Source organism: Paludisphaera sp. (genome assembly GCF_037189885.1).
Taxonomy (GTDB): Bacteria; Planctomycetota; Planctomycetia; order Isosphaerales; family Isosphaeraceae; genus Paludisphaera.
Genome location: NZ_JBBCIR010000035.1, coordinates 1 through 57,671 on the forward strand (window position 1 = coordinate 1; position 57,671 = coordinate 57,671).

Annotated in this window: 46 protein-coding genes and 1 tRNA gene; 18 read left to right on the top strand and 29 right to left on the bottom strand. The window is 71.4% G+C overall.

Features of this window, described 5'->3' with window-relative positions:
- Positions 1-773: 773 nt before the first annotated feature.
- Positions 774-1,607 (top strand): sugar phosphate isomerase/epimerase, encoded by an 834-nt coding sequence (locus WG209_RS11825; protein ID WP_337175249.1) that lies wholly within the window; start codon positions 774-776, stop codon positions 1,605-1,607.
- Between the two features lie 370 nt (positions 1,608-1,977).
- Positions 1,978-2,649: a class I SAM-dependent methyltransferase gene (locus tag WG209_RS11830; protein ID WP_337175250.1), complete on the top strand. Its 672-nt coding sequence runs from the start codon at positions 1,978-1,980 to the stop codon at positions 2,647-2,649.
- A 4-nt stretch (positions 2,650-2,653) separates the two neighbouring features.
- Here the strand turns inward: WG209_RS11830 and WG209_RS11835 are convergent, their stop codons facing one another.
- The 3 genes from WG209_RS11835 to WG209_RS11845 all read right to left on the bottom strand — a co-directional run bounded on the left by WG209_RS11835 (position 2,654) and on the right by WG209_RS11845 (position 5,281).
- Positions 2,654-4,000 (bottom strand): dicarboxylate/amino acid:cation symporter, encoded by a 1,347-nt coding sequence (locus WG209_RS11835; RefSeq protein WP_337175251.1) that lies wholly within the window; start codon positions 3,998-4,000, stop codon positions 2,654-2,656.
- 103 nt (positions 4,001-4,103) lie between these two features.
- Positions 4,104-4,748: a PEP-CTERM sorting domain-containing protein gene (locus tag WG209_RS11840; RefSeq protein ID WP_337175252.1), complete on the bottom strand. Its 645-nt coding sequence runs from the start codon at positions 4,746-4,748 to the stop codon at positions 4,104-4,106.
- 209 nt (positions 4,749-4,957) lie between these two features.
- Positions 4,958-5,281: a 2Fe-2S iron-sulfur cluster-binding protein gene (locus WG209_RS11845; protein ID WP_337175253.1), complete on the bottom strand. Its 324-nt coding sequence runs from the start codon at positions 5,279-5,281 to the stop codon at positions 4,958-4,960.
- Between the two features lie 269 nt (positions 5,282-5,550).
- Here WG209_RS11845 and WG209_RS11850 point away from each other — a divergent pair, with 269 nt between their 5' ends.
- The 4 genes from WG209_RS11850 (at position 5,551) to WG209_RS11865 (ending at position 11,865) form a co-directional block, all read left to right on the top strand.
- Positions 5,551-7,224, top strand: coding sequence for a hypothetical protein (locus WG209_RS11850; RefSeq protein ID WP_337175254.1), 1,674 nt, complete (start codon positions 5,551-5,553; stop codon positions 7,222-7,224).
- Between the two features lie 114 nt (positions 7,225-7,338).
- Positions 7,339-7,683 carry a hypothetical protein gene (locus WG209_RS11855; RefSeq protein ID WP_337175255.1) on the top strand — a complete coding sequence of 115 codons (345 nt, stop codon included), beginning with the start codon at positions 7,339-7,341 and terminating at the stop codon, positions 7,681-7,683.
- A 293-nt stretch (positions 7,684-7,976) separates the two neighbouring features.
- Positions 7,977-10,175: an NADH-quinone oxidoreductase subunit L gene (gene nuoL, locus WG209_RS11860; RefSeq protein WP_337175256.1), complete on the top strand. Its 2,199-nt coding sequence runs from the start codon at positions 7,977-7,979 to the stop codon at positions 10,173-10,175.
- A gap of 55 nt (positions 10,176-10,230) precedes the next feature.
- The gene (locus WG209_RS11865) at positions 10,231-11,865 is read left to right on the top strand and encodes an NADH-quinone oxidoreductase subunit M (protein ID WP_337175257.1); all 1,635 of its coding nucleotides are present in this window, start codon (positions 10,231-10,233) and stop codon (positions 11,863-11,865) included.
- Positions 11,866-12,088: 223 nt separating this feature from the next.
- Here the strand turns inward: WG209_RS11865 and WG209_RS11870 are convergent, their stop codons facing one another.
- Together WG209_RS11870 and WG209_RS11875 are read right to left on the bottom strand one after the other, a co-directional pair.
- Positions 12,089-13,405: an MFS transporter gene (locus tag WG209_RS11870; protein WP_337175258.1), complete on the bottom strand. Its 1,317-nt coding sequence runs from the start codon at positions 13,403-13,405 to the stop codon at positions 12,089-12,091.
- Between the two features lie 20 nt (positions 13,406-13,425).
- Positions 13,426-13,899, bottom strand: coding sequence for a thioesterase family protein (locus WG209_RS11875; RefSeq protein ID WP_337175259.1), 474 nt, complete (start codon positions 13,897-13,899; stop codon positions 13,426-13,428).
- 236 nt (positions 13,900-14,135) lie between these two features.
- Between WG209_RS11875 and WG209_RS11880 the strand changes: the two genes are divergently transcribed.
- Positions 14,136-17,465: an Ig-like domain repeat protein gene (locus WG209_RS11880; protein WP_337175260.1), complete on the top strand. Its 3,330-nt coding sequence runs from the start codon at positions 14,136-14,138 to the stop codon at positions 17,463-17,465.
- A 24-nt stretch (positions 17,466-17,489) separates the two neighbouring features.
- On the opposite strand, the gene WG209_RS11885 is transcribed toward WG209_RS11880, so the two are convergent.
- On the bottom strand, positions 17,490-18,989 hold the full coding sequence (locus tag WG209_RS11885) for a N,N-dimethylformamidase beta subunit family domain-containing protein (protein ID WP_337175261.1): 1,500 nt from the start codon (positions 18,987-18,989) through the stop codon (positions 17,490-17,492).
- Between the two features lie 347 nt (positions 18,990-19,336).
- Here WG209_RS11885 and WG209_RS11890 point away from each other — a divergent pair, with 347 nt between their 5' ends.
- A complete protein-coding gene (locus WG209_RS11890; protein WP_337175262.1) occupies positions 19,337-23,374 on the top strand; it encodes an Ig-like domain repeat protein in 4,038 nt (1,345 codons plus the stop codon).
- Positions 23,375-23,457: 83 nt separating this feature from the next.
- On the opposite strand, the gene WG209_RS11895 is transcribed toward WG209_RS11890, so the two are convergent.
- Positions 23,458-24,267 (bottom strand): hypothetical protein, encoded by an 810-nt coding sequence (locus WG209_RS11895; RefSeq protein WP_337175263.1) that lies wholly within the window; start codon positions 24,265-24,267, stop codon positions 23,458-23,460.
- A 356-nt stretch (positions 24,268-24,623) separates the two neighbouring features.
- Here WG209_RS11895 and WG209_RS11900 point away from each other — a divergent pair, with 356 nt between their 5' ends.
- Positions 24,624-26,423 (top strand): sigma-70 family RNA polymerase sigma factor, encoded by a 1,800-nt coding sequence (locus WG209_RS11900; protein ID WP_337175264.1) that lies wholly within the window; start codon positions 24,624-24,626, stop codon positions 26,421-26,423.
- Between the two features lie 4 nt (positions 26,424-26,427).
- On the opposite strand, the gene WG209_RS11905 is transcribed toward WG209_RS11900, so the two are convergent.
- From WG209_RS11905 to WG209_RS11915, 3 genes are all read right to left on the bottom strand, one after another.
- On the bottom strand, positions 26,428-27,576 hold the full coding sequence (locus WG209_RS11905; protein WP_337175301.1) for a glycosyltransferase family 4 protein: 1,149 nt from the start codon (positions 27,574-27,576) through the stop codon (positions 26,428-26,430).
- 31 nt (positions 27,577-27,607) lie between these two features.
- A complete protein-coding gene (locus WG209_RS11910; RefSeq protein ID WP_337175265.1) occupies positions 27,608-27,877 on the bottom strand; it encodes a hypothetical protein in 270 nt (89 codons plus the stop codon).
- Positions 27,878-27,948: 71 nt separating this feature from the next.
- On the bottom strand, positions 27,949-29,184 hold the full coding sequence (locus tag WG209_RS11915) for a carboxypeptidase-like regulatory domain-containing protein (RefSeq protein WP_337175266.1): 1,236 nt from the start codon (positions 29,182-29,184) through the stop codon (positions 27,949-27,951).
- Positions 29,185-29,495: 311 nt separating this feature from the next.
- Between WG209_RS11915 and WG209_RS11920 the strand changes: the two genes are divergently transcribed.
- A complete protein-coding gene (locus WG209_RS11920) occupies positions 29,496-31,424 on the top strand; it encodes a tetratricopeptide repeat protein (protein WP_337175267.1) in 1,929 nt (642 codons plus the stop codon).
- A gap of 15 nt (positions 31,425-31,439) precedes the next feature.
- Here the strand turns inward: WG209_RS11920 and WG209_RS11925 are convergent, their stop codons facing one another.
- Genes WG209_RS11925 through WG209_RS11940 form a run of 4 tightly spaced genes read right to left on the bottom strand, consistent with a single transcriptional unit; the run spans position 31,440 to position 35,036 of the window.
- Positions 31,440-32,816 (bottom strand): Mov34/MPN/PAD-1 family protein, encoded by a 1,377-nt coding sequence (locus WG209_RS11925; RefSeq protein ID WP_337175268.1) that lies wholly within the window; start codon positions 32,814-32,816, stop codon positions 31,440-31,442.
- Positions 32,813-34,012 (bottom strand): ThiF family adenylyltransferase, encoded by a 1,200-nt coding sequence (locus tag WG209_RS11930; RefSeq protein ID WP_337175269.1) that lies wholly within the window; start codon positions 34,010-34,012, stop codon positions 32,813-32,815. The genes WG209_RS11925 and WG209_RS11930 overlap by 4 nt, the downstream gene beginning before the upstream one ends.
- Before the next feature lie 16 nt (positions 34,013-34,028).
- A complete protein-coding gene (locus tag WG209_RS11935; RefSeq protein ID WP_337175270.1) occupies positions 34,029-34,721 on the bottom strand; it encodes a ubiquitin-conjugating enzyme E2 in 693 nt (230 codons plus the stop codon).
- 21 nt (positions 34,722-34,742) lie between these two features.
- The gene (locus WG209_RS11940; protein WP_337175271.1) at positions 34,743-35,036 is read right to left on the bottom strand and encodes an EsaB/YukD family protein; all 294 of its coding nucleotides are present in this window, start codon (positions 35,034-35,036) and stop codon (positions 34,743-34,745) included.
- An 800-nt stretch (positions 35,037-35,836) separates the two neighbouring features.
- On the opposite strand from WG209_RS11940, the gene WG209_RS11945 reads away from it, so the two are divergent.
- Together WG209_RS11945 and WG209_RS11950 are read left to right on the top strand one after the other, a co-directional pair.
- Positions 35,837-36,796, top strand: coding sequence for an NAD-dependent epimerase/dehydratase family protein (locus WG209_RS11945; protein WP_337175272.1), 960 nt, complete (start codon positions 35,837-35,839; stop codon positions 36,794-36,796).
- 99 nt (positions 36,797-36,895) lie between these two features.
- Positions 36,896-37,447 (top strand): inorganic diphosphatase, encoded by a 552-nt coding sequence (locus WG209_RS11950; protein WP_337175273.1) that lies wholly within the window; start codon positions 36,896-36,898, stop codon positions 37,445-37,447.
- A 384-nt stretch (positions 37,448-37,831) separates the two neighbouring features.
- Here WG209_RS11950 and WG209_RS11955 read toward each other — a convergent pair whose 3' ends face one another.
- The 12 genes from WG209_RS11955 to WG209_RS12010 all read right to left on the bottom strand — a co-directional run bounded on the left by WG209_RS11955 (position 37,832) and on the right by WG209_RS12010 (position 48,261).
- Positions 37,832-38,248: a hypothetical protein gene (locus WG209_RS11955; RefSeq protein ID WP_337175274.1), complete on the bottom strand. Its 417-nt coding sequence runs from the start codon at positions 38,246-38,248 to the stop codon at positions 37,832-37,834.
- Positions 38,249-38,283: 35 nt separating this feature from the next.
- A complete protein-coding gene (locus WG209_RS11960) occupies positions 38,284-39,087 on the bottom strand; it encodes an inositol monophosphatase family protein (RefSeq protein ID WP_337175275.1) in 804 nt (267 codons plus the stop codon).
- 99 nt (positions 39,088-39,186) lie between these two features.
- Entirely contained in the window at positions 39,187-39,903 is a 717-nt protein-coding gene (rpiA, locus tag WG209_RS11965) for a ribose-5-phosphate isomerase RpiA (RefSeq protein WP_337175276.1), read from the bottom strand.
- 4 nt (positions 39,904-39,907) lie between these two features.
- A complete protein-coding gene (locus tag WG209_RS11970) occupies positions 39,908-42,001 on the bottom strand; it encodes a heavy metal translocating P-type ATPase (RefSeq protein WP_337175277.1) in 2,094 nt (697 codons plus the stop codon).
- Between the two features lie 82 nt (positions 42,002-42,083).
- Positions 42,084-42,157: transfer RNA gene (locus tag WG209_RS11975), tRNA-Pro, on the bottom strand.
- Between the two features lie 54 nt (positions 42,158-42,211).
- Positions 42,212-42,949 (bottom strand): hypothetical protein, encoded by a 738-nt coding sequence (locus tag WG209_RS11980; RefSeq protein ID WP_337175278.1) that lies wholly within the window; start codon positions 42,947-42,949, stop codon positions 42,212-42,214.
- Positions 42,950-43,316: 367 nt separating this feature from the next.
- On the bottom strand, positions 43,317-44,204 hold the full coding sequence (locus tag WG209_RS11985; RefSeq protein WP_337175279.1) for a ParB/RepB/Spo0J family partition protein: 888 nt from the start codon (positions 44,202-44,204) through the stop codon (positions 43,317-43,319).
- Positions 44,197-44,943: a ParA family protein gene (locus WG209_RS11990; RefSeq protein WP_337175280.1), complete on the bottom strand. Its 747-nt coding sequence runs from the start codon at positions 44,941-44,943 to the stop codon at positions 44,197-44,199. Before WG209_RS11990 ends, WG209_RS11985 begins: the two co-directional genes overlap by 8 nt.
- A gap of 361 nt (positions 44,944-45,304) precedes the next feature.
- Positions 45,305-45,610, bottom strand: a complete 306-nt coding sequence (locus WG209_RS11995) for a type II toxin-antitoxin system YafQ family toxin (protein WP_337175281.1) — start codon at positions 45,608-45,610, stop codon at positions 45,305-45,307.
- Between the two features lie 2 nt (positions 45,611-45,612).
- Positions 45,613-45,918, bottom strand: a complete 306-nt coding sequence (locus WG209_RS12000; protein ID WP_337175282.1) for a hypothetical protein — start codon at positions 45,916-45,918, stop codon at positions 45,613-45,615.
- 62 nt (positions 45,919-45,980) lie between these two features.
- Positions 45,981-47,750, bottom strand: coding sequence for a biosynthetic-type acetolactate synthase large subunit (ilvB, locus tag WG209_RS12005; protein ID WP_337175283.1), 1,770 nt, complete (start codon positions 47,748-47,750; stop codon positions 45,981-45,983).
- Positions 47,751-47,934: 184 nt separating this feature from the next.
- On the bottom strand, positions 47,935-48,261 hold the full coding sequence (locus WG209_RS12010; protein WP_337175284.1) for a hypothetical protein: 327 nt from the start codon (positions 48,259-48,261) through the stop codon (positions 47,935-47,937).
- Between the two features lie 1,141 nt (positions 48,262-49,402).
- Here WG209_RS12010 and WG209_RS12015 point away from each other — a divergent pair.
- From WG209_RS12015 to WG209_RS12035, 5 genes are all read left to right on the top strand, one after another.
- Positions 49,403-50,500 carry a DUF1559 domain-containing protein gene (locus WG209_RS12015; protein WP_337175285.1) on the top strand — a complete coding sequence of 366 codons (1,098 nt, stop codon included), beginning with the start codon at positions 49,403-49,405 and terminating at the stop codon, positions 50,498-50,500.
- Between the two features lie 94 nt (positions 50,501-50,594).
- Positions 50,595-50,786: a hypothetical protein gene (locus tag WG209_RS12020; RefSeq protein WP_337175286.1), complete on the top strand. Its 192-nt coding sequence runs from the start codon at positions 50,595-50,597 to the stop codon at positions 50,784-50,786.
- 328 nt (positions 50,787-51,114) lie between these two features.
- Positions 51,115-52,296 (top strand): DUF1559 domain-containing protein, encoded by a 1,182-nt coding sequence (locus WG209_RS12025; RefSeq protein WP_337175287.1) that lies wholly within the window; start codon positions 51,115-51,117, stop codon positions 52,294-52,296.
- The gene (locus WG209_RS12030) at positions 52,281-52,469 is read left to right on the top strand and encodes a hypothetical protein (protein WP_337175288.1); all 189 of its coding nucleotides are present in this window, start codon (positions 52,281-52,283) and stop codon (positions 52,467-52,469) included. The genes WG209_RS12025 and WG209_RS12030 overlap by 16 nt, the downstream gene beginning before the upstream one ends.
- A gap of 336 nt (positions 52,470-52,805) precedes the next feature.
- Complete coding sequence (locus WG209_RS12035) at positions 52,806-53,879, top strand: DUF1559 domain-containing protein (protein WP_337175289.1); 1,074 nt, start codon at positions 52,806-52,808, stop codon at positions 53,877-53,879.
- A 108-nt stretch (positions 53,880-53,987) separates the two neighbouring features.
- Here WG209_RS12035 and WG209_RS12040 read toward each other — a convergent pair whose 3' ends face one another.
- On the bottom strand, positions 53,988-54,176 hold the full coding sequence (locus WG209_RS12040) for a hypothetical protein (protein WP_337175290.1): 189 nt from the start codon (positions 54,174-54,176) through the stop codon (positions 53,988-53,990).
- A gap of 186 nt (positions 54,177-54,362) precedes the next feature.
- Here WG209_RS12040 and WG209_RS12045 point away from each other — a divergent pair, with 186 nt between their 5' ends.
- A complete protein-coding gene (locus WG209_RS12045; protein WP_337175291.1) occupies positions 54,363-56,099 on the top strand; it encodes an HAD-IIB family hydrolase in 1,737 nt (578 codons plus the stop codon).
- A 44-nt stretch (positions 56,100-56,143) separates the two neighbouring features.
- On the opposite strand, the gene WG209_RS12050 is transcribed toward WG209_RS12045, so the two are convergent.
- Both WG209_RS12050 and WG209_RS12055 read right to left on the bottom strand, forming a co-directional pair.
- Positions 56,144-56,968: an all3515 family Zur-repressed PEP-CTERM protein gene (locus WG209_RS12050; protein ID WP_337175292.1), complete on the bottom strand. Its 825-nt coding sequence runs from the start codon at positions 56,966-56,968 to the stop codon at positions 56,144-56,146.
- Between the two features lie 197 nt (positions 56,969-57,165).
- The gene (locus WG209_RS12055; protein WP_337175293.1) at positions 57,166-57,501 is read right to left on the bottom strand and encodes a hypothetical protein; all 336 of its coding nucleotides are present in this window, start codon (positions 57,499-57,501) and stop codon (positions 57,166-57,168) included.
- Between the last annotated feature and the right edge of the window lie 170 nt (positions 57,502-57,671).

The following is a 57,671-nucleotide window of genomic DNA, read 5'->3' on the forward strand; positions in this document are numbered from 1 at the left end:
GTGGCGCTTCGGGACTCGCGTCGGCTCAGGGAACGCGCGGCCGACGCACACCCCGAAGCGCCACGGCCCTCACCCGCCGCTGGCGCGGCGGCCCTCTCCCGGCGGGAGAGGGGCCAAATCGGGCCGAGCGATGGTCGGCGCTCATGGCATTTCCCCGAAACGGGCCGGAAGCCTGAAATCACCGACCGCCCGTCGCGGACCATGCATGGTGATAATCGTCCTCGCTCCTTGGCATCCCAGACTCGGTTCGAGAAAAGAAATCGGAAACATGGAATCCCCGATACCTCGCCGCGGACTGTTAGGGGAGATGGTGGACTCCGCTCCTTGGCATCTCGGAATCGGCAACACGGCGATTGGCCCGTCGGGTCGGGCTCGTCGCCTCGGCCGTGGCGCGGCCCGACCCTGGGGCCTGTCCGCCCAGGTCGCCCGGATTCGGGGGCCTCGCCCGGCGGGGTGAATCACGCCGGGCGGCGGCGGAGGCCGTCGAAAAGATGCATTCGAAAATGACGAACGAAGCCAACTCGATTTCGACTGAAAGCCATGAATTGAAAGTTGTTACGCGAAATCCGACGCGGCATCGCGATGACGAACGAAGCCACCGACGGGGGGAACCGCGACGGGCCCGTCATCCCGGCGGGAGGTCGGCGACCCGGGCGTCTCGGGGTAGGGCCTGGCGATCGCCACCGGCCTGGGTTAGCCTCGCGAGCGACGCGATCGGCGAGGCGGGGCGTCCCGCCTCCCGCGCGACCGACCTCGTTCGACGGGACGATCCCATGACCACGACCCTCTCCCGACGCGGGTTCCTCGCCGGCGGCCTGGCCGCCGCGGGCGCCCTGGCCGTCGGCCGCCACGCCCTCGCCGCATCGGCCGCCCCCTTCCGCCTCGGCCTCCAGAGCTATTCGCTGCGGGGCTATCGCGAGGGGGACAAGTCCAGCGTGGAGAAGGCCCTGGCCGTCTCCCACAAGCTGGGCGTCCGCAACTGGGAAGCCTACCCCGGCCACCTCCCGGTCACGGCCGACGAGGCGGCGATCGCCGGCTACAAGAAGCTGCTGGGGGACGCCGAGGTCCAGGTGGTCGGCTACGGCGTCGTCCCCATCAAGAAGGGGTCGCCGGAGAACCGCAAGTACTTCGATTTCGCGAAGGCGATGGGGATCGAGTACCTCGCCATCGACCCCGACCCGGACGCCTTCGACGACCTGGACAAGCTGGTCGACGAGTTCCAGATCGGCGCCGGCATCCACAACCACGGCCCCGGGCACCGCTACGAGTTCATCGACGACATCGCCAAGGCCATCGCCCACCACTCCCGGCTGGTCGGCTGCTGCATCGACTGCGGCCACTTCCTCCGCTCCCGCGAGGATCCCATCCGCGCCGCCGAGGTCTTCGCCGGCCGCGTCTTCGGCATCCACCTGAAGGACGTGAAGGACGCCAAGCACTTCACGATCCTCGGCCAGGGCGACCTCAACACCCCCGGCCTGTTCAAGACCCTGAAGTCCCAGGGCTACAAGAGCCTGGTCGCCCTCGAATACGAGGAGAACGAACAGGATCCCGCCGACGACATCCGCGCCTGCCTGGAAGAGGTCCAGAAGGCCGTCGACTCGCTCTGATCGTCTTCCCCCCTCGCGGGGGAGGACAGACCGCTAAGCGGTCAGGAGAGGGGGACGACGAGCAGGAGGGCCTTCGGAGTCAGCGAAGGCCCGACCGGCCGCCGCGAACCCCGACGGCCGACTCGCTCGGCTTCCCCCCGTCCGGCCCTCCGGGCCACCTCCCACCGAGGGGGGAGGACTCAATCGCCCCGGGCGGGCGGGAAGAAAAGGCATTCGAACTCGACGAACGAAGCCAACGCCGCCAGACCGCAAACCGATCTATAGTAGTCATTTGCGCGAATTCTCGGTTATCACGCGCGTGACGAACGAAGCCAACCCCGGCGGGGCGGCGTCCGCCTCGCCGTCCCCGGCATCTCCAGGAGCCGACCCGATGATCCCGCGCATCCTTGAGCCCGAGGCGATGGACGGCCCAGAGGAGGTCGCCCAGTACGACGCGATGGATCATCGGGCGGTGAACGAGGCGTTCGTGGCCGACTTCCTGGCCGTCCACGGCCCCTGCCGGGGGGGCGAGATCCTGGACGTCGGGACCGGCACCGCCCGGATCCCGATCGCCCTGGCGACGGCCGACCCCTACGCCCGCCTCGTCGGCTTCGACCTCGCCCCGGCCATGCTCGACCGGGCCAGGAAGAACGTCGCCGAGGCCGGGCTGTCCGGCCGCGTCCGGTTCGTGCTGGGGGCCGCCAAGGCCCCGACCGCGCTGGGGGACGACCGGTACGAGGCGGTCATCTCCAACACGATCGTCCACCACATCCCCGATCCCACGCCGGCGATCGCCGCCATGGCCGACCGGGTCGCCCCCGGCGGCACCCTGATGATCCGCGACCTCTATCGGCCCGAAGACCAGGAGACGCTGGCTGGCCTGGTCGAACGATACGCCGGGGAGGAGGCGGCCGAGGCCCGCGAACTGTTCCGGGCCTCGCTCCACGCCTCGCTCACCCTCGGGGAGATCGCCGACCTTTGCGTCGCCATCGGCCTCCCCGCCGACGCCGTCTCCATGACCTCGGACCGCCACTGGACGCTGGCCTGGAGGCGCCCGGGCTGATCGATCAGCCGGCCCCGATGGCGGTCGCCTCGGCCTCGGCCTCGGCCGCCGGCGGGGCGATCCTGTCGACGAGCACGGCGACGGTCATGTCGCCGAGGACGTTGGAGGTGGTCCGGCAGCGGTCGAGGAACCAGTCGATCGTCAGCAGGATCGGGAGCTTGTCGATCGGCAGGCGGACGGCGGCGAAGATCAGGGGCATGGTGACGAAGCTTCCGGAGGGGATCCCGCCCGCCCCCACGCTGGCGACGAGCGTCGTCAGCATCACGATCACCTGGTCGCCCAGGCTCAGGTCGTACCCCAGCGCCTGGGCCATGAACAGGGCGGCCGTGGCCTGGTAGAGCGCCGTGCCGTCGTTGTTGAAGTTGGTGCCGACGCAGGCGCAAAGCTGGCTCGACGGCCGGGACACCCCCATCCGCTTGAGTGCCCCGAGCGTGATAGGGATGGTCGCCGCGGTGCTGGCCGTGCTGAAGGTGTTCGCCATCACGTCGGCCGCGCCGCGGAGGAACCGCGCGGGGGACATCCGGGCCATGACGGCCATCTGGATCAGGTACCAGCAGACCTGGCAGCAGAGCCCCAGGACCACCGCCGCGATCAGCCAGATCAGCGACGAGAAGACCCGCATCCCCTCCTTCTGCCCCACCTGCGCCGCCACGATCCCCAGCACCGCGAAGGGCACCAGGGCGATCACCCAGAGCAGCACCTTCATCATCAGCTCGAAGCCGATGGAGAGGAGGTCGATGACCGCCTGGACCTCCCGGGCCTCCTCCCCGCCGACGCGGCGGGCGTCGCGGATCTTCACCAGGCCGATCCCCAGCGCCAGCGTCAGGACGACGAGCTGGGCGATGTTGTTGGTGGCGAACGCCTCGCCGATGCTCTTGGGGATCATCTCCGTCACCAGCTCCGCGACGGTCCGCTGGACGACGGGCTGCGTTTCCCCCACGTCCCCCAGCGAGGCCCCCTCGCCGGGCCGGATCAGGTTCGACATACCCAGGCCGATGACCATGGCGACGATGGTGTTGACCAGGTAGAGGAGCATCATCACGCCCCCCTGCTTGCCCCGGATGTCGTTGGCGACGATCGCGTAGAGGATCGCCAGCACGACCAGCGGCGCCGCCAGCGCGGTGAGGGCGCGCATGACGAGGTTGGGGATGATCTGGAGCGACTTCGCCCCCTCGCCCCATGCCATCCCCAGCGGGATGGCGACCGCCACGGCGATGAGCACCCAGACGTAAAGCGGCAGGCCCCCCGGCCGACTCTCCGGCTCGTCCTCGACCTGGGGGGCGCCGAACGTCGGGTCGAGTTCCGGGTCGAGTTCGGGCGAGGGGCTGGCGTCGTGGTCGGTCGGCGGCATCGCGTTCTCCGGGCGTCGGCGGCGGGTCGCATCCGATGGATCGGGCCAGCATTATGACCCACCGCCGCCCGCGTCGCGAGGCCTCCGCCGAGCCGACTCGCCATCAGGCCGCCATGCGACGGCGCCTCCGACGCGCGACCAGCGCGGAGCCGACGACGCCCAGGAATACGAATACCGAGCCCGGCTCGGGGACCGGGGCGGCGATGGTCAGGACCGACTCGACTTCGAACCCGGTCGGGCCGGCCGGGTCGTTGCCGATCGCGAGGCGGGCCGACAGATTGGGGAACCACGGCGGTATCTGGTCGGACAAGACGCCTTCGGCCAGCCGGAGGTCGCTCGCGACCGCTTCGCCGGCGGCCGACAACTCCATCCGCTCCACGTAAGGAGGGGTGTACCTGAGCCAGTACTTCTGAATCCCCTCGGCCACGCCGGCGAGGGTCAGCTCGGCCAGCCGCGCCCCGGTCCCGGAGTCCTCCAGGACAGCCCGATACGCGAAGGGAGTCGAGAACGGCAGTTGCGCCCCCGTGCCGAGCGGTGGGAGGGGAGAAGGATGAAGCTCCGACAGCGTTGACTCCGCGACCCGGAGCAGCGGCGCGTCGCCCCCGGCGGCCAGCGTCGCTTCGACGCCCGGCGCGAAGAGCCCGCCGCTCCCCTCGATCCTCAGCCGTAGCGGCGACGCCTCGGCGCGATCCCCCCAACTCGTCGCGACTCCCGCGGCCAGCAACGCGACCCAATACAACGGACGCATGGGGATTCCTCCTTGATGAGCGACTCTCGGCGGCGGCATGCGATTCCGAGCATGCATCGAGGAATATGCCGCCCTTCGGGTAGCTCGTCAAGGCGGGAGATGGCGGGACCCGAGCGGTCCCGCCCCTATGGTCCAGTCGGCCCTGGCGCCGGCGTGCGGGGCCAGGGAGCGGTCGTCATCCCGATCGCCGAGGGGGCCGGAGATTTTCCTCAGTCTTGCGGCCGCGTGCCCGCGGGGAGCCCCAGGTCCGAGGCGCGCTGGAGCACGCGGACGGTCAGGTCGTTCTGGACGCGGATCTGGCAGGAGAGGCGGACGTTGGGCCCGAACTCGGGCTCGCGGGCCAGCCGGCCACGCTCCTCCATCTCCGGCGGGGGGACCTCGCCGGCGAGGATCTCGACCCGGCAGGTGGTGCAGCGGGCGTTGCCGCCGCAGCGGTGCATGACGTCGATCCCCGCGTCCTCGATCGCCAGCACGAGCTTCCGCCCCGCCTCGACCTCGAACGACTTCTCCCCCTCGACCGTGATCGTCGGCATGACAACTCCGTGGACTGGCGCCGGGCGACGAGTCGCCCTTCCTGAAAGTGGTGCGACGCCGATCATCCCACAACCCCGACGGCGAGGGCAAGGGAGGGCGCGGCCGCGTCAGTCCCGCGCATGATAGTACATCCCCATGCTTGACATTCGCGACTCGCCAAAGCTACGCTCCATATTCATATCGAACATAATGCGAGCGTTACAGACATCGCCTCCGACGCAATTCATCGCAATCAGCCGATCTTTGGCCACGATGGTGGAGCGATCCCATGAGCCGACTGGTTTCCAGCCACGCCGCTTCCGCACGGAAGATCGCATGGGCCCTGGCCGTCTGGCTGCCGCTCGCGGGCTTGAGCCGGAATCCAGGAGCCTCGGCCCTGGCCCAGCCGCCAGGTCCGGCACCCGTCGACGACACGCCGATCCGGATCGAGACGAGCCCTCGGGTGGACGAGCGGCTTTTCCTGATCCGCGCCCTGGAGGGCCTGTACAGCGAATGGCCCGTCCCTTCCGGCGACCCGGCGGTATTCCGGACGCAGGTCGCCATGCTGCGGCGGAGCGCGGCCCTGCATGCCGCGCATGTCGAGGCGAGGAATCTGGACCCGTCGATCGCGAAACTGTTCCGGGACTGCGCGGATTTGCTGAACGACTACGACGAGGCCCTGGCCGGCGTCGCCCGGGCTGAACGCGAGGCGATCGACGAGGTGAAACAGAGACGAAGTCGGGACGTCGCCCACGCGAAGGCGAGCGGGGGCGAGGGCTCCGCCATGGGGGACGCGCGGAAGGACCCGCCAGGCGCGCGGGCGACCGGCGCCGGCTCATCTCCAGTCGTCCAGATCTTGAACAGTTTCACCAGGGCGGCGGCGCTCGATGAGACCAAGAGGGCCTTGAGCGAACCCATCGCCACGGCCTACGCCGCCAGGGCATCGGAGACGCTCGCGCACGCCCGGGCCGCCACCGGCATGCTCGCGCGGGAGCACGGCTGGGAGCCAGCCGAGGTCGGATTCGACACGTCTCCCGAGGAAACCCAGGAGTTGGCGGCCGCCATCGAACGGGGCGACTTCCGGCGATACGCGCGGATCCTCGAGGTCATCTCCCACAGACGCCCTCGAGATCCGCTCCTCCTCGGGCTGCTCGCCAGGACGACCGCCGCGTCGCTGGGGCCCTCGGCGCGGCCGGAGGCGCTGATGCGGCAATCCGACGCGTGCCTCGACGCGGCGTCGCTCGTCCCCGAAGGGCTCTTCTACGACGGGTATCGGGCCGCTTTCGTGGCCGACGCGGCCCGACTCGCCGGCGCGGCGGCCGTCGCGGAGATCGGCGACAAGGGTTGGATTTCCGCCCCGGTCCCTTCCGCCCCGCGCGCCGTGCGGCTCTGGAGGACCCATCTCGCCTACGACGAATTGGACGCGTCCGGAGCGGACCGGGCGGAACTGGCCTGGGCGCTGGCGATGGCCGGCCGTCGTCAGGAAGCGCTCGCCGAGGCGTTCCAGGTCGCCACGCTGAGGCGCGACGACCTGACTTACCTGTATGCGCTCGCGTGCCTGCTCAGCCTCGAAGGTCGGATCGACGAGTCCTTCGCGTTGCTCCGGCACGCCATCGAGTCGTGCGGCTTCTACAACATCGCCAGCCTGAAATCGGACCCGGATCTCGCCGCGGTCCGGTCCAAGAAGGCGGCGGAGTTCGCGGACCTCGCCAGGGTCAAACACGACTGGAAGATCGAGCGTGGCATCTTCTCGGACGACATCTGCCTGACCAACAAGTCGGCGTTCCCGATCACGAACGTCAAATTCAAGGTGACGGTCGCCTCGGAGGGCTACAGCACCTGGTCGCGGACGTTCGAAGCCGTGGCGATCTTCCCCGGGGAGACCCATCGCTGGAACACGCGGATCACTTCTCGCGGGAAGGCCGCCGAGAGCAAGGGCGTGCTGACCGTCGACCAGGACTGACCGGCCCTCCTCGCGGGAACTGCTTCTGGTGCACCGCCCCCGCTCCGCGACGGGCGGGATCGGTCGGAGACGTCGCATCGCCCCCGAAGTCCCATGTCCAGCGTGGGAGATAACGTGAATCGCGACCTCGTGATCGACGCCCTACAGGAGCTCGGCAGCCGCGAGGCCCAGGAAACCTTGTGGTTGTCCGACGGATCCAATGGAAGCCTGGTGTCGTCGTTCGTCGAGGCGATTGAGAGGTTATGCACCGACTCGGGGCTGGCCGGAGACATAGAATCGGGCGCCGCCGGGTTGGACGACAGGTTCGTAGCGTTGTACAAGAGGTTGAAGGGCGTCATTCGCAAGATCGATTACTGGAACCGCGACCCGCGCGCGGTGATCGACGACGAGCGAATGGGTGACGTGCGCGCCATCAGCCGAACCATGCTCGATCTCATCTTGCCCGACCGCGACTTATGAGTGTCTCGTCCGAGGCCGAACTTTCGTAGCCGCGCCACCCTGAACGGTCCGGGCGCGTGGCCGGCTTCCGGGATCGAGGGCGGTGGCCCTGGCCGGCGGGGCCTTGAAACCGGCGGCTCGGCGTGCGATAGTCCACGCTCACGCCTCGCCCGGCATGACGCGCCGGCGCGGATGACGCGGGCTGGGCCGCGAGGCCCGCGCCCCAGGATCGCCGCCGGGATGGGACCGTCCGACGCCTTCGCGAATGGCCGGGCGCGTCGCCGCGGTCGCTTCGCCACGAAGGACGCTCGAACATGCCCTGGCAGGTGGGTCTCTACGCCGCCGCCCTCCTCATCCCCCTGGCGGCCTTCCTCGTCGAGATCCTGTTCATTCGAAGGCTCGGCCGGCTCAACGCCCCCATCGCCACCGCGGCGATCGCCGCGTCGTGCGCGCTGAGCGCCGTCGGGTTCGTCGACTACTTCCTGGTCGAGAACCGCGCCGCGCTGTCCGAGCCGGTCCACCACGAGGGCGAGCACCACGCCGATCCCCCCGCCTGGGAGGCGTCGTTCGACTGGGTGGTCCTGGACGCGCCGACGGGCGGGGCCGCGCTGGCGATCCCGCTGGGGATCCGCGTCGACGGCCTGGCCGCCATCATGTTCCTGATGGTCACGTTCGTCGCGACGCTGATCCACGTCTATTCGTCGAGCTACATGGCGGAGGACTCCCGCTATCCGCGGTTCTTCGCGTACCTCTCGCTGTTCTGCTTCTCCATGCTCGGGCTGGTCGCGTCGCCGAACCTCTTCATGATCTTCGTCTTCTGGGAACTGGTGGGGGTCTGCTCGTACCTCCTCATCGGCTTCTGGTACGAGGAGAAGGCCAACGCCGACGCCGCCAACAAGGCGTTCGTGGTCAACCGCGTGGGCGACGTCGGCATGCTGATCGGCCTGGGCATCCTCTGGTCGGCCCTGGGGACGTTCGACTTCCGCGAGGTCGTCGCGGCGATCCGCGACGCCTCCGGCGCTCTCCGGCCCGACGCCCCGATCGCCTACGGGCTGCTGACGCTCGCCGGGCTGGGGATCTTCGCCGGGTGCGCCGGCAAGAGCGCCCAGTTCCCGCTGCACGTCTGGCTCCCCGACGCCATGGCAGGGCCCACGCCCGTCTCGGCCCTGATCCACGCGGCGACGATGGTGGCCGCCGGCGTCTACCTCGTCGCGCGGTTCTTCCCGGTCTTCACGCCCGAGGTCCTGAACGTCATCGCCTATGCCGGCGGGATCACGCTGTTCATCGCCGCGACGATCGCCCTGGTGCAGACCGACTACAAGAAGGTGCTGGCGTACTCCACCGTCAGCCAGCTCGGCTTCATGATGCTCGCGCTGGGGGTGGGGGGGTGGTCGGCGGGGGTGTTCCACCTGCTGACGCACGCCTTCTTCAAGGCCCTGCTGTTCCTGGGCGCCGGCAGCGTCTACCACAGCGTCCACACCTATGAGATGGCCGGACTCGGCGGCCTGCGCAAGCGGATGCCGACCACTGCCATGACGATGCTGGTCGGCACGCTGGCGATCTCGGGCGTGCCGTTCTTCAGCGGGTTCTACTCCAAGGACGCCATCCTCGCCGCGGCGCTGGCGAAGGCCTGGGCCGATCCTCGCCACGCCACGCTGTTCGTCCTGCCGGCCGTCGGCGCGGTGCTGACGACGTTCTACATGTTCCGCATGTGGTTCCTCGTCTTCGCCGGCGAACCCCGAGGCTTCCCCGACCCCCACACCGCGCGCGTGGTCCACGCCCAGGACGAGGAACACGCCCTGGCGATCGAGGACGCCGAACACGGGGTCGGCGCCCCTCAGCACGAGCTGAACCCGGCGGCCCACGCCCACGAGAATCCGGCGATCATGACCCGACCGCTGGTGATCCTGGCCGTGCTCAGCGTGGTCTCGGGCTGGACTCCGTGGCTCGGCCTGCCGATCGGGACGCCCGTCCTGGAGCGGATGATCGCCTTCGGCGCGCCGGTAGGCGTGGTCGACGCCCACTGGGCGCACCGATACGCGATGGGGTCGTCGCTGGTGATCCTCGTGATGGGCGTGCTGCTGGCCGTGCTCTACTACGCGCCCCCCGGCCTCCGCTTCGCGCCCCGGCCCCGGTTCAGCCCTTCGCGAGCGGCCGGGGGGTTGGGGCCCTTGCATCGGTTCCTGTTGAACAAGTGGCACGTCGACGACCTCTACGCCGCGGCGATCGTCCGCCCCGCGTTGCGGCTGGCGAGGGCGTGCGCGGGGTTCGATCGGCTCGCGATCGACGCGCTGGTGAACGGCTCGGCGCGGACGGTCGAGCTGCTCAGCCGGGCCGGCGGGATGTTCGACCGGCTCGGGGTCGACGGCCTGGTCGACGGCCTGGCGGCGTCGCTGGGCTTCGCCGGGGACCGCGCCCGGTCGATCCAGACCGGTCGAGTCCGCAACTACCTGATGTTCCTGGCGCTCGCCGTGATCGGCCTGTTCGCCGGCGTCTACGCCTGGGTCGGCTGACCCCGGCCCGGACGCAACCCATACGCAGTCACCCCCTTTGCCCGGCGCCCCGCCCATGAGCGACCAACTGCTGCTGACCTCCCTCTGGCTCGTCCCCCTGATTGGCGCGGGGGTCGTCCTGCTCCTGCCGAGGGGGGCCGAACGGCACGCGAAGCACGTCGCCACGGCGTTCAGCGCCGCCGCGCTCGCGCTGGCGGTCTACGCGCTTGTCCTGTACGTCGGGGACGACCGATCCGCCGCGTCGCTCGCCGATCGCGCGGCGAGCGGCGGCTTCCTGACGGCGCGGCACGACTGGATCCCGGCGTTCAAGATCCAGTATTTCCTGGGTCTGGACGGCATCAGCGTCAGCCTGATTTTGCTGACGAGCCTGACGACCCTGCTGGCGTGCCTGGCGTCGTGGCCGATCGAGAAGCAGCCGCGGGGGTATTACTCGCTGTTCCTCCTCCTGGCGGCGACCATGACGGGCGTCTTCCTGGCGCTCGACCTGTTCCTGTTCTACGTCTTCTTCGAGGTGATGCTGCTGCCGATGTACTTCCTGATCGCCATCTGGGGCGGCGAGGACCGGGAGTACGCGGCGATCAAGTTCCTGCTGTACACGCTGTTCGGCTCGGTCTTCATCCTGGTCGCGATCCTGATCCTCTACTTCTGGACCGGCGACGCCCCCGCGGGGGACTTCCGCGGCGGCTCGTTCGACATCGTGAAGCTGACGGGGATCGCCTCGACGACCGGGTACTACGGGCGATGGATCCAGGACTGGGTGTTCGTGCTGTTCCTGGTCGGGTTCCTGGTGAAGCTCCCCTCGTTCCCGTTCCACACCTGGCTCCCCGACGCGCACGTCCAGGCGCCGACGCCCATCAGCATGATCCTGGCGGGCGTGCTGCTGAAGATCGGCGGCTATGGCATGATCCGCCTGGCCTGGCCGCTCGCGCCCGCCGGGGCGCTCGACTGGTCTTACGCCGTCGCGGCGCTGGGGGTCTTCAGCATCGTCTACGGCGCGCTGGCGGCGATGGCGCAGACCGACTTCAAGAAGCTGGTGGCGTACAGCTCGGTCAGCCACATGGGGTACGTCACGCTGGGGCTGGCGGCGATGAACCTGGCGGGGGGCGGGGCGTACTACGCCTACGGCGTCAACGGGGCGATGTACATGATGCTGGCGCACGGCATCACGTCGGCCGCGATGTTCTTCCTGGTCGGCGTGATCTACGACCGCGCCCACACCCGCGACCTCGACCGGCTCGGCGGACTCAACGACGTGATGCCGGTCTACGGCGCGGTCTCGTACGTGATCTTCTTCGGCTCGATGGGCCTGCCGGGGCTGTGCGGGTTCGTGGCCGAGGTCTTCGTGGTGCTGGCCGCGTTCCACTACAGCGTGCCGATGGGGATCCTCGCCGCCGCGGCCGTCGTGCTGACCGCCGGCTACATCCTCTGGACGATCCAGCGCGTCTTCCTCGGCCGGAACGAGGCGTGGAAGGGCCTGCCCGACCTCTCCCCGCGCGAGGTCGGCATCTCGGTCCCGCTCGTCGTCCTGACGGTGCTGATGGGCGTCTTCCCCCAGGCCCTCATCCTGCGCTGGATGAGCCCCTCCGTCGACCGCATGGTCGCCGGCGTCGCCTCCGGCGCCACTCAGGCCGCCGGCCCGATGGCCGACCACGCCGACCAGCCCCCCGCGGTCGTCGCCGAGGCGAGGTGATCCGGATCGAGCGTGAAACGCGCGTCCCCTCTCCCCCTGGGAGAGGGTGGCCCGAAGGGCCGGGTGAGGGTCTACGCGCTTCGGGAGTCGCGATGGATCATCGCGGGCGCGGCCGACGCTCCATCCGCGCTCCGACGACCCTCACCCGCCGCTGGCGCGGCCGCCCTCTCCCGGCGGGAGAGGGGACGATCCATGGCCGCCCATTCATTCGACGGGGTTTCCCTCACCGCGCCACGCGTTTCCGCTGGTCCCAGTAGAACCGCACGGCGACGAGGCCGGTGGCGAAGGCGACGGCCGACAGCACGGCGAAGGCGCCCGACCAGCCGAGGGCGTTGGCGATCTGGGCCATGATCAGGCCGGAGGCCATCGCGCCGATGTAGCTGACGCCGTCGATGATCCCGGCGGCGGCGGCCGAGCCGCGCTTGCCGCCGAAGTCCAGCGCCACGGCCCCGGCCAGGAAGGAGTACGGGCCGACCAGCAGGAAGCCGATCAGGGCCACCATCGCCGCCGGGCCGAACGCCGTCCCGTGCGTCACCTTCATGGCCAGGAACAGCAGCGCCACCGACGCCGCCATCACCCCCACCAGGATCACCAGCGCCCGGCCCCCCCTCCCGAGCTTGTCGCTCAGGAAGCCGACCAGCAGCACGGAGATCCCGCCGAAGAACGGGAACCACGAGCTCTTGTCGGCCGCGTCGGCGTCGGTGAAGCCCAGGTCGTCCTTGAAGTAGAGCGGGGTCCAGTTCTGGAACGTCTCGCGGAGCAGCGTCAGCCCGATCGACAGTAGGCAGACGTACCAGAACAGCGAGCTCCGCAGCAGCGGCCTCAGCACGTCGCGGAGCGGCGCCGGCGCCGCCTCGGCCCCCGCCGCGCCGAAGAGGTTGTCCGGGTGCGGCTCGGGCTCGACCTCGCCGAAGTCCGCCGGGCTCTCGCGCAGGAAGAACAGGTTCAGGAGGAACATCGCGGCGAGCACGCCGGCGGTGGCGAGGAAGACGCCACGCCAGCCGAGGCCGTTGTCGATCAGCACCTTCATGAACTGACGCGAGATGGCGTCGCCGAACAGGTAGCTCAGGCTCACGAAGCCCATCACCGCGCCGAACCGATGGTGCGGATACCAGCGGGAGACCACCCGCACCACCCCCACCCAGCCCAGCGACTGCATGAACCGGTTCCCCACCCCCGCCGCCGTGAACGCCGGCAGCGAGCCGCTGAAGGCGAACAGGACCGTGAAGGCGATCGACCCCACCATCCCCGCCAGGAAGATCCGCGCGCCGCCCAGCCGGTCCGTGATCCCGCCCCCCAGGAACTTCCCGACCGCATAGGCCAGCGCCCCCAGCGTGATGATCGTCCCCAGGCCGACCACGGCCTGCTCGGCCGTCGTCCCGCCGGCCACCAGCTCCTCGCGGATCATCGGCGCGCAGACGGGGAGGTTCGACCGGCAGAAGTAATACCCGGTGTACCCCGACATCAGCAGCGCGAGCGTGACCATCTGCTTGCGCTTCAGGCGGGGGGAGGCGGTATCAAGGGGGGCTTCGGTGCTCACGGCGGGTCCGTCCTCGGGGGTCAGGAGCGGGGGAATTCGCGGCCTTCCAGCGCCTCGATCGCGCGGCGGAGCGGGTCCGGCACGCGCGTCGGGCGCTGGAGGTTGTAATCGAAGACGACGAGCGTGGAGGCCCCCTCCGCGGCGAGGGCCCCCTGGGAGCGGCTGACGATCCGATGCTCGAGGCCGATGCTGCTGACGCCGATCCGCGTCACCCGGACGCCGACGTCGACCGTGTCCGGGAACGTGAGCTGCCGCCGGTAGTCGTTGGAGACCGACGCCAAGATCGGCCCGACGCGATGCTCGCGGTGCAGCGCCATCAGCCCGACCCTCTCCGCGTAGACGATCCGGGCCGTCTCGTACCAGCGGAAGTACCGGACGTGGTTGACGTGCCCCAGCGCGTCCTGGTCGCCCCAGTGCAGCGGGACCTCGATCGTCACCGGATAATCCGCCAGCAGGGCCGAGGCCTCGGCCCCGGCGTCGCCCGCCTGGTTCATCGTCGTCGCCCTCCCCGGAGAAGGTCTCCGATCATATCCACCCCCGGGCGCGGCGTCGACGATCCAAGGCCGCGCGAATCCAGGAAACCCCGCGTCCCGGGCGGCCGCCCGGACGTTGAATTCACCCGATGCACGCGGTCATGGCTCGACCCGCGTCGACGCCGATTGCATATTGGGATGCTTCGAGCCCGCGGCCGCGACGCCGGCCCCCTCAAGATCCAGACGCGAGCGCCTGAATGAGCATCCTCCGAACCCTCGCGGGCCGGGCGACCGAAGCCCGACGCGCCTCCCTCGCCTCACGACGCGACCCCGCCCGGCGGCGGTCGAGACCCCGCCTGGAATCGCTGGAAGGCCGACTGGTCCTCGCGGGCCCCGGGGCGACGCTGGACGTCTCGACGGCTCCGTACTTCCTCCAGGCGGGGCTGCCGCAAAGGGAATCCGCGCCGGAATGGAACTCGATGTACGGCGAATCCATCGCCATGACGCCCGACGGGAACGTGCTAGCCGTGTCCTCGACAATCCGCGAGGGGGGTGAACGGACCACGATCGGCGCGGTCGAGATCTGGGAGCGTTCGGGACGCGAGTGGTCCCGCGCCGCCACCCTCACCCCGCCGGCCGAGTCGGCCTCGAGCGTCATCGGCTTCCTGCTGAGCATCAGCGCCGACGGCTCGACGGTCGTCGCCTCGGCGTACGGCGTCGCGGCCCCGAACCGCTCGCTCCTGGTCTTCGAACGCGACGGCGCGGACTGGGCCTTCCGACAGAACATCGCCGCTCCGCTCGAGTGGGCCCCGGGTTACTCCACGTGGCAGCGCACGGGTCTGGCGATCAGCGGCGACGGGGACGTGATCGCCCTGGGGACGTCGGCCGGCCTGCTGGGCACCCCGGCCGAATCCACCGGCAGGGTCCAGGTCTACACTCGCTCGGGCGACGCCTGGGGCGAGACCGCGCGGCTCGCGCCCCCGGATCCGGCGTCGGCCTGGTCGTTCGGGATCTCGGTCGCCCTCTCGGCGGACGGCGCCACCCTGGCCGTCGGGGCGGGAGCCCCGACCACGCGGGACGCCGGGCCCGGGAACGTCTTCGTCTACGACGCGACGCCCGGCGGCGAATGGGGGGCCCCGACGGCGGTCGACGGCTCGGATGGCTCGCGGTTCAAGGGAGAGCGGATCGCCCTGAGCGCCGACGGCAAGACGCTGCTGGTCTCGGGCGTGGAGGACGTGCCGGGCCCGAACGGGCCCCTCTATCAGGGGACGGCGTACATCTACGAGGAGACTGGGGTCGGATGGGCGCGGACGGCCCGGTTCGCCGAGGCGTCGGGAAGGCCCGCGGATTATGACTTCGGCGGTTTGCTCGCCCTGTCGCCCGACGGCGACACGGCCGCGGTCGCGGGCATCGCCTATCCCGGCGGCGAGCGCATGGTCTACGTCCATGGCCGCGACTCCGGCTGGGGGCGAACCTCGGTGATCACGCCCGCCGGGACGATCGGCCTGACGAGCGGCCTATTCGGCGGCCTGGCGGCGTCGGACGGCGATGTCGCGCTGCGGTCGGTGACGGTGGCGGGATGGACCGTCGACGTATACCACCGGCCGACCGGCTTCGAGGTCATCCTCGACCCATCGGACCTCGCGACCAGCCCCGGCGAGCCGACGACGTTCCTCGCCGCCGCGACAGGGGCGACCGGGGTGGACGTCCGATGGCAGGCGAGCGCCGACGGGGGCCAGACCTGGGCCGATATCCCGAACGCCGTCCACGACTGGTACACCATCACCCCGACCCTGGCCGACTCCGGCAAGATGTTCCGCGCCGTCTTCACCGACGCCCATGGCGCGAGCGCGACCACCCGGCCGGCGACGCTCACCGTGGCCCCGGCGATTCCCGTCCTCACGGTCGAGCCCGTGCTCACGCCTCATGCGCAAGGATACCTCGCGAGCTTCAGGATCCACGTCGCATCGGACGGGGCCAACCCGCACGTCCCAGGCCAGGGCCGGATCGCCATCCGCGTGACGGACGCCGCTGGGCTCGTATCGGTCTATAATGGCTGGGCCTACGCGGGGCAGGGCATGATCCCGGCGCAGGGGCGCGTGTTCACCCCCGGGCTCTATGCCATTGACGCGACGTATGAGCCCTCCTCCGACCCCCACTACGGCCCCGCCTCGACCAAGACCCAGATGGACGCCCCCCGGTTCGACGCCGACATCCAGGCGGAGCTGAGCGACGCGGCCCCCCGCCAGGGGCAGGAGGTCAGCCTGATCGTCCGGTCCGGGGCCTACGCCACCGGGCTGGTCACCGCCTGGAACGGGTCGGTGTTCCTCGGCGGGGCGACCCTCCAATATGGCTCGGGGGGGGGGACGCGGGCCGTCATCCCGTTCCGATTCCCCCACGCCGGGATCCAGCCGGTGCGATGGGTCTACGAGGGGGACGCCGAGCACGCCCCCGAGTCGGGCGAGGTGGTCGCCGACGTGGCCCGGGTCGCCACCACGATCGTCGCGACGCCGCGCTCGGGGTCGCCGATCCACTATTTCGGCGAGGAGGCCGTGTACGACGTCGTCGTGACGACGGCCGACGGCCGCCCCGCGACCGGGTCGGTGACCGTGTCGATCGACGGCCGGCCCTGGGAGACGGCGACCTACGAGCTCTCCGGCGACGGACGGCTGTGGTTCAGGCTGCCGGGGCACTTCGCGGCGCACGGCCACGTCCTGCGACTCCGATACCATGGGACCAGCAACTTCATGCCCGCCGAGCTGGCGAAGGGCTTTGGCGTCTACAAGGCCCCCACCACGCTGACCCTCGCCACGCCGTTCCCGGTCACCCTGGGGGTCGGGCGGATCACGCTGGTCGCCCGCGTGGAGAACGCCAAGGCTCCGGTCGTCCCGGTCGGGAGCATGGTCCGGTTCTACGTCGACGGCACCTTCGAAGCCGAGGCGCCGGTCGGACTCGACGGCACGGCGACCTACACGAGGTCGTTCGCGACCACGGGGACGCATTACGTCGCGGCGGTCTTCCCGGAGACGGAGAACTTCCAGGGGTCGGCGTCGAACGTCGTCGCGCAGCACATCGGCCGTCTGGCGACCGTAACGACGCTCACGTCGACGCGAAACCCGTCGACCGCCGGCCAGCTCCTCGAATTCGTCGCGATCGTCGCCCGCGCGGAGCCGTTCGCCCTGCCGCTGACGGGATCCGTGCGGTTCTACCTGGGGCTGAATCCAATCGCCGAGATCCGCATCGACGCGAACGGCCGGGCGGCCCTCCCCGCGAGGTTCGACGCGGCCGGGTCGTACCTCATCACGGCCGTCTACCTTGGGAATTTGAGTTACGACACCAGCCAGTCGGCCCACCTCCGCCAGTCCGTGGTCCCGGCGACCTCCGCCGCCCAGGCGGCGGCGACCGCGCCGACGCCGACCGCGCCCGCGACGGCCGCGGCGAGCCCGCCCGCGCCCGCGGCGTCGGCGGCGGCCGTGGCGGCGGAGGAAGCGCGGAAGCCGCTCACGCCGGCCCAGGCCCGACGCGCGGCGCTGGCGGCGAGGCTCGCCGGCCGTCGGCCGCTCGTCGTGGGCCGGATGCGAAGGTGACGTCGATCCGTCGGGGCCGGCGCGTCAGGCGCGGGCCCCGCGCATCCGCTCCAGGAGGTTGGCCGTGATCCGCTGGACGCGGGGGTCGACCCCCTTGGGGCGGGTGTAGACGTCGGGCATGACGAAGCCCGGCGGGCTGGAGAGGCCGGTGGCCCACCAGATCGTCGAGGCGTTGAAGACGAAGTTCTCCCTCGGGCCGGGGTAGATCGTGGCCGTGTAGAGCCCCTCGCCGCGCGGGCTCCTGGTCGGGCCGCTGGCCACGATCTCCAGGCCGGGGATGTCCCACGGCTCGCCGTGCCATTCCCAGCCGACGAGGCCGCCGATCGAATCCCCCTCCTTCATCCCCGATCCCTGGAACAGCCAGTGGTCGGGGCGTCGGCAGGTCCAGTCGCCGCCGCCGGTGACGGGGAACGTGCTCTGGGCGCCGATCAGCGTGGCCTCGTTCGGCCCGTTCTTCTTGAGCCCGGCCTCCTCCGGGAAGCCTTGCTCCAGCTCCTCCTTGCGGGGCGAGCCGAAGCGGCCGACGCGCTCGATGATCCGGCCGGGGCGGCCGTCGGACGAGGGGTGGATGTCGACCACGCCGCAGATGCTGTTGCCGGAGAGGAACGCCAGGTTCACCCCGGCGTCGCGCGCCTTGCTCACGTTCTCGAACATCTCCAGCGACCAGTACTCGTCGTGGCCGATGGAGATCCAGCCCTTCGCGCGCAGCAGCCCGGCGGGGTCCAGGTGGGTGTCGATGTTGGATATGTACGTCACGTCATATCCGCGCTCCTCCATCCAGAAGGCCAGCGGGAACTCCCACAGGAGCCACTCGCCGGAGCCGACGGACAGCGGGACGTCGAAGATCTGGCAGTACTTGCCGTAGGGGCGGTCGAAGCTCGTCTGGACGTCGGCGCCCCAGTACCACTGCTTGTCGCCGTCGTCGTAGAGCGAGAACTGCGAGGGCCAGCGGTTGTAGGCGTTCCAGGTGTTGTCCGAGACCTGGAACAGGAAGTCGGCCTCGCGGTCGTCGCGGACGACGAAGACGATGTAGCTCTCCAGCCCGTTGCGCTCCGCGCGGAGCTTGGCCAGGTAGACGCCGCTTGTCCAGTCGTCCGGGATGGTGATCGTGACGGCGGGCTCCCAGAGGCACTCGCGCAGGCGCAGGGGGCCCACCTCGGGGTCGGGCTGGACGACGCCGTTGAACGGGCCCAGCTTCTCCACCAGCCGGCCTCCCTTGCCCTGATAGAAGCCCATGCGGTACAGCTCGACGGTGAACCGCGAGGCCGGGTTGGCGCTGACGTGGAAGGAGATCGACTCGCCGGGGCGGACGCTCGTCCGCGAGGCGTAGCCCTCGATCCCCGGGCTGCGATACTTGGTGGCGGGGTCGACGACGACGTTCGTGGCGATCCAGTCGGTCGTTCCGGGCCGGGCGTTCTCGGCCCGGACGCGGTCGGGGTCCGCGGGGGTCGCGGCGCGGGCCTGGACCAGGGCGGGGGCCAATCCGGCGGCCGTGGTGGTCTTCATCCAATCGCGACGGTTCATCTGGGTGGCCTCGGCGTTGAAAGCGTCCCGGGCGTCGCCCCCGCGTTGGGGCCGCCCCCACTATGGGACGGCCCCCGGCCCGTCGCAAGTGGCGGGCGACGCGAGGCGCGATCGCCCGCATGGGATCACGGACCGGCCGCGTGCGGATAAGGCGACCTTTGTAGGGCGGCGCGAACCATCGAACAAATTGGGTAGCGGAACGGCGTGGCCAATTGATAAATTCGCTACGGTCGAACCGCTCTCGGTCGTCGGAGTCCTCCCCCCAGCCATCACCGCGCCCCCAGGACGCACGTCGCCGCGCGAGGCGTCGTCGCGCGTCCGGCCGCGTCATCGACGAGACCGCACCCATGCTTCGCCACCAAAGCGCCCGCGACTCCCATCCACGCCCCGAGACGTCGAGCGGCCGAGCCCGCCGGGAGGCCGCCAGGGCCCGCCGGCGTTGCCGGCCAGGCCGCGAGGCCCTGGAGGCGCGGACGGCGCCGGCGGTCGGGGCGTTCGCGGCCGTGCCGACCGGCCCGATGCCGCCGGCCGAGGTCGCCGGCGCCTCGGGCCCGACGTCGCTGCCGCTGGGCCTCCAGTACGCGGCGTCCGAGACGATCGGGGCCTCGGACACGGCCTACGCGATGGCGGCCGACGGGGGGGGCTTCGCCCTCTCGAACCCGACGAACGCCTACGCGGCCCGCGTCGACGCCGGGGGCTTCTCGGTGTTCGCCGGGGCGGACTCCTGGTCGCTGACCGTCTCCGGCGTGGGCTACGGCGGCGCGACGACGCCCCTGGGCTCGGGCGTCGCCACCGCGACGGCGAATCGCGTCGAGTACGACTACGGCGCGGTCTCGCAGTGGTTCGTCAACGGGCCGCTGGGGCTCCAGCAGGGCTTCACCCTGGCCGAGCGTCCGGCCGGCGCCGGGGCGGGCGCCCCGCTCGCGATCGAGCTCGCGCTGGGCGGGAACCTGACGGCGACCGCCGACCCGTCCGGGACGAGCGTGACCCTGGCGCGGGCCGACGGCTCCTCGTCGCTGGTCTACGGCGGGCTGATCGCCTACGACGCCGCCGGCTCGGCGGTGCCCGCCCGGATGGCGGCCGACGGCGACCGGCTCACGATCCTCGTCGACGACGCGGACGCCGTCTATCCGCTGGTCGTCGACCCCTACGTGCAGCAGTCTCGCGTGGGCGGGTCGCCCGACAAGCCGGGCCAGTTCTTCGGCAGCGCGGTGGCGCTGTCGCCCTCGGGGACGCTCGCGGCGATCTCGGCGACGGCCTCCTCGCCGACGACCATCCGAGGGTCGGTGTACATCTTCACGACCAACGGGACGACCTGGACGCGCGGCGTGGAGTTGACCTCCCACGACGGCGCGCCGGGGGATGACTTCGGCAGGTCGCTGGCCCTGAGCGCCGACGGCCGCACGCTGGTCGTCGGGGCGAGGGCCATGAACTCGGGGCGGGGCGCCGCCTACGTCTTCCGGCAGAACGCCTCCCCGAGCTCGTGGTCGCGGCTCGCGAAGCTGACGGTGGCCGACGGCGCGGCCGGCGACCTGTTCGGCTACTCCACGGCCGTCAACGCGACGGGGTCGCTCATCGCGATCGGCGCGCCGCTCGTCGACGTCAACGGGAGGGTCGACCAGGGGGCGGCCTACATCTTCGCGGCCAATTCGGCCTCGACCTGGTCGCAGGCCGCCAAGCTCACGGCGTCGGACGGCGCGGCCGGGGCGCAGTACGGGTTCTCGGTCGCGGTCGACTCGTCCGGGGGCGTCGTGGCCGTGGGCGCGCCGCTGGACGCCGGCGCGCGGGGGGCCGTCTATGCCTACTTCGGCGGATCGATGGCCAAGCTGACGGCGGCCGACGCGGCGCCGGGCGACGGGTTCGGCTCGTCCCTCGCCGCCAACGACGACGGCTCGTTCCTCCTGGTCGGCGCCCCTTACGCCGACGTGGCGGGGAAGGTCGACCAGGGGGCGGGCTACATCTTCACGAGGTCCTGGGACGCCTGGGCCCGATCGGCGAAGCTCGTCGCGCCCGACGGCGCGGCGAACGACCTGCTGGGCGTCTCGGCGGCGATCGACCCCACCGCGAGGACGGCCGTGCTCGGGGCCCCGTCGGCGGCGGCGGGCTCGGCCACGCGGGCCGGGGCCGTCCACGTCTTCGAGCGGGGCGAGGACGCGACGTGGAGCCGGACGGACCGCCTGGTCGCCGCCGACGCCACGACGGAATCGCGCCTGGGAACGGCCGTCGCCGTCGCGGGCCGGACGCTGCTGGCCGGCGCCCCGTTCACCTTCCCCGACTTCACCTGGCGGACCCAGGGCGCCGCCTACTTCTTCCGGGCCCCGGCGCGGGCCCTCGCGGTCACGTCGAGCCCGAAAGACCTGACGGTCGCGCGCGGGGTCCCCGTGACCTTCTCCGCCACGTCCTCGGGCCCCGACGATCGGACCGTCCGCTGGCAGGTCAGCGACGACGGCACGACCTGGCGGGACATCCCCGGCGCCACCCGGACGTGGTACACGTTCGACCCCACGACCGCCGATTCCGGCAAGCGATACCGCGCCGTCTTCTCCGCCCCCGCCGCCGCCGACGTCGCCACCGCGCCCGCGCGACTGACCCTCGTCAAGGCGACGACCGCGCTGTCGGTCGCCGGCGACCTCAACCCGCGCCGCATCGGCGACCCGCTGACGATCACCGTGACGGCCGCGGGGGTCGGCGTCGTCGCCGGCCACGCGACCCCCACCGGGTCCGTCACCCTCACCCTCCAGCGCGACGGGTCGAACGACGCGCCGATCACGATCGCCCCTCGCGCCCTCTCCGGCGGCCGGGCGACCTTCACCGACATCCGGACCCTGGCCATCGGGACCTACACCGTCACGACGAGCTACGCCGGCGATTCCTCGTTCACCCCGGCGACCGCGACGGCCAGCCAGGTCGTGGTCCGCGGGAAGACGACGTTGACGGCGAACGTCCCGGCGACCGCCGCGCCCGGCTCGCGGGCGACCCTGACCATCACGCTGACGGCTCAGGGCGGCCTCGACGACATGTCCGGCGGCATCGTCGTGAAGGACGGCGGCCAGCCGATCGGATACCCCGAGGTCGAGACGGTCAACGGCGTCACCAGGGCCATTTTCGTGACGCCGCCGCTGGCGGCCGGCAAGCACTACTACCAGTTCATGTTCCTGGGCAACCCCCAGATCGACGCCTCCTCCACCGGCGTCTACGTCCTGGACGCCACCGGCGCCGCCTCCTCCTCCGCGACCGCCTCGGCGCCGACCCAGGGGGCGGGGACGGCCGCGGCGGGCGGGTCGACGACGGGCGGAGAGGCCGCGATGGCGACCCCGCCGGCGGGGGTCTCCGTCGACGCGGGCTTGCCGACCACGCTCACGGCCGCGGCGACCACCGTGATCCCCCGGCACGTTCAGTGGCAGTATCGCGACCGGGTGGGGACCGCCGAGCAATACTGGATCAACGTCATCGGAGCGAACTCGGCGTCGTACACCTTCACGCCTTCCGCGGCGATGCAGGGGCGACAGTACCGCGCGGTCTTCACCGACCTGGCCGGGAACTACCAGGCCTCCCCCATCACCACGCTGAACGTCACCTCCGGGATGACGGTCAAGGTCTCGACGAGCACCAACCCGCGGCGGGTCGGCGACCCGCTGGACGTCCGCGCCGTCGCCACCTCCGCCGCGCCGGGGGTCGGGCCGATCACCGGCGGGACGATGACCGTCGCCGTCCGGCGCGAGGGCTCGGCCAATGCCGTGGAGACCTTCTCCGGCACGCCGAATAACGGGATCGGCATCTTCGGGATCCCCAGCGAGCGCATGCCGGTCGGGAGCTACGTCGTCACGGCGACCTATTCCAACCCGACGTTCGGCGTCGCCTCGGCGAGCACGAGACAGGTGGTCGTGCGCGGCAAGACGACCCTCGCGGCGAGCGTCCCGACGACCGCCGCGCCAGGCTCGCGGGCGACGCTGACCATCACCCTGACGGCGCAGGGCGGCCTCGACGACATGTCCGGCGGCATCGTCGTGAAGGACGGCGGCCAGCCGATCGGCTACCCCGAGGTCAGGACGGTCAACGGCGTCACCACGGCGACCTTCGTCACCCCGCCGCTGACGGCCGGCAAGCACTACTACCAGTTCATGTTCCTGGGCAACCCCCAGCTCGACGCCTCCTCCACCGGCGTCCACGTCCTGGACGCCTCCGGCGCCGCCGCCTCCGCGATCGCCTCCGCTCCCGACGCGGCGGGTGCGCGGTCGATGACCATCCCGCCGCCGGCCACCGCGTCGACCGCGACGGCGCCCGGCGTCGACGCCGTCGCGCTCGCCGGCGCATTCGCCGACGCCACCGCGACGAAGCCGCGGGCCTCCTCGGCGCTGGGCTTCTGGCGCTCGCGACTGGGCTGAGTCGGGCCGGATCGCGCGAGCTTGAAGTCTCGGAGAAGCCCCCCGGTCCCTGGCCGGGGGGCTTTCGTTTTCGGCCCTCGCGTTCAGCGGGCGAGGCTGACGGCGGGGGTCGGGGCCTCTTCGTCGATGGCGCCGAAGCCGTGGGCGACGAGGTTGTCGATGATCCGGGCGTAGAAGGCGGGGACGTACAGCGGGGTCGACCGGCCCCGCGCGTGGGTCAGCCAGTTCATCTGGTGGAGGTGGTCGAGCGGCCAGGGGTCGAGGGGAGTGCCGAAGGCGGTGGCGGACGCCGCCGGGACGAGGCCGTCGTTGGCGCCCTCCATCTCGGCGAGCGCCTCGTGCAGCCGCCTGAGCGGCCACGAGACGTCGCCCGGCTCGGGGTCGCCGGCGATGCTGAAGCAGGGGACGTCGTCGATCCGCCCATGCGTCCGGTTGAACCGACGCGAGGCCAGGCGGGTCACGTCCAGGAAGCCGCGATAGTCGATCCTCATCGCCTCCAGCAGCCGGTAGATCCTCCCGACCTTCAGCTTGGCGAAGTCGGCGAGGATCGAGCCCGCGTGGGGCGTGGCGATCGTCGTGAGGCTGAGGATGCGATCACGCCAGCCGGGGACCGCCAGCAGCCGCCGCGCGTCCAGGCCCCCCATGCTGTGGGCGATGATATGGACCGGCTCGTCCGGGAAGTACGTGTCGATGCGGAAGCCCAGCCGCACGGCGCGGAACTCGACCGACGCCGTCGGATGGACGCGCGTGGTCAGCACCCGATTCCCGGCGTCGCGGAGCACCTGGGGGATGCCCCGGAAGTACGAGGTCAGCGTCAGCGGGCCGAACCCGATCCGCGAGAACCCGAACAGGCCGTGCGCGAGGATGATGGGGGCATTCAGACGCCCGATCATGGCTGGTCTCGTCCCAATCCACGCCCCGAGTCACTCGGGGCGGCCACCGAGGGAGGACCGACGCCGACCGCGGCGCCGCGTCCATGTCTCCTAACCAATATTGTAGGAGACGCCGCTTGAGCCGAAGTGAAATAACGCCCTCGCATCATGACGAACACAACGATTTTACCGACCGGCGCGCCTACCCCAACCTTGAGGGGACGCCCATCCCTCGCGAGCGAAGCGCATGCCGATGACCACAGTCCCGAGGACGGGCCGGGTCGGGACAGAGGGAGTTTCCGGGATTCCGGGATTGCAAGGCCGCCGGGACGCACAATCAGGGAAGGCATGATCGGAGACGTCGCGAGGAGGGGACCGTGGGGAGATCGACCGAGATAGCCGCGATCGACCGCCTGTTCCGATGGGGCGCGGCCGTCGGCGACGACGACGCCCGCCTGCTGGAGCGGTTCCGAGACGGTCGCGACGAGGCGGCCTTCGCCGCGCTCGTGCATCGCCACGGGCCGATGGTCCTGGGCGTCTGCCGGCGGACGCTCCGCGACGACCGCGACGTGGAGGACGCCTTCCAGGCGACCTTCCTGATCCTCGCCCGTCGCGCGGCGACGATCCGGGGCTCCGCCCTGGTGGGGCCCTGGCTCCACGGCGTCGCTCGAAGGGTGGCCACGCGGGCGCGGGCGGACTCGGCCCGGCGGTTCGTCCGCGAGGGCGTCCGGCTGGAGGCCGAGCCTTCCGCCGACGCCCCGCCATCCCGCGACGCCGACCGCGACGAACTGCGGGCCGTCGTCGACGCCGAACTCGGCCGGCTGCCGGCGCGGTTCCGCGACCCGGTGATCCTATGCCACCTGGAAGGGCTGACCCACGACCAGGCCGCCGACCGCCTCCGCCTGCCGGTGGGGACGGTTCGCAGCCGCCTGTCGCGGGCGAGGGCCAGGCTCCGCGACCGCCTGGAGCGCCGGGGCCTCTCCGCCGCCGACGCCCCCGCGATCCTCCCCATCGCCGAGCCCCTGCCGACCACCCTCCTCGAAGCGACCCTCCGATCGTCCCTGGCGTCCGTCCCCAACTCCGCCTCGACCCTGGCCGCCGCCGGGGCCGTCGCCCTCGCCGATGGAGTGATGCGAACCATGCTCATCCCGAAAACCAAGCTCGCCGCCGTCGCCCTCGGAACCATGCTGACCCTCGGCGGCGCGAGCGGCTACGCGCTCCAGCAGGCCGGACCCGATCCAATCGACGCCACGCCGAAGGTCGACCCGACCCCGCCCAAGCAGGCCGCTTCGCCGAGGGAGTCGGACGAGACGTTGGCGGGGAACCTCCGGACGCACCTCGCCAAGACGGAAAAGGCGCTGAACACCAAACGGTATCAGGAGCAGTTCCTCCATGCCGAGATCGAGAGCATGGAGAAGGACGTGGAAGTAGTCCGCAAGAAGATCGACGACCTCGAAGCGAGGATCGCCGCGTCGCGCCCCGGGGCGACGCTCGTGAAGTCGACGACGTCGGAGCCGCGCGACGAGGCCCGGACGGCAGGATCCTCCGGGCCGCCAGCCCAGGCGGTCTACCTCGCCGAGAGGAACGGCCCCATGGTGGTGTCGCTTGAGGACGGCCATGTCGCGACGGCCTTCGTGTTCGCCGACTATGTCTCGGACCCCCAGCCCGCGCCGGGGGGCAAGCCGGGCCGCCCGGCCGGGCCGACCGACATCAAGGCGTTGAAGGTCGGCGAGAGCGACCGGCGATCCGTCCGGCTCGCGGCGGAAGGGAGCCCGCCGATCGAGGTCGTCCCCATCAACGTGGGGCCGTTCCAGGCCTTGATGCTCAAGGGAGACCGGGTCGAGCGGATCGCCGTCTACAACGAGTCCGGCTGGTCGGTCCAGGAGTTGAGCGAGCCGACCCGGTCGGCCACGCCCGTCGTCAACTCGAGCATGGTTTCCTACGCCATCGGCAGGCGGCTCTACAACTACAGCCAACTGGCCAGGCGCTGGGACGTCCTGGAATTGCCAGAGGGTGCCGAGCCCCAGGCCCGCGTCTCGTCCAACGTCGAGATGATCCTGAAGCACGGCGATCAGTTCCATCGATACGACGTGCGGACGGGGCGATGGTCCCGACTCGACGTCGATCTGCCCCCCGAGCTGGGCCGCCAGCTCGTATCGCCGGGCTCCTTCGAGTGAGCCGTCAGCCAGGGCGAGCCGCCGAGTTCGCCGCGCGCTCGCCCGCGATCAGCTCGCGGTAGACGGCGAGGTAGCGGTCGACCACGGCCCGGATGGAGTATTCGGCCTCGACGCGGGCGAGGGCGTTCCGGCCCAGGCGGCGGGCCCCGTCGGGGTCGTCCAGGAGGGAGAGGAGGGCGGACGTCCAGGCGTCGGGGGTCGCATCGGGGACGAGCACTCCGGTGGCGCCGGGGGCGATCAGGTCGGTGTTGCCGCCGATCCCCGAGACGACGCAGGGGAGGGCCGTCGCCATCGCTTCCAGCAGCGAGTTGCTCATACCCTCGGCCACGCTGGGGAGGACGAAGACGTCGGCGGCGCGGAGGTGTTCGGCGGGGCTCGGCACCGCGCCGACAAACTGGACCCGATCCGCGATTCCGAGCGACCGGGCCTGCCCCATCAGCGCCTCGCGGTCGCTCCCCGGCCCCACAAGGACCAGGTTCGCGGGCGACTTTCGCGCGACCTCCACCCAGGCGTCCAGCAACAGCGGCAGGTTCTTCTGCGGGTGCAGGCGGCCGGTGAAGACGACCCGAGGACGCGGGAGCAGGTCGCCCTCGACGGCGCTGGGGCCAGGATGGAAGACGTCGGTGTCGACGCCGCTGGCCGAGCGGGTCAGGCGGTCGGGCGGCACGCCGAGGTCGAGCCATTCGCGGGCGATGTCCTCGGAGATCGCGGCGAATCGCGAGTTGCGGAGGATCAGGCGGCGGAGCAGGGGGGCGCCGCGCGTCCGCGAGAGTTCCTGGGCCTCGCCGTAGTATCCCGAGCTGGCCGGCTGGACGAGCGTCGGGATCCCGCGAAGCGAGCCCCGGGCGGCGCCGGTCGCCACGGCTTCCCAAAGCGCCTGGTGAGCGTGGACGACGTCCAGCTCGCCGCGGAGCCGCCGCAGGGCGCGGACGGCGCTGGCGACGAACGAGAGGCCGAAGAGGGGCCCGCGCTCGATCGGCCGGATCCAGCGATGGATCTGCACGCCGCGATATTCCTCGTCGCGGATCGAGTAGCCGGGGACGGCCCGCGTGAGGACGCGGACGGAATGACCCCGGCGCGCCAACTCCACCCCCTGCGCCAGGGCCTGCTTCTCGGCTCCGCTGGCGAAGGGGTGGAAGTAGCTGACGACCAGCCCGACGCGGAGGGGCCGGAGGGGGCCGGGATCAGTCGCTGGTCGGGGCGTGGACGTTCTTCAGTTCCTCGAACTGGGGATACTGGGAGAGGATGGCCAGGGCCTGCCGGGCGTGCTGGGGCTGGATGTAGACGCCGTGCCCGGACTCGAAGGGGAGGCCGCCGAAGACGCCGCTGGCCTGGGTGGCGTCGGTGTGGGCGGGGATGCCGCCATCGGTCAGCAGGTTGACGATCAGGGTCGCCTCGATCTCGTTGGCGGCGCTGCACAGGAGCACGGGTTCGGCGTGGATGTCTTCGGCCATCGGCTTGGCTCCCGGGGTCGAGGTGTGGCCGACGCCCGCGCGGGGTCGTCGGCCGGTCGGGGTCGCTCGGCTCATCGGGTGATCGTCAGGCTGGGGACGTCCCGGCCCTCGGAGTCGACGATGAGCCCGTTGCTGACGGTGATCTCGCTGACGGCGTAGACCCGGCCGCTGGGCATGGCGACGCGGACGGTCCAGTCGCCGTCCGGGACGCGGACGGCGAAGCGGCCGAAGGCGTCGGACATGGCGGCGCGGTCCTCGTAGGCTCCGCCGCGGCTGGTGAGCGTGACGCGCACGCCCTCCTCCGCCTCGCCGGTGTCGCGCTCGCGGACCCGGCCGAAGAGGATGTTGCGGCGGGCGCGGTCGACGGCGTCATAGGTCGAGGGCCTGCGGACCTCGCGGCGAGTGGCCATCCCCAGGCCGTCGGCGGGGGCGGGGACGGGGAGGAAGTCGTCGTCCGGCAGGTCGGGGGGAGGCGCGTCGTCGACCCTGGGCGAGGCCGCCGGGGCGGGGGCCGGGGCCGGCTCCTCGGGGCGGGCCGTCGACTTCTCGCGCTCGACCGGCTGGGGCGACGGCGGGCTCGGGTCGGCCGCGGCCGGCGGCGTCGCCGCGGGGTTCGGGGTCGACCGCACCGGGGGGGCCGGGGTCGTCCGCGGGGCCGGGGACGGGGACGGCACGTCCTCGACCTCGGAGGAGAGGGCCGGGGCGTCGTCGTCGCGGTAGTCGTCGGCCTGGGCCCGGGGGGCGGGGCGGGAGGGCTGCTCGACGCGGCGAGGGGCCGGGGCCGGCTCGGCGGGGACGACCCGCGCCGTGGACGTCGGGGCGAGCACGGCGTCGCCGCAGCAGGCCCCCGTCGGCGCCAGGTAGGCCGTCGCCACGACCCCGCGGTCGATGACCGTCGGCGCGGCGTAGGACGTCGGCAGGACGTAGGCCGACGGGTAGTACAGGGTGGTCGGGAAGTAGCTGGTCGCGTAGACCGCCCGGGTCCCGGTCGGGATCAGGCGGCGGCCGAACAGGCTGCGTCGGAAGCGGGTCTCGTAGTAGGTCGGGACGACGTAGCCGCTGGTGGCGACGTAGCTGGTCGGCGCCAGGATCGGTTCGTCGACGTAGGTCGTCGCGTAGACGGTCGGCGAGACGTAGGCGGGGGAGACGACCGTCGCGGTGGGGAGCAGCGGGGCGCCCACGACGCTCGAAGTGGGGATCCAGTCGACCGTCTCGACCCAGACGTCGTACGCCGAGGCCTCGCGCCCGGCGCCGATCGCCACGAGGGCCGCCGCCAGTAGCGCCGGCCGAATGCCGCGGGAGCGCATCTTAGTTCCCCTCAATGGTTGCTCGACGGCGCCCCGGTGAACCACCTAGGCATCATGCGCGGGGCCGCCGACTCATCATCATAGCAAAGTTACAATCCGGACCAAGGAGTCGGGCCTTTGCGGCCCAGGCCGACATCGTCGATCGTCGGGATCACCCGGATCAGGCGGATTGCAACGACCGGGCCATGGTGCGCCGGCCCGGCGCCTTTTCAAATCACGGGGGGCGTACTACGCTTGAGTCGGGCCGGCCGCGTCGCTTGGGCGTCGCGATCCGCGCCCGCGAACGTCTCCGCGACGAGGTTGCAGCGCCCGTGCCGATCCTGATCCCCATCGCGCTGATCGGCTGGATCCCGGTCTGCCTGGTCCTCTTCGCCTTCCTCCCCCGCCGGCAGGCCGTCCTGGTGGGGGTGGTGGGGGCCTGGCTGTTCCTGCCGCCGGGTGGCGTCTCGCTGGCCGGTCTGCCGGACTACACGAAGACCTCGGCGTTCGGCTACGGGATCATGCTGGCCACGCTGATCTTCACTCCCGACCGGATCGCCCGGCTCCGACCGGGCTGGGTCGACCTCCCCATGGCCTGCTTCATCGGGGGGGTGTTCGCCTCGTCGGTCCGCAACGGGCTGGGCGTCTACGACGGCCTGTCCAGCGTGAACATGAACCTCACGCTCTGGGGCATCCCGTACCTGATCGGTCGGCTGCATTTCGAGAACGCGAGGGACATCCGCGCCGCGGCGATCGCGGTCGTGGTCGGGGGGTTGGTGTATGTCCCGATCTGCCTGCCGGAGTCGGTCCTCGGCGCCTTCGTCGCCTCGAAGATCTACGGCCTCAACCTCTACAGCGACGTCCGCCTCGGCGGGTATCGGCCGCGCGGATTCTTCTATCGGGGCCTGGAGCTGGGCTTCTGGATGTCGGGCAGTTCGCTGCTCGGGCTGTGGCTGGCCCGCTGCCGCGCCGTGCCCTGGCTGGCCGGGCTCCCCTTCACCACGCTCCTGCTGCCGATCCTGGTGATCTCGACGCTCCTCTGCCGCTCCAGCGGCGCCCTGGCGCTGCTGGCGATGGGGCTGGCGGTCCTCTGGCTGTCGACCCGCCTCAAGACCCGGCTGATCATGCTGCTCTGGATCTCCCTGGGGATCCTCTACCCGACCGTCCGGGTGGTCGACGCCTGGGAATACGAGGGCCTGATCGCGTTTTTGAGCGAGAACTTCGACGACGACCGATCGAGGTCGCTGGCGTTCCGGCTGGCGAACGAAGACCTCCTGATGGAGAAGGCGCTCCTGAGGCCGGTCTTCGGGTGGGGCGGCTGGGGCCGCGCCCGCGTGTACGACGTCGGAGGCCGCGACCTGACAGTCACCGACGGCTACTGGGTCATCGTCATGGGCAGCAACGGGGTCGTGGGGCTCCTGTCGCTCACGCTGGCGTTCGTCGGGCCCGCGTTCGCGTTCGTGGCGCGGTACCCGCCGCGGCGATGGACCGAGCCGGACATCGGCGCGATGGCGGCGGTCTCGACCCTGCTGGGCATGTACCTGATGGACTGCCTCATGAACGCGTTCCCCAACGCGCTGTACATGGCCCTGGCCGGCGCGCTGGCCTCGGCCACCATGGACCGCGCCCGGATCCCCTCGGGCGCCTGGGGAATCGGGGGCGACGAGGGCGTGGCGACGCCCGACGAGGCGGGCGACGACCCGACGGCGTCCACGCCGGAAGGGAGGCTGGCCGGGCGCTACGTCGAGCTGGCCCAGGCCTCGCGACTGGCCGGGGATTACGCCTCGGCCGCCGAGGCCCGCCGGCACGCCTACGACCTGCTGGCCGTCATGGCGGAGCGCGGGCCCGAGCCGCCCGCCGCCCGCCGACGCCGGCTGGACTGCGGCAACGACCTGGCCTGGCTGCTGGCCACCCGGCCCGACCCGGAGCCGGGCGACCTGGAGGAGGGGGCCGAGCTGGCCCGCGCCGCGGCCGAGGCCGAGCCCGGCGACCCGGCCTACTGGAACACCCTCGCCCTGGCCCTCTGCCGCCTTGGCGACGACGAGGCCGCGCTCGCCGCGGCCCGGCGGTCGATGGAGCTGGACGCCGCCTGGAACGGCTACGACATGGCCGTCCTGGCGCTGGCCCTGGCTCGGACGGGCCGGCGGGAGGAGGCCGCGCGCTGGCTCGCCGAGGCCTCCTCCTGGCGTGACGAGCGGCGCTCGCGCGAGCCTTCGCTCAACGCCCTGATCGCCGAGGCCGCGGCCCTGGTCGCCCCGTGATCCCGGCGGGGCGGCTCAGCCGCCGTCGGCCCCGCCGGCCGGCGTCGCCCGGACGAGGAGGAAGACCGTCGCGACCCCGAGGACCAGGCTGACCAGGCCCCCCGCGTAGGCCGCCGTCTTGTAGGCGTTCAGGGCTCGATAAGTCGACTCGGCCTTCTCCCCCTCGGCCGTCTCCAGGATGGCGCGTTGGTCGCGGATCTCGGCGAGCCGATCGGCCTCCACCCGCTCCAGCTCGGCGAGGCGCTCGCGGAGCTTGGGGGCGGCCTTGGCGTCGGCCTCGTGGACCTTCAGCGTCTTCCGGGCGTCCGCCAGCTCGCCCCGGAGCCCCTCGGCGGCCTCCTCCAGCTCCTGGACGCGGAGCCCCAGCGTCTCCACCGCGGCCCGCCCCGCCTCGGCCTGCTTCCGGGCCTCGTCTCGGGCGCGGGCGAGCTTGTCGTAGCGCTCGACGAACAGCTCGGGCGTCTCGCCGCCGACCTTCTCCAGCAGGATGTCGACCGCCAGCTTGCGGCCCGTGGCGGCCTCCTCGACCTCGCGCCGCAGCGCGGCCAGCGTGTCGGCCTGCGCGGCCGCGCGGGCGTCGACGCGGACGAGCCAGAAGGCCAGCGCCGCGAGCATCGCCAGGGCCAACGAGCCGAGGAAGCCCAGCAGCGCGGCCAGCGCCAGGCCGTCGCCGGCGGGGCGGGGCGGGGGGGCGGGTCGATTCAGCATCTTGATCAGCTCCGCCTCAAGCCGAGGTGACAGGGCCCCGCCCCCGCTCGGGGCCGGGGAGTCGGGGAGGGCTTCCAGTTGATCGGCCAGCCGCGCCAGCGTCGTCCGCTCCCCGCGCCCGGCGCACAGGTGGAACCCGCCGACCTGGGCCATCCGGCCGTCCGCCCAGCGGAAGAACCCGCGCGTCCCCTGGATCGGGTCGACGACGTAGGCCGTCTGGAGGGGCTGCGAGAAGAAATTCTGGTGAATGAACAGGTCGTGATGCGACAGGAATATCCCGAAGCCGGGGTGGGTGTGGTACCAGCCGACGACGTCCAGGTCGGGGAACCGGCGGTCGCGCTCGCGGGTGATCTCCTCCCAGGAGTCGTGCGTGTAGGTGAAGCTGGCCTGGGTGTTGGCGTAGTGCCTGGCCTCCAGCGCCTGGGTGATCCAGACGAAAGGGAGGCCGGTCGCCGGGTCGACGCACTCCTTGCCCAGCAGCACGCCGCCGAGTTCCACCGTGGTGTCGGACAGCGCGTGCCGCTCGACGGCGTCGGCGGGGGCGGCGTCGAGGAAGATCGGCAGGTCGTCCGGCCCGGGCGCCTGGCAGGCGACGCAGGCGAACCGGGGGTCGCGATCCGGGCGCGTCACCCGCGCCGGCTCGCGGAACCGGACCTCGCCGAAGACGATCTCGTCGCCGCTCAACGGGGGCCCCTCCACGCGGAGTCCAGGCCGTCGCGGTCGCCGGCCAGCAGGAAGAAGCCCGACTCGCCGCCGCCGTCGACCCGGACCACGTCGAACGGCGGGACCCCCACCTCCGCCAGCGTCCGGGACGCCAGCGCCGAGCCCTCCTCGATGGCGCTCTGGACGATCGGCCGGGCCGGCTCGCGGCATTCCCGGCAATCGGCCTCGGACTGGCGGACGGCCGTCCGGGGCCGCATGACCTCCCGCCGGGCGCCGCAGCGGGGGCACTCGACGGCCTCCACCAGCTCCCGGTCCAGCCCCAGCGACATCGGCCGCGACAGCCCCGCGCCCGCCGCGGCGTCGAACAGCTCGGCGACGGTCGCCGACCGTCCCAGCGGCAGCTCGACGGGCATGGGGTAGGTCTCGTGGCTGAGGCAGTCCTCGCGGAAGGGGAGCCGGGTCGTGTAGAACTGGTTCCCCACGCCGTTGAAGACCATCGCCGTCCCCCCCTCAACGGCCATCCCGTGCAGCAGCTTGAGCGCCTCCTGCACCTGGAGCGCCGCCATGATCGAGGCGATCGTCGGCGCGGTGGGGACCTTCCCGGCCAGGATCTCGTCCCGCCTCAGCAGCGGGCAGGAGTAGCGGAGGTTCAAAAGCTGATAGTCCCGCTCGGTCATCGTGCATTCGTAGCAGGCCGACGCCGGGGGGGTGAAGACCTTCACGACCCCCTGGATCTCCTGGATGCCGGCGTCGATCCACGGCCGGCCGACCTTCCAGCACTGGCGGTTGACCCAGAGCCGGGCCTCGCGGTTGTCCAGGCAGCCGATCACGAGGTCGACGTGGGCGAACAGCCCCAGGCCGACGTCGTTCAGCACGTCGCCGCGGATCGGGACGAAGGCGACCTCGGGGTTCAGCTCGGCGGCGCGACGGGCGGCGACCTCGGCCTTGGGACGGCCGCCGTCCTCGGGCCGGAACAGGACCGAGCGCGAGAGGTTCGACGGCTCGACGACGTCCAGGTCGATCACGTAGGTCGTCCCGACGCCGACCAGGGCGAGGTTCTTGAGGACCTCGTTCCCCAGCGCCCCGGCGCCGACCACCAGCACCCTCGCGGCGGCCAGCCGTTCCTGCCGCCACCAGGAGATGAGGCGGAGGCGGCCGTAGCGGTCGTCGTCGTCGATCCGGAGGGGGGGCTCGGCGTCGTCGGGGATGTTGGTCATGAGGTGGCCGTTCCGATCACTCGATGAACAGGATCCCGCCGTCGGCGCGGGGGGCGGGGGGGTCCTCCAGGATCAGCACCTCGTCGTCGCCCGGGGGGGGGGCCTCGGCGGGGCGTTCGCGACGGTCGAGGAGGCGCCAGACGCGGTCGACGGCGGCCGAGGCGAACGCGCCGCGGGCCGGCCGGGGGGCGGCGGGCTGGGGCGGGGCGGCGACGACCCGGCCCTGGGACTCGCGCAGGTCGCGGATCGGCCTGGGGTCGGTGGGGAACGGGATGGCGGCCTGGTTGCCGGCCCAGAGCGCGGCGTCGCGGTTGTACGGGCTGCGGACGTCGTAATTGTGGTATCGGGCCATGTCCCAGAGCATCGTGCACAGCTCGTCGAGCTGCACGCTGGGGACCCAGTGCGTCCCGTACCCACCCAGGCAGACCATGCCGATCTCCGAGATGTTGGGGTGGTGGATCGGCGACAGCCAGCGGATCTCGGGCATCGACCGGGGATAGGACGAGCCGAGCTTGATCTCCACCTCGTGCGTCGTCCGCGGCCGCACGCGGCCCCCCTCGCGGTCGAGCCCCCGGCCCTTGAACCGGACGCGGTAGAGGGTGGGGGGATCTCCCTGGGCGCGGAAGTCGAAGACGCTGCTCTCGGCCTTCAGCCGCTCCAGGGCCGCCAGGTCGTTGCGGAGCCGTCGCAGTCGTGGCGAGTCGTGCATGGGGGCAGCTCCCTGGCGCGGTCAGCCGGCGACGACCTCGGGATAGACGATCAGGTGGTCGCCGTCGCGGACGCTGGCGTCCACGAGCGTCCAGTTCTCCAGCAGGCGCCGCCCCCCCTCCTTATGGTCGAGGGCGTAGCTCATGGGCTGGCCGTCCGGGCTGGTCGCCGGCAAGTTCATCTTGGTGATGATGTTCGGGATGATCCGGCTGACGGGGACGGTGAACGCGATCACCGCCTTCACCGACTTGGCCCCGGTCTGGTCCAGGAACGTCACCTGGACGCCCGTGGGATCGCTGGTTCCGCCGTATGACATGGTCGAATGCCCTCCTCGACATGCCTTTCGATCGCCGCCCGCCGTTATTGGCCCGGGGCCCCGGGATTCCCGCCGACCGCCCACGCCTCGTCCCCTGCGAAGATAACGTTTGACCACCGAGGCCGGAAGGGGACGCCGGGCCTCGCCCGGGGAGCGACGGGCATGGGATGTTCCCCGCGTTGGCTTCGTTCGCGCGCGCCTCGCCACGGCCAAAACCACTCATCCACCAAAGGCACCATGAGTTGCGCCGAAATACCGTTGGCTTCGTTCGTCGTATTCGAAGTGAATCCTCGCGACTCGCCGGGGGCGACGGAGACGACCACGGGCCGTGAATCGCCGCCATCCCCGCCCCTCGACCGTCCGACGTCCGTCGCCACTCCCCTCGCGAGCCCGGTCGTGGCGCGAGCCCCGACGGCCCTCGCTCGGCGGGGAGCGACGCGCGGTTCATACTCGATGGGCTCGCCGGCCGCCCGCGATGGGGATCGCCGGAGACTTTCACCGCGTCCGCATTGCCAAGGAACGGTGCCTACCCTTCCCCACGATGATCCGCGGCGGTCGGGCCCGAATTTCAGGAATCCGGGAATTATCCCGGGGATGATCCCGCTCGTCCCCGGACCCCTCGCCGTCGCGCCGCTCGGCACGGCCCGAACGCGTCGCCCGTCGCGTCTCGCCCCTCCCAGGTTTCCGGGCGGTCGGGTGCGGAAGGCCGGGGAAGATGATAGATTAGGGCTTTGCCCACGGCCTCGCGACGCGCCCCGACGGTGGGGGGCCGGCGAGGGGCGCGACGAGGACCAGGACCCATGCAGCCCGACCCGACCCGAGACCCGGCGGAAGACGACCTCCCCGAGGACGAGGGCTCGCCGTCCGAGGCCCCGCCCCCGCCCGTGGACGACCTCCCGGTCATCGACCCCGGCGACCTGATCGACGAGGGGGACGACGACGAGGCCGCCACGCTCGACCTCCTCGACGACGAGTTCGACGACTTCGACGAGGACGACGACTCGCGGACCGTCCTGATCACCGGGGCCTGCGGGAACATCGGCCGGAAGCTCCGCGCCGCGTGGGAGGACGTCTACGACCTGATCCTGCTGGACGTCGCGCCCGGGGAGGACGACGCCGAGGTCTTCCAGGCGGACCTGTCCGAATTCGACGAGGACTGGATCACCCACTTCCACGGCGTCGACACGGTCGTCCACCTGGCCGCCGACCGCGACGAGCACGCCTCGCCGGCCGCGTTGCAGGGGCCGAACCTGGACGCCCTGGCCAACGTGCTGAACGCCGCCGCCCTCGCCGGGGTGGAGCGGGTCGTCTACGCCAGCTCGGTCCACGTCATGGGGGGCCACCGCGAGGATCCCCCGGAGGTCATCCGGGGCGACGCCCCCCCGAACCCCTCGGGCGCCTACGGGACGCTCAAGCTGGCCGGGGAGCGGTTCGGCAAGAGCATGGCCCACGCGTTCGACGTCACGTTCGTCGCCCTGCGCCTGGGGCACGTCCAGGACGGGCCGAACCGCCCCGACACCCTGCCGGACGACGACTGGAGCCGGCGGCAGTGGCTCTCCAACGGCGACCTCGTCCGCCTGTTCGACGCCGCCGTGGAGGCCTCGATCGAGGACCGCGTCTTCCTGGTCGTCAACGGCGTCTCGCGGAACCAGGGGGGGCGGTGGGATCTCACCGTCGCCGCCGAGATCCTGGGCTATCTCCCCGAGGACGACGCGTTCGCCCCCAGGCTCCAGGTCGAGCCGCCGGCCGAGGACCGCTGACCCGACCATCCCGGCGGGGCCGCCGACCGACAGGCCGGCCGGCCCCGCGCCCCGTGCCATCCCTACCCAACCCACGCCTCCACCCGGATCCGTCCCAAGATGATGCACCCCTGGCACGACGTGACCCCCGGCGAGCACCTGCCGCTGGAGTTCAACGCCCTGATCGAGATCCCGATGGGATCGAGCGTCAAGTACGAGCTGGACAAGGAGACCGGCCTCCTGCGCATGGACCGGGTGCTCTACTCCGCCGTGTACTACCCGGCGAACTACGGGTTCATCCCCCAGACCTACGCCGAGGACGACGACCCGCTGGACGTCCTGGTGCTCTGCCAGGAGGCCGTGGCGCCGATGACCCTGGTCACGGCTCGCGCCATCGGGCTGATGACGATGGTCGACGCCGGCAAGAAGGACCACAAGATCCTCGCTGTGGCCGTGGGCGACCCGGAATACAACGGCTTCCGCGACGCCGCCGACCTCCCCCCCCACCGGCTGATGATGCTCCGCCGCTTCTTCCAGGACTACAAGTACCTGGAAGGGAAGTCCGTGGAGGTCGACGAGATCCAGCCCGCCGAGACCAGCAAGCACGTCATCGAGGACGCGCTCCAACGCTACAGCGCCCAGCGCCGTCGCGGCTTCCACCACAAGCACTGAGCCGGGCGGCTCCCTCCTCGCGGCGGCAAGGAAATGGCCGCGAGCGGGGGCTGTCGGGCCCCTTGGCGAGCGTGGTCTCCTCCCGCCCCTCCTGTCGGAGTTCGGCAAGTTGCGGCGTGCGTCCCCGTCCCCTCTTCCCCCGGGAGAGGGTGGCCCGGAGGGCCGGGTGAGGGTCGTCGGGTTTCGGAGATCGCGAAGGTTCAGGGTCCGCGCGACCGGTGCTATTCCCGGAGCGCGATGACCCTCACCCGCCGCTGACGCGGCCGCCCTCTCCCGGCGGGAGAGGGGACAGATGATGCTGGCCGCCCATCCCCGGGGCTTTCGACGGAGCACCACGCGGGGGAGGGGGGGTTGAATTCCCCCGCGTCGTCGCTCAGTCGCGCGTCAGCCGGCCGCCGAGCGGCGGAGCAGCGCGAGTTCCTTCTCGCGACGGAGGCCGCGCTTGGTGGCGTCCTCGCCCCAGTCCATGTCCTCGGCCTCGAGGAACTGGATGGCGGAAGCCATGGCCTCCGCCGGGATGGGGACGTCGAGTTCGGCGTGACGGACCACGATCCCGGCGTAGCCCAGGCGGTCCAGGTCGTCCCACAGCCCGCGATCCGACCCCGCCTCGTCCAGGAAGAGGTCGAGCGCCGCGGCGAGCGTCTCGGGGCTCGCCAGCTTCCGCTGGACCTGTTCCAGGGTCAGCGGGTTGCGGTCGTCCATGAGGTCGTCGTAGACCTCGCCGTGGACGCGTTCGAAGCCCCGGTCGAGCGCCTCGTGCGCGTCGTCGTTGTCGTAGCTCTTGATGCCCCAGCAGCCCATCGCGGAGTTCGTTCCCTTCGGTCGGAGAGGTCGGTTCAGGGGAGTTTGGGCCCGGGATATTCCCGGGCCATCTTGAGGAGGGCGTCGAGCCGCCGGGGGGAGGCGAGGAACGTGGGGACGGGGACGGGGGTCCTGGCGACGAAGTCGGCCGGGGTGATGCGGCCGTCCCGCGGCGTGCCGAAGGCGCAGCCGGCCTCCGAGGCGATCACGGAGCCGGCGGCCACGTCGTGGGCCTGCTCCCCCAGGAAGACGCACGCCTTGAGCCGGCCGGCGGCGAGGAAGACCTGCTCGCAGCAGGCGCTGCCCAGGTCGCGGAGCCTCCCGGGCACGCTGCGCGGGTCGATCGCGCGCATGGCGTTGGTGCCCAGGCAGACGTTGTCCTGCTTGTGGAAGCCGTCGGCGTCGGCGACCTGGAGGCGCTCGCCGTCGCGCCAGGCCCCGCGGCCCTTGACGGCCCAGTAGGTCTCGCCCAGCGGGGGGACGACGATCGCGCCGAGGGTCGGGACGCCGGCGACGACCAGGCCGATGCTGATGGCCCAGAGCGGCAGGCCGTGGACGATGTTGCCGGTGCCGTCGATGGGGTCGATGGACCATCGTCGGGGCCCCTCGGCGCCCTCGGCGGCGTATTCCTCGCCGGTGATCCGGTCGCCGGGGAAGGCCTCGGCGACGCGGGACCGGATCAGCCGCTCCAGATCCCGGTCCAGCTCGGTGACGTAGCTCTTGTTCGCCTTCTCGATCGGCCTCAGCCCCCGCGCCCGTCCCAGGGCGAGCCCGGCCGTCTCGGCCAGCAGATCGAGGGCGAAATCCAATTCGGCCGCGTAATCCTGGTCGTCCGTCATCGCAGCTCCCGATCGCCCGCCGTCCTTGTCGCATCCGAACGGGGTTCATCATCGGGTCCGGGGGGCCCGGCGACAAGTCGGAAGTCCCCCTCGCGGGCCTCAGGCGCAGCCGGTCCAGCGTCGCGCGTGGGTGACGATCTCCTCGGCGCCGTCGGCGCGGCCGACGATCAGGACGTCGCAAAGCCCCAGGAACAGGCCGGTTTCGAAGACGCCGACCACCGACTTGAGGCCCGCCTCGAGCGTCTCGGGGTCGGCCAGGGCGGGGAAGCGGCAGTCGATGATGACGTTGCCGCCGTCGGTGATGAACATCATCCCCTCGGGGGTCCGCCGCAACGACGTCTCCGCGCCGAGCTTCCCGAGCCGTTGCTCGACGTGACGCCAGCCCAGGCGCGAGACCTCCACCGGGACCGGGCTGTCGGAGCCGAGCCGGGGGACGATCTTCTCCGGGGAGACGATGGTCACGCGGCGATGGGCCACGCAGGCGACGATCTTCTCGCGCAGCAGCGCCCCGCCCCGCCCCTTGATCATGCGGTATTCGGGGTCGATTTCGTCGGCGCCGTCGATGTTGAGGTCGACGTGCCGCACGTCGTCGACGTCGCGCAGGGGGATGCCCACCTCGCGGGCCAGCTCCGCCGTGGCGACGCTGGTGGGGACGCCGACGAAGTCCAGCCTCTCCGCCGCGATCCGCTCCCCCAGCCGCCTGACCATGAGCGTCGCCGTCGAGCCCGAGCCGAGCCCGACGATCATCCCCGACCGCACCATCCCCGCCGCGGCCCGCGCGGCATGGACCTTCGCGACGTCCGCTTCCGATGTCACGTCACTACGCCTTCAGCCTGGAGAGGAGCGGCCCCGCTCGCGCGCGAGGCCGACGCCCGCGACGCGGCGGCCCTCGGACGTCCCGCGGGCCTCGCCGCCGCGGGCGACGTACCATTAGAACGCTTTCGCCCCCCCCCCCGCCAGTGCCGTCGGGGGATGGCGGGGCGGGGGATGGTTCTTGGTAATCCGCCAGCGTCCCCCGCGACCAGGAGGCGCGCAGGGCGTTGGCGACCGCGACGACGTCGATGACCTCCTGGGCGACCGCGCCGGCCACCGGCGGGAGGTAGCCCAGGGCCGCCAGCAGCATGCCCGCCACGCTCAGGGCCATGCCGCCGATCGCGCTCTGGAGGGCGATCCGGCGCATCCGGCGGCCGATGTGCAGCAGGACGTCGACCTTGCCCAGCATGTCGTCCATGATGACGGCCTCGGCCGCCTCGGCCGTGACCTCGCTATGCTGGCCGATCGCCACCCCGACCGTCGCGGCGATCATCGCCGGGGCGTCGTTGACGCCGTCGCCGACGTAGAGGGTCGGCTGGCGGGCCGTCTCCTCGCGGACGATGTCGAGCTTCTCCTCCGGGCTCTTCCCCGCGCGCAGCTCCGTGATGCCGACCCGACGGCCCAGGTACTCGACCTCCGACGAGCGGTCGCCGGAGACGAGCATCACCCGGTCGAAGCCGTGCATCGGCGCCAGGTGGCCGACGAAGGCGGCACCCTCGGCGCGGGGCTCGTCGCGGAAGCGATACGTCGCCGCGTACCGGCCGTCGATCAGGACGACGCACTCCAGGCCCCCCGTCGACGGCGGGACGCCGGCTCGCGCGTCGGGCTGCTCGGCCAGGAGGCGCGGGGAGCTGGTGATCCGGACCGATCGGCCGGCGACGGACCCCGTCAGCCCCTCGCCGGGGGGCTCGTGGACGCTGTCGGCGGGGACGATGTCCAACCCCTCCCGCTCGGCCGCCCCGACGACCGCCATCGCGAGCGGGTGCTTCGAGTAGCGTTCCAGGCAGGCCGCCAGCCGCAGGACCTCGCGCGGGTCGAAGGCCGGGGCGACGTGCCGCTCGACCAGCGTCGGCTTGCCGTAGGTGAGGGTCCCCGTCTTGTCGAAGATCATGGTCCGGCAGCCGCCGATCCGCTCCAGCGCCGCCGGGTCGCGGACGACGATCCCATGCCTCGCGGCCAGCGAGATCGAGCCGATGATCGCCACCGGGATGGCGATCAGCAGGGGACAGGGCGTGGCGATCACCAGCACGGCCAGGAACCGGATCGGGTCGCCGCTGAATGCCCAGGCCGCCGCCGCCACCGCCAGGGCGAGCGGCGTGTAGAACGCCCCGAGCTGGTCGCCGAGCCTGCGCAGCCGAGGTCGCCTCTGCCGCGACTCGCGCATGACGCGCATGATGCTGGCGTAGCGAGAGTCCACCGGCAGGCGGACCGCCCGGACGGAGAGCGCCGCCTCGCCGTTGATCGCGCCGGAGAGCACCTCGGAGCCGACCGACTTGGAGACGCGGTAGGGCTCGCCGGTGAGGTACGCCTCGTCCATGCCGCCGCGGCCCTCGACGACGACGCCGTCGACCGGGCAGGCCTCGTGCGGCAGGACCACCAGCACGTCGCCGATCCGAATCTCCTCCAGCGCGACGTCGACGATCCCCGCGTCGCCCTTGCGATGCGCGACCGACGGCATGCGCCGGGCGAGCGCGTCGAGCACCGACGACGCCCGCGCGACGGCGAGCGCCTCCAGCGCCTCGCCGCCGGAGAGCATCAACACCACCAGCGTCCCGGCGAGATACTCGCCGAGCAGCACCGCGGCGACGATCGAGATGCCGGCCAGCAGGTCCGAGCCGAACTCGCGCCGGAGGAGCCGCGCCGCCAGCTCGACGACGAGCGGGCCGCCCCCGAAGGCCAGCGCGACCCACAGCCACCACCGCGCGGCGTCCTCGGGCACGCCGAGGAGGTATCGCGACGCCAGATAGCCGGCGATGCAGACGGTCGTGAGGACCGCGATCGCCGCGTGGCGCCGCCCCCACGCCCGGCCCAGGATCGGCCCGATGCCGGCCGGGAGGCCCGACGGCCTCTCGTCCCGCGTCTCCCGTGGCAGCTCGTTCATTTCCCATCCTCGTCGCCAGCGACGAGACGCCGAGGGCCGCGCGCGGCCCGGGAGGTCGCGAGGGGCCTCGTCAACCTCGAAGTCGGGGCGGTGGGATTCGAACCCACGGCCTCCTGCTCCCAAAGCAGGCGCGCTGCCAGGCTGCGCCACGCCCCGATCGAGAAGCATCGTATGCGTCGCGGCTCGCGGCGGTCAAGGGCGGCCCGGCGGTCAGCCCAGGCTGCGGGCCAGCGAGGCCGGGCGATGGGGTGCCGCGGGCTCGGCGTGGGCCTGGGTCAGGGGCCATCGGACGCGGGCCTCGGCGGCCGGGCCGGCGGTCCAGCTGAGCCGGCCGCGATGCTCCGCGACCACCCTGGCCAGCAGGGGCAGGGACAGCGCCCGCGTCGTCGACGCCAGCGCCGCGAAGGGATCCCGCGGCGATCCCGTCCGGGGGATCGCGGCGGAGGGGGGCGACTCGTTCCAGGAGAGTTCCAGGTGCCGCCGGGTGGTCCCCCAGGTGAGCGTGGCGCGGCCCCCCGGCCCCAGCCGCGAGGCGCGCCAGGCGATGAAGACGTCGAGCGCGTCGGCGATCCGGGTGGCGTCGAACTCCCCGGCGGTCTCGCGCGCCGGGGGGCGGATCGCCAGGGTCGCGCCCTCGGCCTCGAAGGAGTCGCGCCAGCCGCGGCCCCGTTCGTCCACCACGGCCTGGAAGGGCCGCCGAGCCGTCGTCAGCTCCATCGTCCGGTAGATCGACTGGAGCAGGTCGAACAACCGCTCGATCTCCTGGTACGTCCGGCACAGCTCGTCCCAGCGGGGGGGGAGCGGGCCGGTCGCCGCGCGTCGCGTCAGGTAGAACCCCATGTTCATGCTGTTCAGCATGTTGCGGCAGCGGTGATTGAAGCCGCTGAGGGTCTGGCGGAGTTCCGGTATCCGGCCGTCCTCGATGAAGCGGAGCAAAGACCCGCTCAATCCCTCGTCCGCCGATCCATCATGCGGGTGTTGCGACATCGAGTTGTTCCACCTCATCATCGTCCGCCGTCCACCGGGACACGCCCTCTCGACGGCCTGACATGGCAGGAGACGACGATCGTCGCGTGCAGGCGACGGCCGCCGCCGGGGCCGAGCCGCCGGGCGGCCCAATGGACCGCAATTCACGCGCCGAACGTCGGGCCCGTCGGGACGCCCCGCCGAGGGGGCGGTTTCCCCGGGGGAAAAGGCCGGGGCGCGGGCCTCGCGGAAGGCCTCGCGCCCATCGGGGCGGCTACCGGGTTTCTCGTTTGACGCCGGGGTCGCCCGCGAATGGGAAGCGGGGCTCCCACCGGCGTCGGGAAGGCGATCAGCCCCCGCGGATCAGGGAGCAGACCCGGTCGAACTCCTCCTGGCTGTTGTAGTCGATGATGACCTGGCCCTTCCCGGAGGCGCGCGCCTTGATGGCGACGGCCGTGCCGAACCGCTGGTGGAGGTGCTGCTCCAGTTCCACGATGTGGGGGGCCTTGACCGACGCGTGGGCCGGATCCTTGCGGACGCGGGACTTCGCCGGGGTGGGGACGCCGGTGGCGACGAGGGCCTCGGTCTGGCGGACGGAGAGGCGTTCGGCGACCACCCGCCGGCAGGCCGCGACCTGGCTCTCCGCGTCCGGGAGGCCCAGCAGGGCGCGGGCGTGCCCCTGGGTGATCTCCCCGTCGCGGACGGAGTTCAGGACGTCCTCGGGGAGGTCCAGCAGCCGGATCAGGTTCGACACCGTGGAGCGATCCAGCCCCAGGCGGCCGGCCAGCTCCTCCTGCGTCCCGCCGTACTTCGACAGGTACTCGCGGAAGGCGACGGCCTTGTCGACGGCGTTGAGATCCTCGCGCTGGAGGTTCTCCACCATCGCCAGCTCGAAGACCCGCTGGTCGTCCAGGTCCATCACCCGGGCGGGGATGTCGTGGACGTGGGCCTCGATGCTGGCGCGGAGCCGACGCTCGCCGGCGATGAGCTGGTAGCGGTCGCCGACGGCGCGCACCAGGATCGGCTGGATCACGCCGTGCAGGCGGATCGAGTCGGCCAGCGAGGCGAGCTCCCCGGCGGGGAAGTGCCGGCGCGGCTGATACGGGTTCGGGTCGACGTGGTCGACGGCGACGCGCAACAGGTCGCCGCCGGCCTCTTCCAGCGACCCGGGCTCGAAACCCCCTTCTTCCCGACCCAAGAGGGCCTCGAGCCCACGTCCCAGGCGTCGCTTATTCACGGTCGATGACCTCCATGACAAGTTCCGTGTAGGCCCTGGCCCCCCGGGCCCTCGGTGCGTAGTCCAGCACGCTGACCCCGTGGCTGGGGGCCTCGCTGATGTGGACGTCGCGGGGGATCAGCGAGTCGAAGACCGTCTCGTCGAAGTACTGACGGACCTCGGAGACGACCTCGTTGGCGAGGTCGAGCGCCGGGTCGTACATCGTCAGGACGATCCCGCCGATCTCCAGCTTGTGGTTGTCCTTCGCCTTGGCGTGCCGGGCCAGCTCGATGATCTGCGACAGCCCTTCCATCGCGAAGTACTCGCACTGGATCGGGATGTACAGCTCGGCCGAGGCCCCCAGCGACGCCCGCGTCAACTGCCCCAACGACGGCGGGCAGTCGATCAGGATGTAGTCGAACCGGCACAGCTCGCCGTGGAGCTGCTGCCGCAACGTCGAGGCCCGCTGGCGGTTCGAGGCCGACAGCGCGTCGGCGTCGGCCAGGCTCTGCGAGCCGGGCAGCACGAACAGCCCCTCCTGCGACGTCTCGGCCACCTCCCCGGCCAGCGGCTTCCCGGCCAGCAGCGGGTGCCTCTGCGCCGGCTCCACGCCCAGCCCGCTGGTGGCGTTGCACTGGGGGTCGACGTCGATCACCAGCGCCGTCCTGCCCGACTTGGCCAGGCCGGAGGCGATGTTGATCGCGGTCGTCGTCTTCCCCACCCCCCCCTTCTGGTTGGCCACGCTGATGATCTTGGCCATCTCCCGGCATCCTCCACGCGAACGGTCCGGACGTTCCTCCTGAGCGGATTCATCGGCTTGCGCGGGCCGAAACTCGACCCCTCCCGCGATTGGGACGAGGTTCCCTCAAGCGAGCCGGAAGGTGGGATGATGGGGCAAGATCGACGGGCGCTCAACGCCGCCGAAATTCACCATTCTCCATAAAGCGCGCGGGGGACGTCGGTCCCCGCGACCCCCAGGAACTGGGGCCCGCGCGACGCGGAGCAGGGGGGTGGGCCGAGCATGCTCGCCGTCGATCCGCGACGCTCGCGTCGCCCCGCGCGCGAGCGCGGCGGAGGAGGCTCGGGGCGCCCCGCGCCATCGGCCTCGGGGGAGGGGCGGATCAGAACAGGTCGGTGTGGGTGCCGGTTCGGGCGAGCCTCAGCTCGTCGCCGATGATCTTGTAGATGAGCAACCAGTCCGGCTCGATGTGGCAATCGCGGTAGCCCGCCCAGTCGCCGACGAGGGCGTGATCGCGATACCTTGCGTCCAGGGGCCGCCTCGCGACCGACGCCTCGATGACGACGCGCAGCTTGGCGAGATCCTTGCCGCGCTTCCGCTGGCGCTCGAGTTCCTTGCCGAAGCGGGCGCTCTCCACGATCCGCAGAGGCCCCGGCTCGCCTTGGGGGGCGGGCTTATCGCGGCCCATGATCAGAACCCATGCGCGGCGAAGAAGTCTTCCGCGCTCCCGTAACGCTTGACTCCCTTGCCCTCGTCGAGATCCTTGAGGATCCGCCTGGTCTCGTCGTTGAAGCCCGGCTCGTCGGGGAGGGGGCGGGGCTCGTCGTGGGCCCGCGCGCGGGCCCGGTCGTGGGCGCGGCGGACGAGTTCGTCGGCGAGGGTCGCGGCGACGGGGGGGCGCATGGCGGCGATGGCGGCGACAGCCTCGGGGGGGAGGCGGTCCAGGACCGATTCGAGCAGGTCGTCGAGGTTCGGGATGTCCTGGACGCTCGCCATGGGGAGGGCTCCCGGGGGGGCGGGGCCGCGCGACGGGTCGCGCGGCCCGCGTGGTCCGCAAATCAGGTCTTGATGGTGTCGCGGAAGGTCCCGCCGGCGGGGATCATCGGGAGGACGTGCTCCTGGTAGGGGACCAGGACGTCGAGGACGTAGGGGCCCTTGTGGGCGATCATCTCCTTGAGGGCGTCCGCGACCTCGGACTTCTTGCGGATCTGCCGGGCGGGGATGCCGAAGCCCTTGGCGAGCGCGACGAAGTCCGGGTAGGTGACCTCGGGGAGGTCGCCGGCGCCCTGGCCGATGGCCTCGGGGTGGTCGACGGGGCCGAGGTAGGTGTGGGCGCGGTTGCCGGCGTGGAAGCGGTCCTCCCACTGCACGACCATGCCGAGGTGCTGGTTGTTCAGCACGATCATCTTGACCGGCAGGTTCTCGCAGTAGACCGTCGCCAGCTCCTGGATGTTCATGACGAAGCTGCCGTCGCCGTCGATGTCGACGACCAGGGCGTCGGGGAAGGCCGCCTGGGCGCCCATCGCGGCGGGGAGGCCGTAGCCCATCGAGCCGAGGCCGCCGGAGGTGATCCACGACCGCAGGCGCTTGAACTTCGTCCACTGCGCGGCCCACATCTGGTGCTGGCCGACCCCGGTGGACATGATGAACTCGCCGTCGGTGATCTTCGAGAACTCGTCGATGACGTACTGCGGGATGATGACGTCGTCCCGCTGGTCGTAGGTCATCGGGTCGGCCTCGCGCCACTCGTCGACCTGCTTGTGCCAGGCGCGGAAGTCGCCGGGGGAGACCATCGGCGTCAGCTCGCGGAGGAACGACTTGACATCGGAGTGGACCGCGATGTGGGCGCTCTTGTTCTTGTTGATCTCCGACGCGTCGATGTCGACGTGGACGATCCGGCCGTGCTTGGCGAACTCGCTGAGCTTGCCGGTGACGCGGTCGTCGAACCGGACGCCCAGGGCGAACAGCAGGTCGGCGTGGTTGATCGCCGTGTTGGCGTAGACGGTGCCGTGCATGCCGAGCATGCCCAGCGACAGGTAGTGGTCGCGGGGGATGGCGCCCAGGCCGTGGACGGTCATCGCGACGGGGATGCCCGCCTTCACGGCGAACTCGCGCAGCTCGTCGCCGGCGTCGGACGCCAGGACGCCGCCGCCGCAGTAGATGATCGGGCGCTCGGCCGCCTTGAGGGCCTCGATGACCTCGCGGATCTTCGACGGCTTCGGCGGGGGGGGGAGGCGGTAGCCGGGGAGGTCCATCTCGACGTCGTAGTCGGGGTCGACGACCACCGTGTTCTGGACGTCCTTGGGGATGTCGATCAGGACCGGGCCGGGGCGGCCGGTGGTGGCGAGGTAGAACGCCTCCTTGACCACGCGGGCGAGGTCGCGGGCGTCCTGCACGAGGTAGGCGTGCTTGCAGACGGCGCGACAGACCTCGACGGTGGGGGTCTCCTGGAAGGCGTCGGTCCCGATGACGTGGGTGGGGACCTGGCCCGTGATGGCGATCAGCGGGATCGAGTCCATCTTGGCGTCGGCCAGCCCGGTCACGAGGTTCAGCGCCCCGGGGCCGGAGGTGGTCATGACGACGCCCGGCTTGCCGCTGGCGCGGCCGTAGCCCTCGGCGGCGAAGACGCCCCCCTGCTCGTGGCGGGGGAGGATGGTGCGGATCCGGTCGCGGTAGCGGGTCAGCGCCTGGTGCATGGGCATGCTGGCGCCGCCGGGGTAGGCGAAGACGACCTCGACCCCGTGCCTCGCCAGCGACTCGACCAGGACGTCGGCCCCGGTCGTCGGCCTCGTTGCGGTGGGACCCTTGCGCTCGTCGGTGGCGGACACTGGCGTACCTCTGTCTTGCGTTACGGCGCGGCTGTTCAGATCCGCGCGCCTGGAAGCCGGTCATTCTACCGGAACGCGTCGCCGGCCCACAACCCGACGCGATCCGAGTTTTCCCGCCCGCGGGGCGTCTCCCACCTCGGAGGCCGGCGGGCCCCCGCGAGTTCGCGCCGCCGGCCGGCCCCATTCAATCGGGGGAGGAGGTCCCGGCCGAGCCGATGGGCTCCTTGACCGAGCGGACGAAGTGCATCCCCTTCCCCTTGGCCTTCAGCTCCGCGGCCCTGGCCTCGGCGGCGGGCTTGTCGGCGTAGTCGAACGTGGCCACCGTCCGGCCGCCGACGTCGCACACCGCCCACACGACCCGCATCCGCGCCGTGGGGCTGGGCTTGGGCCTCCCCGACGGCTCCGACCGGGTCCGCGGCCGCGAGGGCTCCGGGCCGGCGGGGATCCCCCGCGCCTCGGCGGCCTCGGCCGCGGCCCTCAAGTCCCGACGATTCAGCGGGCGTCTCCCCATCCTGATACGCGCTCCGGTTCCCGTGGTGTCCTGGGGCGGGGACGTCCCGACGCCCGACCCGCCGAGGGTAATCATAAATCATCCGTCAAACTCCGAGGCCGACTCGCGATCCCGCCCCCCCTCCGGCCGCGATGATCCCCGGGCCGACGCGGGCCGCGCGAGCTGGCTTCGTTCGCGCGCCATGGCCTCCCGAAGTTTCTCTGCAAGTAATTTCGCGGAAGCAATTTGCGACCGAATCCACTTGGCTTCGTTCGTCGTGTTCGAAGTGATTTTTCGCCCGCCTCCGCCGATGAGGCGTCCGACGCTCGTCCCCTTTCCCGGCGGGAATGGGGGTGGCGACAACCTTCCACCCGCAATCCGGGTCAGAAACGGCGAGCCTCCACGCCCCCTCGATCGCCGGGCTGACGACTCGACGCGTTCGGGATGGCATCGGGGCCCACCGCTCGACGTCGCCGAGCATCCCCTCTCCCCGAGTGGTGCTCCGTCGAGAACCCCGGGGTAGGGCGACGATCAGCATCCCTCCTCCCACGAGGGGAGGAGGGGGGATGAATATCTCCCTTCGCGCGCGGAGCCTGCGACGGAGCACCTCAAAGGGGGGAGACGCTTGGCGTCCCACGCGCGCCGGCATGCCCTCCGAAATCCGACGCCCCCCGCCCGCCGCCGGCGCGGCCCCCCTCCCGCGAAGTGAGGGCATGAATTCGGGTCGGCGTCCCTCGTCTGCTTCCGGGATGTCAAGGAGCGCCATCATCGAACGCCAGTATGCTCGGCGGCATGGGCGACGAGATTTCACGCGTCCCGGATTTTTCCTCAAGTCGCGAGCGCCGCCCGGGGCAACCCTCGGTGAGACGCCCGGGGACCGCCGATATACGAATCAATTAAAATTAAGGAATTAAAACTGTCGCCCAGGACTTGATGAATATCACCTTCCATCCATTTATGCCCGCCCATCCCTTGACTTCTCGCTAGGATTTTTGAAAGGTTCGACCGACATCCTCTTGCCGATTCCCCCCGCGCGTGGACTATAATCTCGTGCGGATGGGGCCCGGGCCGCATGTCTCGATCTTCGGCCCGAGCCCACCGAATTGATTCATGTCCGCCACATTCCGTCGGTTCCGACCTCATCGTGCGAGAGGAAAATCACATGCACGCCTCGACTCACAGTCGGCGTGGGGCCTTCACGCTCATCGAACTGCTGGTGGTCATCGCCATCATCGCCGTCCTGATCGCGCTGCTGCTCCCCGCCGTGCAGGCCGCCCGCGAGGCCGCCCGCCGCGCCCAATGCGTCAACAACCTCAAGCAGCTCGGCCTGGGCCTGCACAACTACATCTCGTCGCAGAACTCCATGCCGCCGCTGTCGGGGCTCATGTGGCGCAACCCCCCGGCGAACCCCGGCTGGGGCAACTGGCCGCTGGGCTGGGCGGCGGCGCTGATGCCCATGATGGAGGGCCAGGCGCTGGCCAACGCGTCCAACTACTCGTTCGGCGCCGACCAGCCGCAGAACTACCAGACCGTCTGCCGGGCGCGGGTGGCGACGTTCATCTGCCCGTCGGAGAGCCTGGCCGCCGGCCCATGGCAGAGCCAATCGTGGATGAATTACGCCGCGAACGTCGGCGGCCCCGCGACGTTGGCGACCTGGAGCGGCGTCATCATCCCGATGCGGCAAACGGACGGCGTGGTGGAGATCGGGACGAACTACCCCAGGAACGCGGGAACGGTCTCGGTCGCGTCCTTGACCGACGGCACGTCGAACACGGTGGCGTTCAGCGAGCGGCTGATCGGCATGCCGGGCGACCCGGTGGTCACGGTCAGCTCGGCCAACGCCAAGCGGGTGGCTTTCCAACAGTCCACGGCGCCCGTCTCGGCCGACTCGGGCAACCCCGCCCTGGCACTGGCGTTCTTCCAGGCGTGCCGCTCGCTGCCCGGCACCACCAGCACGGCCGGGACGATCAACAACTCTTGGACCGGCGGGGCCGTCTGGGCGGGCTCGCACGGCAACACCCTGCGGTTCAACGCCTTCACCCTGGTCAACACCCCGAACGGCCTGTCGTGCATGGCCGAGAACTACCCGCCGGGCCAGGCCATCGACGCCATCACCGCCACCAGCAACCACGCCGGCGGCGTCAACGTCGGCATGGCCGACGGCTCCGTTCGGTTCATCAAGGACAGCATCTCGCCGCAGACATGGTGGGCCCTCGGCACCCGGGCCGGCGGCGAGGTCATCAGCTCCGACGCCCTCTGATCAAGCCGGCCGCGTCGCGGGGGACGAACGAGACCGTCCCCCGCGCCTCCCGGCGATCCACCTCAAGTATCAGCCATCCCGAGGATCTTCTCCCATGTCCCTGCCCCTGAAGCGAATCGCGACCGTGGGCTGCCTGCTGCTGGCGGGCCTCCTCTCCGGCTGCGGCGGCGACACCGCGCCGCAGGGCCCGGTCGCCGAGGACCGCCCCGACGCCGGCCTCGAGGCCTCCAAGAGCATCATGCAGATGCAGCCCCCGGGTCCCGGCGGCAAGAAGGCCAAGAACTGACCCGGACTCGACTCCTACGATGACCATGAGACGCCCGGCCCTTCTCCCCCTTGAGGAGCGGAGGCCGGGCGTCTTCGATTTCGAAGCCCGACGCCCATCGATCACCCAAGCAAGCAATGCCAGGATTGGCGACGTGGGCCTGGTCGTTTGCTCAAAAATTCCTAATGTAAGGGGCCCAACCTAGGATGGGGGTTGCCTAACCACTTAAGAGTTAGGTCCAATGGGGGGAAGGGCCGGCCAATCTCCATGTCGCGAATCCGCCGACGGCCGCCTTCCGTGAATCGTGCGAACGACTCCGTCCTCATCACCTCCCCCGGAGAAGTGGTACATGCACTTGCATACTCCCAGGAAGCGCGCGGGCTTCACGCTCATCGAACTGCTGGTGGTCATCGCCATCATCGCCGTCCTCATCGCCCTGCTGCTGCCGGCCGTGCAGGCGGCCCGCGAGGCCGCCCGCCGCGCCCAGTGCGTCAACAACCTCAAGCAGCTCGGGCTCGGGCTGCACAACTACATCTCGGCCCAGAACTGCATGCCGCCGCTGTCGGGCCAGATGTGGGTCCAGGGGACCGTCGGGCAGCCCGGCTGGGGCAACTGGCCGCTGGGCTGGGCCGCGGCGCTGATGCCCATGATGGAGGGCCAGGCGCTGGCCAACGCGGCGAACTACTCGTACGGCGCCGACCAGCCGGCGAACTACCAGACGGTCACCCGGTCGCGGGTGGCGACGTTCATCTGCCCGTCGGAGAGCATGGCCGCCGGGCCGTGGGTGGCCCAGTCGTGGACCAACTACGCCGCGAACGTCGGCGGCCCGGCCATCCTGGAGACCTGGAGCGGCGTCATCGTCCCGATGCGGAACACCGACCAGCACGGCAACGGCACGGACATCACGCAGGGGACCGGGACGGTCTCGATCTCGGCGCTGACCGACGGGACGTCGAACACGGTGGCGTTCAGCGAGCGGCTGATCGGCCTGCCGTCGGGCGACTACACCGCCAGCTCCGCCCAGGCCAAGCGCGTCACCTTCGGCCCGGTGGGGACGGTCAACCCGAACACGCGCGACATGACCCAGGCGATGGCGTTCTTCCAGGCCTGCCGCTCGCTGCCGGGGACCAGCACCACGGCCGGCACGACGAACAACGTCTGGATCGCCGGCGCGGTCTGGGCCGGCTCGCACGCCACCACGCTGCGGTTCAACGCCTACACCCACGTCAACACGCCCAACGGCCTGTCGTGCATGGCGCACAACTACCCGCCGGGCCAGATCCTCGACGCCGTCACCGTGAGCAGCAACCACGCCGGCGGCGTCAACGCCTGCATGGCGGACGGCTCCGTCCGCTTCGTCAAGGACTCGGTCAACGCCCAGACGTGGTGGGCGCTCGGCACCCGGGCCGGCGGCGAAGTCATCAGCTCCGCCGCCCTCGGAACAAGCCGCGCGGCGGGGGGAAGGCCCCCCGCCGCTCCCGGCCAACTCACGCGCCATAGCGAGGACTCTCTCCCATGCCCCGATCCCTGAAGCGAATCGCGACCGTGGGCTGCCTGCTGCTGGCGGGCCTCCTCTCCGGCTGCGGCGGCGAGGCCGCGCCCGAGGGCCCGGTCGCCGAGGACCGCCCCGACGCCGGACTCGAGGCCTCCAAGAGCATCATGCAGATGCAGCCGCCGATGACGAACAAGAAGGGCAACCGCTGAGTCGGCCCCGACCGACCGCCGGCGACCACGAGACGCCCGGCCCCTCGCCGCACGCGGGCGGGGGCCGGGCGTCTTCGCGTTCGAAAGCTCTCGGTTCCGCGCGATTTCACGCAAGCATCGAAGCGCCACGCGATTTCGCGTCGCGGGCTATGCCGAGGGCGGGGAAAGGCCGATAGAGGGGAAGGCTCGTCGAGAACCCGCCTTGCGACGTGACGAAGTATTAAGATTTAATGAGGGATAGGGTCGGGCCGATCTCGGCGTCGCGAGTCCGCCGACGCCCGCCCCTGGATCGCGCGAGCGATCTCGCCATCCTCACCTCTCCCGGAGATCTGGTTCATGCAAATCCCCGTTCGCGGGAAGCGCGCCGGCTTCACGCTGATCGAGCTGCTGGTGGTCATCGCCATCATCGCCGTCCTCATCGCCTTGCTCCTCCCCGCCGTGCAGGCGGCCCGCGAGGCCGCCCGCCGCAGCCAGTGCATCAACAACATCAAGCAGCTCGGCCTGGGCCTCCACAACTACGAGTCCGCCAACGGCGGGTTCCCCTGGAACCAGGCGATGGGCCGTCGCGGAACCGACTGGAACGACAACAACCCCGCGCACGGGCGCAGCGGGCTGACGCTGATGCTGCCGTACATCGAGCAGCAGTCGGTCGCCAACGCGTTCAACTACGCCTGGGGCATGCAGTTCATGTACTCGTACGACCTGGACCCGATCCAGGCGACGGCCTGCCGGACGGTGGTCGCCACCTTCCTGTGCCCCAGCGACGGCACGGGGATCGGCCGGAACAACTACATGCTGTCCAACGGGACCAACTACGACTGGCACTCGCGCGCCACCGGGGCCGGCGTCTTCGGCCGCCCGGACAACGACAGCGGCGGCCCCTCGGGCGAGGGCTACGGCGCCGGGACGATCGCCGCGATCACCGACGGCACCTCGAACACGGTCGCCTTCGCCGAGCGCTCCCGCGGCGACAACAGCAACACCAAGTCGAGCCCCAGCGACATCTACGTCGGTGCCGGGATGCCCGGCCCCCCGACCTTCGTGGCGTCGAACCTGGCCGACACCCAGGTCATCCTCACCCAGATGATTCCCGCCTGCGCCGCCTTCGCCAAGGCGAACCCCACCCGGACGTGGGACCACGGCGGCGCCCACTGGGCCAACAGCAACTACAGCCAGACGACGTTCAACTTCATGATCACGCCGAACAGCAGGACGCCGGACTGCTCCAACTGGGACACCTACGGCATCGGCTACGGCTTCCACACGCCCCGCAGCTACCACTCCGGCGGCGTCAACGTCGGCATGGCGGACGGCTCCGTCCGCTTCGTCAAGGACTCGGTCAGCCTCCAGACCTGGTATGCCCTGGGCACCAGGGCCGGCGGCGAGGTGGTCGGCGCCGACACGTACTGACGCCCCGCCCGGGCCGATCGCCCGGCCCCACGACCGCGAAAACGCGCGAGGCCGCCGTCGGGATCACCCGACGGCGGCCTCGTCGCGCTTCGGCTCATCGCCCGCGGCTCACTTCTTGCCGGCGGCGTTCATCGCCTTGCGGCCTTCCTCCAGCTTCTTGGCCATGTCGTCGGAGCTCTCCTTGGTGATGACCTTCTCCTCGGGGATGTTGCTGGCACCCTGCTCGCCGCAGCCGGCCAGGGGGCCGCAGAGGCACGCCGCCACGCCGAGGCCGAGAGCGAACTTACGAATGGACATATCGCATCCTTTTCATGATCAAGGCGCATGGTTCGCCCGCCGCGCGGGCCGTTCGCCCCGAGGCTATCCCCCCGGGCCCCGGCAGTCAACAGGCGGAGGGCGAGCGATCCGCGGGGGGACACGGCGGGTTCGGCGCGTGAGTTGCTTCTCGCGCAGGTGGCACCGTTCCACCCGAGAGAAGACGACATGCGCTATCACGTCCTCGCCGCCGACTACGACGGGACCCTGGCCACCCACGGCCGCATCGACCCGCCCACCATCGAGGCCCTCCGACGGCTGAAGGAGTCGGGCCGGAAGCTCGTCATGGTCACCGGCCGAGAGCTGGACGAGCTGCTGGAACTCCTGGAGGAGCCGACGCTGTTCGACCGGATCGTCGCCGAGAACGGGGCGCTCCTGTATCGCCCCGAGACGAAGGAGGAGGAGACGCTGGCCGAGCCCCCGCCGCCCGAGTTCGCCCGGCGGCTGAGGGAGCGGGGCGTGGAGCGGATCTCCGAGGGCCGGGTGATCGTCGCGACGTGGGAGCCGCACGAGTCGACGGTCCTCGAAGTCGTCCGGGACATGGGCCTGGAACTCCAGGTCATCTTCAACAAGGGGGCGGTGATGATCCTCCCCTCGGGCGTCAACAAGGCGACCGGCCTGGAGGCGTGCCTCCGCGACATGGGCCTCTCCGCGCACAACGTGGTGGCGGTCGGCGACGCCGAGAACGACCACGCGTTCCTGGCCGCGAGCGAGGCCGCCGTGGCCGTCTCGAACGCCCTCGACACCCTGAAGGAGCGCGCCGACTGGACCACGCCGGCCGACCACGGCCGCGGCGTGACGCAGCTCGTCGAGCGGCTGCTGGAGGACGACCTCGCCAGCCTGGAGCCGCGGCTCACGCGCCACCACGTCCTGTTGGGGGAGGACGACCGCGGCGAGGAGGTCCGGATCAACCCCTACGGCCTGAACATCCTGGTGGCCGGCACCTCGGGCGGGGGGAAGTCCACCCTCACCACCGGCATCCTGGAGCGGCTCTGCGAGGCCCGCTACCAGTTCGTCATCATCGACCCGGAAGGGGACTACGACGAGCTGGAGCTGACGATGAAGCTCGGCGACCCGAAGAACCCGCCGACGGTCGACGAGGTGGAGGAGCTGCTGTCGCGCCCCGAGGTGCCCAACGCCTCGGTCAACCTGCTGGCGATCGACCTGAAGGACCGGCCGTCGTTCTCCGACCAGCTCATCCCCCGGCTCCAGGATCTCCGCGCCCACACCGGCCGCCCCCACTGGATCGTGGTGGACGAGGTCCATCACCTGATGCCCGCCGCCTGGCAACCCGCGCCGCTGGTGCTCCCCAAGCAGGCGAGCGGGATGCTGTACATCACCGTCCACCCCGACGCCGTGGCCCCCGCGCTGCTGGAGTCGGTCGACGTGCTGCTGGCCATCGGCCGCAAGCCGGAGGAGACGATCCGGCTCTTCTGCGAGACCGCCGGCATCCCCGAGCCGAAGGGCCTGGAGCCCACGGAGCTGGAGCGCGGCGAGACGCTGGCCTGGTTCGTGAAGGAGGATCGCCCGCCGATCCGCGTGAAGACCGCGCCGCCGAAGGTCCAGCAGCGACGGCACAGCCGGAAGTACGCCGAGGGGAACCTCGGGCCGGATCGCAGCTTCTACTTCAAGGGCCCGGAAGGGAAGCTCAACCTCCGCGCCCAGAACCTCGTCGCCTTCCTCCAGCTCGCCGAGGGGGTGGACGACGCCACGTGGGAGCACCACCTCCAGCGGGGCGACTACGCGACCTGGTTCCGCGAGGGGATCAAGGACGACGACCTGGGCGCCGACGCCGACCGGATCGCCGCCACCGCGGGCCTCTCCGCCGCGGAGAGCCGCGCCAAGATCAAGGAGGCCATCGAGGAGCGGTACACGCTCCCGGCCGAGCGCGTGACCTCGGCGTGACGAGACGCGGCCCGCGCCTGGCCCGGCGCGGGCCGCCCCGCCGATCAGGCGGCGGGGGGGGTTCGCCGAAGTCGGCCGCGAAGCGCGGCGGCGCTGGCGACCAGGCCGGCGATCGACGCCATGGCGAGGCTCCCCGGCTCGGGGACGGCGGTCGTGGCCGCGTTGAGGCGGAACTCGAACACGCCCGACGAGCCGAACCCGTCCGCCCTGGCGTCGTGAAGCCGGAACTGCGCGACGTAGTCGCCGGCCGCCACGGCGGCGAAGATGGGGGCGAAGCTGAACGAGGCGTCCGCCAGGCCGAGGGCCAGGGTCGTCCCGCCCGCGAAGATCGGCCGCCCGGAGGCGTCGAGGATCGAGAGGCCGGTCGTGGCGCCGACCAGCTCGATGACCAGCTCGGCGTCGGCGATCGATCCGCTCCAGCGCCCGCCGCTGGAGTTGAGCAGCAGGGTCTCGTCGGCCCCCGGCTCGAAGCCTCGCAGGGCCTCCACGGAGCCGATCTCGATGTCCGAACCCGGAGAGCCCGCCGTCGGGCCGGAGATGTTCAGGCCGGCGAAGGCCCCGCTCCCGGGCTCGAGGGCGAAGGGCGCGGCCGAGCCCTCTGGGACGTAGTTCGACGGGCTGACGGTCACCGCGGTCCCCGTGCCCAGGTTGGGGCCGGTGTATGTGTAGACCCCCTTCGAATGATAGTGGTCGCCGTGGGCGTACAGAAAGGTCAGCCGGCCGTAATTGGGGTCGGGCAGGCCGGCGTACGTCCCGGACGGGATCGTCGTCCGGCCGTCGACGCCGATGAGGAACGGCGCCATGTCGGCATGGGATGGGGCGGTCGCGAGAAGGGTCAGGGCGGTCGCGAGCTTGGCGGCAAGGCGCATGATTCGGCTCCGGAAATAGATGAGGAGGCGGCACCCATCCCGCGCGGGCTCGACGAGCGTCGGGCCTCGGCGCGCAAGAGGGGACGCCGCCCCGACGCGTCGGGTAGCGCGGGGCGCAAGCGGGTCGGGCCCGCCGTGGCGACGGGCGATGCGAGGCCGAGTCTTGAGGAAACGCGAGAAGGCGCGCTTCCCCGAACTCAGGCCGATGCCGGCGGGGCGCGAGGCGTGGCCGCGGCATGGGCGTCGGCCAATCGCTCGGCCGCCGGGGAGGCGGCCTCGACCTTCGCGGCCGGTGGCGCGATGGGTATGGCCCGCCGGGCGCCGGTCGCGAGGCCAGGCTCGGACGCGTCCCGGTCGAGGGGACAGTCTCCCTCGGCCAGCGTCCCCGACTCGCCGGCGTCGTCGTCCGACCCCGCGTGGGAAGGGCCGTGCTCATTCCCGGTCAGCCGATGTCGCCCGGGATCGCCAAGCGACGCGAGGCCGATGGCGAGGGCCGAGACGTACAGGATGGCGCGGGCGCTTGCGGGCGGCATCGTTCCCCGATCGCGTTCGGACCTTCGCGCCCCTCGCGACGAGGGGTACACCCAGTAGGTGCCGACGAAGGGCCCGGGGTTCCGATGTTCGGGGAGGACCCCCTTCGAAACGAACACGTCCGCCTGGCCTGGACAAGGCCTGGGGCGGACGTGTCGGATGGGCGACCCCG

Bases quoted from the DNA above. Each gene is read 5' to 3' on its own strand.
- WG209_RS11840 (WP_337175252.1), bottom strand. From the start codon at position 4,748: ATGCGTCCGTTGTATTGGGTCGCGTTGCTGGCCGCGGGAGTCGCGACG.
- WG209_RS12040 (WP_337175290.1), bottom strand. From the start codon at position 54,176: ATGTCCATTCGTAAGTTCGCTCTCGGCCTCGGCGTGGCGGCGTGCCTC.
- WG209_RS11935 (WP_337175270.1), bottom strand. From the start codon at position 34,721: ATGCACGACTCGCCACGACTGCGACGGCTCCGCAACGACCTGGCGGCC.
- WG209_RS11850 (WP_337175254.1), top strand. From the start codon at position 5,551: ATGAGCCGACTGGTTTCCAGCCACGCCGCTTCCGCACGGAAGATCGCA.
- WG209_RS11845 (WP_337175253.1), bottom strand. From the start codon at position 5,281: ATGCCGACGATCACGGTCGAGGGGGAGAAGTCGTTCGAGGTCGAGGCG.
- WG209_RS11830 (WP_337175250.1), top strand. From the start codon at position 1,978: ATGATCCCGCGCATCCTTGAGCCCGAGGCGATGGACGGCCCAGAGGAG.
- WG209_RS11990 (WP_337175280.1), bottom strand. From the start codon at position 44,943: ATGGCCAAGATCATCAGCGTGGCCAACCAGAAGGGGGGGGTGGGGAAG.
- WG209_RS11930 (WP_337175269.1), bottom strand. From the start codon at position 34,012: ATGACCAACATCCCCGACGACGCCGAGCCCCCCCTCCGGATCGACGAC.
- WG209_RS11950 (WP_337175273.1), top strand. From the start codon at position 36,896: ATGATGCACCCCTGGCACGACGTGACCCCCGGCGAGCACCTGCCGCTG.
- WG209_RS12030 (WP_337175288.1), top strand. From the start codon at position 52,281: ATGCCCCGATCCCTGAAGCGAATCGCGACCGTGGGCTGCCTGCTGCTG.
- WG209_RS11885 (WP_337175261.1), bottom strand. From the start codon at position 18,989: ATGAACCGTCGCGATTGGATGAAGACCACCACGGCCGCCGGATTGGCC.
- WG209_RS11940 (WP_337175271.1), bottom strand. From the start codon at position 35,036: ATGTCATACGGCGGAACCAGCGATCCCACGGGCGTCCAGGTGACGTTC.
- WG209_RS11945 (WP_337175272.1), top strand. From the start codon at position 35,837: ATGCAGCCCGACCCGACCCGAGACCCGGCGGAAGACGACCTCCCCGAG.
- WG209_RS11910 (WP_337175265.1), bottom strand. From the start codon at position 27,877: ATGGCCGAAGACATCCACGCCGAACCCGTGCTCCTGTGCAGCGCCGCC.
- WG209_RS11955 (WP_337175274.1), bottom strand. From the start codon at position 38,248: ATGGGCTGCTGGGGCATCAAGAGCTACGACAACGACGACGCGCACGAG.
- WG209_RS11895 (WP_337175263.1), bottom strand. From the start codon at position 24,267: ATGATCGGGCGTCTGAATGCCCCCATCATCCTCGCGCACGGCCTGTTC.
- WG209_RS12055 (WP_337175293.1), bottom strand. From the start codon at position 57,501: ATGCCGCCCGCAAGCGCCCGCGCCATCCTGTACGTCTCGGCCCTCGCC.
- WG209_RS11970 (WP_337175277.1), bottom strand. From the start codon at position 42,001: ATGAACGAGCTGCCACGGGAGACGCGGGACGAGAGGCCGTCGGGCCTC.
- WG209_RS12025 (WP_337175287.1), top strand. From the start codon at position 51,115: ATGCACTTGCATACTCCCAGGAAGCGCGCGGGCTTCACGCTCATCGAA.
- WG209_RS11915 (WP_337175266.1), bottom strand. From the start codon at position 29,184: ATGCGCTCCCGCGGCATTCGGCCGGCGCTACTGGCGGCGGCCCTCGTG.
- WG209_RS11880 (WP_337175260.1), top strand. From the start codon at position 14,136: ATGAGCATCCTCCGAACCCTCGCGGGCCGGGCGACCGAAGCCCGACGC.
- WG209_RS11865 (WP_337175257.1), top strand. From the start codon at position 10,231: ATGAGCGACCAACTGCTGCTGACCTCCCTCTGGCTCGTCCCCCTGATT.
- WG209_RS12000 (WP_337175282.1), bottom strand. From the start codon at position 45,918: ATGGCGAGCGTCCAGGACATCCCGAACCTCGACGACCTGCTCGAATCG.
- WG209_RS12050 (WP_337175292.1), bottom strand. From the start codon at position 56,968: ATGCGCCTTGCCGCCAAGCTCGCGACCGCCCTGACCCTTCTCGCGACC.
- WG209_RS11875 (WP_337175259.1), bottom strand. From the start codon at position 13,899: ATGAACCAGGCGGGCGACGCCGGGGCCGAGGCCTCGGCCCTGCTGGCG.
- nuoL (WP_337175256.1), top strand. From the start codon at position 7,977: ATGCCCTGGCAGGTGGGTCTCTACGCCGCCGCCCTCCTCATCCCCCTG.
- WG209_RS12010 (WP_337175284.1), bottom strand. From the start codon at position 48,261: ATGGGGAGACGCCCGCTGAATCGTCGGGACTTGAGGGCCGCGGCCGAG.
- WG209_RS11835 (WP_337175251.1), bottom strand. From the start codon at position 4,000: ATGCCGCCGACCGACCACGACGCCAGCCCCTCGCCCGAACTCGACCCG.
- WG209_RS11825 (WP_337175249.1), top strand. From the start codon at position 774: ATGACCACGACCCTCTCCCGACGCGGGTTCCTCGCCGGCGGCCTGGCC.
- WG209_RS12015 (WP_337175285.1), top strand. From the start codon at position 49,403: ATGCACGCCTCGACTCACAGTCGGCGTGGGGCCTTCACGCTCATCGAA.
- WG209_RS12035 (WP_337175289.1), top strand. From the start codon at position 52,806: ATGCAAATCCCCGTTCGCGGGAAGCGCGCCGGCTTCACGCTGATCGAG.
- WG209_RS12045 (WP_337175291.1), top strand. From the start codon at position 54,363: ATGCGCTATCACGTCCTCGCCGCCGACTACGACGGGACCCTGGCCACC.
- WG209_RS11995 (WP_337175281.1), bottom strand. From the start codon at position 45,610: ATGGGCCGCGATAAGCCCGCCCCCCAAGGCGAGCCGGGGCCTCTGCGG.
- WG209_RS11890 (WP_337175262.1), top strand. From the start codon at position 19,337: ATGCTTCGCCACCAAAGCGCCCGCGACTCCCATCCACGCCCCGAGACG.
- WG209_RS12020 (WP_337175286.1), top strand. From the start codon at position 50,595: ATGTCCCTGCCCCTGAAGCGAATCGCGACCGTGGGCTGCCTGCTGCTG.
- WG209_RS11960 (WP_337175275.1), bottom strand. From the start codon at position 39,087: ATGACGGACGACCAGGATTACGCGGCCGAATTGGATTTCGCCCTCGAT.